Annotated in this window: 61 protein-coding genes; 6 read left to right on the top strand and 55 right to left on the bottom strand. The window is 43.7% G+C overall.

The window, feature by feature from the left end:
• Positions 1-139: 139 nt before the first annotated feature.
• The 45 genes from ACYVRS_RS14185 to flgB all read right to left on the bottom strand — a co-directional run bounded on the left by ACYVRS_RS14185 (position 140) and on the right by flgB (position 37438).
• Complete coding sequence (locus tag ACYVRS_RS14185; RefSeq protein ID WP_461203598.1) at positions 140-1867, bottom strand: hypothetical protein; 1728 nt, start codon at positions 1865-1867, stop codon at positions 140-142.
• 155 nt (positions 1868-2022) lie between these two features.
• Positions 2023-2391, bottom strand: a complete 369-nt coding sequence (gene fliS / locus ACYVRS_RS14180; protein WP_054117014.1) for a flagellar export chaperone FliS — start codon at positions 2389-2391, stop codon at positions 2023-2025.
• Positions 2392-2405: 14 nt separating this feature from the next.
• Positions 2406-2732, bottom strand: a complete 327-nt coding sequence (locus ACYVRS_RS14175; protein ID WP_461203597.1) for a hypothetical protein — start codon at positions 2730-2732, stop codon at positions 2406-2408.
• A 39-nt stretch (positions 2733-2771) separates the two neighbouring features.
• A complete protein-coding gene (gene fliD, locus ACYVRS_RS14170) occupies positions 2772-4196 on the bottom strand; it encodes a flagellar filament capping protein FliD (RefSeq protein ID WP_461203604.1) in 1425 nt (474 codons plus the stop codon).
• A gap of 4 nt (positions 4197-4200) precedes the next feature.
• The gene (locus tag ACYVRS_RS14165; protein WP_312499700.1) at positions 4201-4575 is read right to left on the bottom strand and encodes a flagellar protein FlaG; all 375 of its coding nucleotides are present in this window, start codon (positions 4573-4575) and stop codon (positions 4201-4203) included.
• Positions 4576-4686: 111 nt separating this feature from the next.
• Positions 4687-5616, bottom strand: a complete 930-nt coding sequence (locus tag ACYVRS_RS14160) for a flagellin N-terminal helical domain-containing protein (RefSeq protein WP_461203596.1) — start codon at positions 5614-5616, stop codon at positions 4687-4689.
• A gap of 139 nt (positions 5617-5755) precedes the next feature.
• Positions 5756-6676, bottom strand: a complete 921-nt coding sequence (gene flgL / locus ACYVRS_RS14155) for a flagellar hook-associated protein FlgL (RefSeq protein WP_461203595.1) — start codon at positions 6674-6676, stop codon at positions 5756-5758.
• Between the two features lie 4 nt (positions 6677-6680).
• The gene (gene flgK / locus ACYVRS_RS14150; protein ID WP_461203594.1) at positions 6681-8201 is read right to left on the bottom strand and encodes a flagellar hook-associated protein FlgK; all 1521 of its coding nucleotides are present in this window, start codon (positions 8199-8201) and stop codon (positions 6681-6683) included.
• 11 nt (positions 8202-8212) lie between these two features.
• Complete coding sequence (locus ACYVRS_RS14145) at positions 8213-8569, bottom strand: hypothetical protein (RefSeq protein WP_312500034.1); 357 nt, start codon at positions 8567-8569, stop codon at positions 8213-8215.
• Positions 8570-8842 carry a flagellar biosynthesis anti-sigma factor FlgM gene (gene flgM, locus ACYVRS_RS14140; RefSeq protein WP_054117006.1) on the bottom strand — a complete coding sequence of 91 codons (273 nt, stop codon included), beginning with the start codon at positions 8840-8842 and terminating at the stop codon, positions 8570-8572. It abuts the gene before it with no gap.
• Between the two features lie 96 nt (positions 8843-8938).
• Positions 8939-9997 carry a flagellar motor switch phosphatase FliY gene (gene fliY, locus ACYVRS_RS14135; RefSeq protein ID WP_461203593.1) on the bottom strand — a complete coding sequence of 353 codons (1059 nt, stop codon included), beginning with the start codon at positions 9995-9997 and terminating at the stop codon, positions 8939-8941.
• Positions 9997-11004 (bottom strand): flagellar motor switch protein FliM, encoded by a 1008-nt coding sequence (gene fliM, locus ACYVRS_RS14130; RefSeq protein WP_312542403.1) that lies wholly within the window; start codon positions 11002-11004, stop codon positions 9997-9999. Before fliM ends, fliY begins: the two co-directional genes overlap by 1 nt.
• 15 nt (positions 11005-11019) lie before the next feature.
• Positions 11020-11409, bottom strand: a complete 390-nt coding sequence (locus tag ACYVRS_RS14125) for a chemotaxis protein CheW (protein ID WP_054117003.1) — start codon at positions 11407-11409, stop codon at positions 11020-11022.
• Between the two features lie 17 nt (positions 11410-11426).
• A complete protein-coding gene (locus ACYVRS_RS14120) occupies positions 11427-11789 on the bottom strand; it encodes a response regulator (RefSeq protein ID WP_054117002.1) in 363 nt (120 codons plus the stop codon).
• Positions 11790-11803: 14 nt separating this feature from the next.
• Positions 11804-12388 (bottom strand): chemotaxis protein CheC, encoded by a 585-nt coding sequence (locus ACYVRS_RS14115; protein ID WP_313510331.1) that lies wholly within the window; start codon positions 12386-12388, stop codon positions 11804-11806.
• On the bottom strand, positions 12385-14406 hold the full coding sequence (locus ACYVRS_RS14110) for a chemotaxis protein CheW (RefSeq protein WP_461203592.1): 2022 nt from the start codon (positions 14404-14406) through the stop codon (positions 12385-12387). Before ACYVRS_RS14110 ends, ACYVRS_RS14115 begins: the two co-directional genes overlap by 4 nt.
• A gap of 21 nt (positions 14407-14427) precedes the next feature.
• Positions 14428-15201, bottom strand: coding sequence for a CheR family methyltransferase (locus ACYVRS_RS14105; RefSeq protein ID WP_461203591.1), 774 nt, complete (start codon positions 15199-15201; stop codon positions 14428-14430).
• 4 nt (positions 15202-15205) lie between these two features.
• Positions 15206-16210: a chemotaxis-specific protein-glutamate methyltransferase CheB gene (gene cheB / locus ACYVRS_RS14100; protein WP_461203590.1), complete on the bottom strand. Its 1005-nt coding sequence runs from the start codon at positions 16208-16210 to the stop codon at positions 15206-15208.
• Positions 16211-16225: 15 nt separating this feature from the next.
• Positions 16226-16738 (bottom strand): chemotaxis protein CheD, encoded by a 513-nt coding sequence (locus tag ACYVRS_RS14095; RefSeq protein WP_461203603.1) that lies wholly within the window; start codon positions 16736-16738, stop codon positions 16226-16228.
• Positions 16707-17204: a chemotaxis protein CheW gene (locus ACYVRS_RS14090; protein ID WP_313510340.1), complete on the bottom strand. Its 498-nt coding sequence runs from the start codon at positions 17202-17204 to the stop codon at positions 16707-16709. The genes ACYVRS_RS14095 and ACYVRS_RS14090 overlap by 32 nt, the downstream gene beginning before the upstream one ends.
• Before the next feature lie 11 nt (positions 17205-17215).
• Positions 17216-18511 carry a methyl-accepting chemotaxis protein gene (locus ACYVRS_RS14085; RefSeq protein ID WP_461203589.1) on the bottom strand — a complete coding sequence of 432 codons (1296 nt, stop codon included), beginning with the start codon at positions 18509-18511 and terminating at the stop codon, positions 17216-17218.
• 159 nt (positions 18512-18670) lie between these two features.
• A complete protein-coding gene (locus tag ACYVRS_RS14080) occupies positions 18671-19381 on the bottom strand; it encodes a cell division ATP-binding protein FtsE (protein ID WP_054116996.1) in 711 nt (236 codons plus the stop codon).
• 12 nt (positions 19382-19393) lie between these two features.
• Positions 19394-20173, bottom strand: a complete 780-nt coding sequence (locus ACYVRS_RS14075) for a flagellar hook-basal body protein (protein WP_461203588.1) — start codon at positions 20171-20173, stop codon at positions 19394-19396.
• Between the two features lie 10 nt (positions 20174-20183).
• Positions 20184-20885, bottom strand: a complete 702-nt coding sequence (locus tag ACYVRS_RS14070) for a flagellar hook-basal body protein (RefSeq protein WP_461203587.1) — start codon at positions 20883-20885, stop codon at positions 20184-20186.
• Positions 20882-21592 (bottom strand): sigma-70 family RNA polymerase sigma factor, encoded by a 711-nt coding sequence (locus ACYVRS_RS14065; RefSeq protein ID WP_312542390.1) that lies wholly within the window; start codon positions 21590-21592, stop codon positions 20882-20884. The genes ACYVRS_RS14070 and ACYVRS_RS14065 overlap by 4 nt, the downstream gene beginning before the upstream one ends.
• 29 nt (positions 21593-21621) lie before the next feature.
• The gene (gene flhA, locus ACYVRS_RS14060) at positions 21622-23694 is read right to left on the bottom strand and encodes a flagellar biosynthesis protein FlhA (protein ID WP_312542387.1); all 2073 of its coding nucleotides are present in this window, start codon (positions 23692-23694) and stop codon (positions 21622-21624) included.
• 20 nt (positions 23695-23714) lie between these two features.
• Positions 23715-24782, bottom strand: a complete 1068-nt coding sequence (locus tag ACYVRS_RS14055) for an EscU/YscU/HrcU family type III secretion system export apparatus switch protein (RefSeq protein WP_461203586.1) — start codon at positions 24780-24782, stop codon at positions 23715-23717.
• Positions 24783-24823: 41 nt separating this feature from the next.
• The gene (gene fliR / locus ACYVRS_RS14050) at positions 24824-25573 is read right to left on the bottom strand and encodes a flagellar biosynthetic protein FliR (RefSeq protein ID WP_461203585.1); all 750 of its coding nucleotides are present in this window, start codon (positions 25571-25573) and stop codon (positions 24824-24826) included.
• A 14-nt stretch (positions 25574-25587) separates the two neighbouring features.
• The gene (fliQ, locus tag ACYVRS_RS14045; protein WP_461203584.1) at positions 25588-25851 is read right to left on the bottom strand and encodes a flagellar biosynthesis protein FliQ; all 264 of its coding nucleotides are present in this window, start codon (positions 25849-25851) and stop codon (positions 25588-25590) included.
• Between the two features lie 24 nt (positions 25852-25875).
• Positions 25876-26640, bottom strand: a complete 765-nt coding sequence (gene fliP, locus ACYVRS_RS14040) for a flagellar type III secretion system pore protein FliP (protein WP_312542384.1) — start codon at positions 26638-26640, stop codon at positions 25876-25878.
• On the bottom strand, positions 26637-27002 hold the full coding sequence (locus ACYVRS_RS14035) for a flagellar biosynthetic protein FliO (RefSeq protein WP_461203583.1): 366 nt from the start codon (positions 27000-27002) through the stop codon (positions 26637-26639). The genes fliP and ACYVRS_RS14035 overlap by 4 nt, the downstream gene beginning before the upstream one ends.
• A 14-nt stretch (positions 27003-27016) precedes the next feature.
• Positions 27017-27511, bottom strand: coding sequence for a flagellar basal body-associated FliL family protein (locus ACYVRS_RS14030; protein ID WP_461198966.1), 495 nt, complete (start codon positions 27509-27511; stop codon positions 27017-27019).
• 20 nt (positions 27512-27531) lie between these two features.
• On the bottom strand, positions 27532-27717 hold the full coding sequence (locus ACYVRS_RS14025) for a flagellar FlbD family protein (protein WP_054116985.1): 186 nt from the start codon (positions 27715-27717) through the stop codon (positions 27532-27534).
• 31 nt (positions 27718-27748) lie between these two features.
• The gene (locus tag ACYVRS_RS14020) at positions 27749-28645 is read right to left on the bottom strand and encodes a flagellar hook-basal body complex protein (protein WP_312542379.1); all 897 of its coding nucleotides are present in this window, start codon (positions 28643-28645) and stop codon (positions 27749-27751) included.
• A gap of 77 nt (positions 28646-28722) precedes the next feature.
• Positions 28723-29094: a flagellar protein gene (locus ACYVRS_RS14015; protein WP_312542377.1), complete on the bottom strand. Its 372-nt coding sequence runs from the start codon at positions 29092-29094 to the stop codon at positions 28723-28725.
• Positions 29091-29519, bottom strand: a complete 429-nt coding sequence (locus ACYVRS_RS14010) for a flagellar hook capping FlgD N-terminal domain-containing protein (RefSeq protein ID WP_054116983.1) — start codon at positions 29517-29519, stop codon at positions 29091-29093. The genes ACYVRS_RS14015 and ACYVRS_RS14010 overlap by 4 nt, the downstream gene beginning before the upstream one ends.
• A 14-nt stretch (positions 29520-29533) precedes the next feature.
• A complete protein-coding gene (locus tag ACYVRS_RS14005) occupies positions 29534-31099 on the bottom strand; it encodes a hypothetical protein (RefSeq protein ID WP_461203582.1) in 1566 nt (521 codons plus the stop codon).
• Positions 31100-31132: 33 nt separating this feature from the next.
• A complete protein-coding gene (gene fliJ / locus ACYVRS_RS14000) occupies positions 31133-31552 on the bottom strand; it encodes a flagellar export protein FliJ (RefSeq protein ID WP_313510368.1) in 420 nt (139 codons plus the stop codon).
• Between the two features lie 17 nt (positions 31553-31569).
• The gene (gene fliI / locus ACYVRS_RS13995; RefSeq protein WP_461203581.1) at positions 31570-32919 is read right to left on the bottom strand and encodes a flagellar protein export ATPase FliI; all 1350 of its coding nucleotides are present in this window, start codon (positions 32917-32919) and stop codon (positions 31570-31572) included.
• Positions 32912-33673 carry a FliH/SctL family protein gene (locus ACYVRS_RS13990; protein WP_461203580.1) on the bottom strand — a complete coding sequence of 254 codons (762 nt, stop codon included), beginning with the start codon at positions 33671-33673 and terminating at the stop codon, positions 32912-32914. Before ACYVRS_RS13990 ends, fliI begins: the two co-directional genes overlap by 8 nt.
• Positions 33657-34661, bottom strand: coding sequence for a flagellar motor switch protein FliG (gene fliG, locus ACYVRS_RS13985; protein WP_054116978.1), 1005 nt, complete (start codon positions 34659-34661; stop codon positions 33657-33659). Before fliG ends, ACYVRS_RS13990 begins: the two co-directional genes overlap by 17 nt.
• Before the next feature lie 12 nt (positions 34662-34673).
• Positions 34674-36299 (bottom strand): flagellar basal-body MS-ring/collar protein FliF, encoded by a 1626-nt coding sequence (gene fliF, locus ACYVRS_RS13980; RefSeq protein ID WP_461203579.1) that lies wholly within the window; start codon positions 36297-36299, stop codon positions 34674-34676.
• A gap of 27 nt (positions 36300-36326) precedes the next feature.
• A complete protein-coding gene (gene fliE, locus ACYVRS_RS13975; protein WP_312542369.1) occupies positions 36327-36653 on the bottom strand; it encodes a flagellar hook-basal body complex protein FliE in 327 nt (108 codons plus the stop codon).
• A gap of 6 nt (positions 36654-36659) precedes the next feature.
• Positions 36660-37079: a flagellar basal body rod protein FlgC gene (flgC, locus tag ACYVRS_RS13970; protein WP_312542367.1), complete on the bottom strand. Its 420-nt coding sequence runs from the start codon at positions 37077-37079 to the stop codon at positions 36660-36662.
• A 14-nt stretch (positions 37080-37093) separates the two neighbouring features.
• A complete protein-coding gene (gene flgB, locus ACYVRS_RS13965; RefSeq protein WP_312542366.1) occupies positions 37094-37438 on the bottom strand; it encodes a flagellar basal body rod protein FlgB in 345 nt (114 codons plus the stop codon).
• Positions 37439-38063: 625 nt separating this feature from the next.
• Here flgB and motA point away from each other — a divergent pair.
• Together motA and ACYVRS_RS13955 are read left to right on the top strand one after the other, a co-directional pair.
• On the top strand, positions 38064-38825 hold the full coding sequence (motA, locus tag ACYVRS_RS13960) for a flagellar motor stator protein MotA (protein ID WP_054116973.1): 762 nt from the start codon (positions 38064-38066) through the stop codon (positions 38823-38825).
• A 14-nt stretch (positions 38826-38839) separates the two neighbouring features.
• A complete protein-coding gene (locus ACYVRS_RS13955; protein ID WP_313510377.1) occupies positions 38840-39604 on the top strand; it encodes an OmpA/MotB family protein in 765 nt (254 codons plus the stop codon).
• A 126-nt stretch (positions 39605-39730) separates the two neighbouring features.
• Here ACYVRS_RS13955 and ACYVRS_RS13950 read toward each other — a convergent pair whose 3' ends face one another.
• The gene (locus ACYVRS_RS13950; RefSeq protein ID WP_461203578.1) at positions 39731-41776 is read right to left on the bottom strand and encodes a methyl-accepting chemotaxis protein; all 2046 of its coding nucleotides are present in this window, start codon (positions 41774-41776) and stop codon (positions 39731-39733) included.
• Positions 41777-41951: 175 nt separating this feature from the next.
• Positions 41952-42761 (bottom strand): aldo/keto reductase family protein, encoded by an 810-nt coding sequence (locus ACYVRS_RS13945; protein ID WP_313510382.1) that lies wholly within the window; start codon positions 42759-42761, stop codon positions 41952-41954.
• A gap of 184 nt (positions 42762-42945) precedes the next feature.
• On the opposite strand from ACYVRS_RS13945, the gene ACYVRS_RS13940 reads away from it, so the two are divergent.
• Genes ACYVRS_RS13940 through ACYVRS_RS13930 form a run of 3 tightly spaced genes read left to right on the top strand, consistent with a single transcriptional unit; the run spans position 42946 to position 46279 of the window.
• The gene (locus tag ACYVRS_RS13940; RefSeq protein ID WP_312498638.1) at positions 42946-43581 is read left to right on the top strand and encodes a helix-turn-helix transcriptional regulator; all 636 of its coding nucleotides are present in this window, start codon (positions 42946-42948) and stop codon (positions 43579-43581) included.
• Positions 43582-43596: 15 nt separating this feature from the next.
• Positions 43597-44412: a pyruvate, water dikinase regulatory protein gene (locus tag ACYVRS_RS13935; protein WP_312542358.1), complete on the top strand. Its 816-nt coding sequence runs from the start codon at positions 43597-43599 to the stop codon at positions 44410-44412.
• Positions 44405-46279, top strand: a complete 1875-nt coding sequence (locus ACYVRS_RS13930; RefSeq protein WP_313538204.1) for a fructose-1,6-bisphosphatase — start codon at positions 44405-44407, stop codon at positions 46277-46279. The genes ACYVRS_RS13935 and ACYVRS_RS13930 overlap by 8 nt, the downstream gene beginning before the upstream one ends.
• Before the next feature lie 42 nt (positions 46280-46321).
• Here the strand turns inward: ACYVRS_RS13930 and ACYVRS_RS13925 are convergent, their stop codons facing one another.
• The 7 genes from ACYVRS_RS13925 to ACYVRS_RS13895 form a co-directional block, all read right to left on the bottom strand.
• The gene (locus tag ACYVRS_RS13925) at positions 46322-46735 is read right to left on the bottom strand and encodes a phosphate-starvation-inducible PsiE family protein (protein ID WP_054116966.1); all 414 of its coding nucleotides are present in this window, start codon (positions 46733-46735) and stop codon (positions 46322-46324) included.
• A gap of 163 nt (positions 46736-46898) precedes the next feature.
• On the bottom strand, positions 46899-47522 hold the full coding sequence (locus ACYVRS_RS13920) for a hypothetical protein (RefSeq protein WP_312542355.1): 624 nt from the start codon (positions 47520-47522) through the stop codon (positions 46899-46901).
• A 240-nt stretch (positions 47523-47762) separates the two neighbouring features.
• Entirely contained in the window at positions 47763-48257 is a 495-nt protein-coding gene (locus ACYVRS_RS13915; RefSeq protein ID WP_312542354.1) for a general stress protein, read from the bottom strand.
• A gap of 307 nt (positions 48258-48564) precedes the next feature.
• On the bottom strand, positions 48565-50676 hold the full coding sequence (locus ACYVRS_RS13910) for an SH3 domain-containing protein (protein ID WP_313538206.1): 2112 nt from the start codon (positions 50674-50676) through the stop codon (positions 48565-48567).
• A 220-nt stretch (positions 50677-50896) separates the two neighbouring features.
• The gene (locus ACYVRS_RS13905) at positions 50897-52123 is read right to left on the bottom strand and encodes an L-lactate MFS transporter (RefSeq protein ID WP_312498654.1); all 1227 of its coding nucleotides are present in this window, start codon (positions 52121-52123) and stop codon (positions 50897-50899) included.
• Positions 52124-52227: 104 nt separating this feature from the next.
• Complete coding sequence (locus ACYVRS_RS13900) at positions 52228-54651, bottom strand: flavocytochrome c (RefSeq protein ID WP_313538207.1); 2424 nt, start codon at positions 54649-54651, stop codon at positions 52228-52230.
• 17 nt (positions 54652-54668) lie between these two features.
• Positions 54669-55274, bottom strand: a complete 606-nt coding sequence (locus tag ACYVRS_RS13895) for an NADPH-dependent FMN reductase (RefSeq protein ID WP_054116957.1) — start codon at positions 55272-55274, stop codon at positions 54669-54671.
• A 260-nt stretch (positions 55275-55534) separates the two neighbouring features.
• Between ACYVRS_RS13895 and ACYVRS_RS13890 the strand changes: the two genes are divergently transcribed.
• Positions 55535-56449 carry a LysR family transcriptional regulator gene (locus tag ACYVRS_RS13890; RefSeq protein ID WP_461203577.1) on the top strand — a complete coding sequence of 305 codons (915 nt, stop codon included), beginning with the start codon at positions 55535-55537 and terminating at the stop codon, positions 56447-56449.
• A gap of 77 nt (positions 56450-56526) precedes the next feature.
• On the opposite strand, the gene ACYVRS_RS13885 is transcribed toward ACYVRS_RS13890, so the two are convergent.
• Positions 56527-57465, bottom strand: coding sequence for an FAD:protein FMN transferase (locus ACYVRS_RS13885; RefSeq protein WP_461203576.1), 939 nt, complete (start codon positions 57463-57465; stop codon positions 56527-56529).
• Positions 57466-57536: the final 71 nt, after the last annotated feature.

Raw genomic sequence — 57536 nt, 5'->3', positions numbered from 1 at the left:
CTGTTCTGACTTTTTGCTTGCTTTCTAGTATAAAGAAAAATCGTTGCGAACGCAACGATTGGTGTAGTCTGCCATCAATGGTCAATAGCACATCAAACAAAGAAGAAGCCTCCGCACAAATTGGCAGAGGCTTACATTGTTATTTGATTGCTGTGCTTGTCTTTTTCGACCATCGCCACCACCAAGCGGCATACCCAATCGGTAATATCAGCCATGCTGCCATCGTAAGCCACAAGGCACTATCAAAATACCATGGCGCATCGTAATCTACTACTAAGACATTCGATCCCACTTTCTGCTGCACAGTCACCACACCTATCGTACTTAGTTGGATATCCTCTCTCATAAGGGGCTTTTCGTTCAGCGTCAGTTCTGTATACCGGTAATTGATGATCGGTATTTGTACCCAGTCAACAGTATCTCCTTGCCAACGTACCGTCAGCTTACCATTTTCTACCGTCTTTATGACAGTAGTGTTGCCTTCTATGATTTGCTCCCCATAGGCATCATATTTATTTTCAGTGGTTTCTTGGTAAATCGGCACATAATCCGGTGTGGAGCGTTGATAAAGGTCCAACGCTAAGGATTTGTCTGTGACAAAATAAGCGGCTTTCAATTCAGCGGCAGAGTCTGTACCTAAATAAGTATGATTGCGTAAAGTTACCGCTGCTTCATCTGATTGCCATTCTCGCATTTTGTTCGTCGTTTGGATCAGCACTTGACCACTACTCAACAGCACCAATAAGAGGACCCAAACTGGTTTGACCAACTGCTGACCTTGGTAATAAGGGATCAGCAAGCATAGACCTGCAATGATCAACACCGTGGCGGGTACAAAAAAGCGAAATGGGAACTGGATCAATGCAATCAATCCATTATCCAAACTGCCCAGCCATGTCCAAGGCACAAAATTGGTGGCTAAAATGAAAAAAACCGCCGCCACCCAAGTCAGTAACTTGAAGTCACTGGTCAACTTGGACCATACTTTCAACGCACCACAAAAGAATAGGGCACAGAGGATCGGCAGCAGTACCGGTGTTGACCACCAGTAACTACTGGTGCCAGTAATCGTATTGTTCTGCATATTATGGTTGACGAAAGGCGCCAAAAGCTGGTTATTCAAATACAGATCTGCCATCCCCACCCAAATATTCGCTGTCAATACCATAAAAATTGCGATGGCACCCACCAATTTGATGATCAGCTGACGTTTGGCCTGCGGTTCCTCGTTGCGAAAGAACGCACGAATAAAAAAGGGCCCGTACATCAAGACCAGCAAAATACTTGAGAACACATGGATTTGAAACAAGACAGCGACCGAGACACCCACAGCAAATGGCCGCAACCTTTTTTCTTGGCCTAATGCAATCAACGGAATCAGACATAAAGGTAAAACTGCCGCACCCCAAGCAGAGAATCCTTGTCGTTCGATCCAGTATTGGATCGAATACGTCGACATATAAAAAATCCCCATTGCTGTGGCCAACCAGCCATTTACCTTGAGGTGCCGTAACAGTCCATACATCGAGAAGCCTGCCAACAGATACAACAAGCCATTTGACAGCAATTGATACGCATACCAAGAAGGACTCAACAGAACCAATAGCCCTTGAAAGTAAGCAAAAAAAGGGCCATACAATGCATTGACGATCCGCCCAGATTGCTGGAACCCATAGATCGATAAAAAGTACTGGAAATTGCCTTCTTTGATTTGCTGACTGGTTTCATAAAAACGATTGAAGTGAAAGACCACATCGGACCCTAAGATCATGCCTTTGCCAATGATTTGCGGCAGCAAAAAGACGACACTCATACCAATCAATAGCAAAACCTGCCCCATCAGCGGATGCTGTTTTATTTTTTGCATAAAAAAACCTCCTTGCACCTTTTCTAGTACACTCATAAAAAGAGTACCAGATAGTCGCATGGAGGTAAAAAATTAGACTCAATGTAAAGGGATACATGGGGAAAATTTAATCATTTGTCGGTTATTTTTCATTTATCCATAGATACCAATGGTTTTTATTGGGTGATGGTTTGCCAACTTTCCAACAACTCTGACAACAAACTTGCTACCTGTGCTGCAGGTTGTGGATCTTTGCGGACATTGGCTTGGACCAATTCATCATACATATAACCGTATAGTTGATCCAAATCTGCTGCGATCTCTCCACCTTGTGCAGCATCCAAAGCATAGCGCAATTCCAATAGAATATTTTGGGCTTTGGTCAACTGCTGATGGGCTTTAGCTGGCTGTGCCTCAGTGATGGCGATCTGCCCTAACTTGACGTGTTTGACAGCTGCTTGCAACAGCATTTCTATCAATTTATTGGGGGAGGCGCTCATCACTTGGTTTTGCAGATAATTGTTTTGCATTTGCTGATAATTCATTTCTTTCTCCTCACTTATAAATCAAATTCCACGAAAGCTGCACCATCTTCTTGTTGCAGATAGGTTTTGACCAAATTGTTCGGCCGATTCAACCGGGCCAATTCTTGTTTGATCACTTGCTGCTGTGCTTTGAGTTGGGCCAAAAAATCTTGATAGGCATTCATAACTTGTTGGGCTAACGCCGCTGTTTCAGGACTATGCAATGAATCAGTGGTCACCCCATCAAGCAACGATTGGTTTTGTGTCATCAAGGCTGCCGCTTCTTCAACGGAGCCTTGCCATTGATTGAACCCTGCCAAAATGTGGGTCAAACGGCTATCAAGTGTCTCAAAAGTGTCCATCTCTCGATCCTTTCTACGTAGCATCCTATCCGTATTTCATTAGCTGCTGGAGGTTGTTGAAAATTGACTCGTTAAATAGCTCAATTGACTCTCAGCTTCCATCATGACCGTATCTAGTTTGGTAAACATCGTGACATATCGTTCTTTTTTCATCGCCAAAATATCGTCAAACCGCTCGATCTGCTTATTCAAATCTTTGATCGTGGTATCATAGGTCGCCGATTTTGTTGCAATCACGCCTTTATTGGTAGAGGTATTGACGACATAGCTATTGGCCAATTCTTTCAACGCCAGTGTATAGCCGCTTTCTGTCGTGGTAGATGTTCCATCTGCTGCTTTGGTCTTGGTCGACGCATAAAAGAAGGATTTGACTGCTGACGGATCCGCCGCGATCGCTTCTTTTAATTTGGTCGTGTCTAGACCTAAAGTGCCTTCATTATCGACATTGGAGATACCCAACTTGTTAGGCGTCAATGCTGAGCCGCTCACAGACGGGATCGTGATCAAGTTTCTTAATTGAGCTTGCAACCGTGTCAACGCACTGTCGCCGACTAATGCGCCGGTAGTGTTGTCCTCGCTGCTGGGGTCCCCGACAGCCAACTTTTCGCCGATAAAGCTCATCAAACTGTTGTACTGGTCCACCAATCCTTGGACGGCATCAACGATTTTAGACGTGTCATTGGTTAGCGATAGGGTCACATGTTCATCACTTTTTTTGGCCAATGTCAACGTCACGCCATCAATAACGTCCGTCACACTATTGCTATCTCGAGAGATAGCCAGTCCATCCAGCTCAAACAACGCTGGCTGACCTTGGGTCGTGGTTGCTGTTGCACCAATGCCTAATCCTTCGACAGCGTTGCCATCGATTAAGAAGGTTTTGTCCCCCATCTTGCTATTGGTCAAAATCAAGCGATTATCAACAATACTTGCCGCAATCGAGGTTGTTTTGGTTTGTTCATTGATTTTGGCTGCGACGTCTTTCAGGGTTTGTTCACTGCTGATTTCAATGGTCGCAGTGATCGCTTCCCCTTTGTCATCTACTTCAGCACTCGTCAAGGTCAGTTGTCCACTAATATTCAAAGCTGTCGTACTGCTGTCAGCTACTTTAGTCCCAGTGACTTTGGTCGCTGTCGCCAATTGATTGACTTTCAGATCATAAGTGCCTTCTGGCGCATCGGTCGTTCCTGCGATCGACGCAATACTGCTATTGGACGTGGTCACCTTCTTGGTTTGATAGGCATCAACTTTTTGCAACGCCTCAACTTTGTTCAGAAAGTTGGTTAAACGGGTACTGATATCACTCCATGCTGTCTTTTGGGCAGTGATCGTGGTGATTTTGTTTTGCGCCCGGGTCTTATTGACGGAATCAGCCGCCAATAAACTCTCGATATCATCTGATGTGATCCCTGAATAACTGCCTAATGTAGTACTGATACCTGAACTGCTGGTGACACTTGCCATAGTTTCATCCCTTTCGATCGACAGCAATACCCATGTCATCCCAAATCTTGCCGATGACATCTAACATATTGGCTGGCGGTATTTCCTTGATGACTTCTTCCGTTCGCATATCAATGAGCCGAACCATGGTACGACCAGTTCGTTCATGGACTTCGTAAGCCAATTTCATGTCTTTGCCTAACAATTTGTGGTTCAACGTTTCCACCGAAGCCTTGATCGATGCTTGGTCTTTTTTCGAGAAATAATGGATCTCTGTTTGCTTATCCTGTGCTTCGTTTTGGTCATTCGCCGTCAGCACTTGGCTGTCTTTGATTGATTCAACGGGTAGAACCGGTGTGATTTTAGCCACCCCATCTAGTGAAATCGGATCGATCGCCATACAACATGCCTCATTTCTGATTTAAGTAAAAGACGAAAGCGGTATTCTATGTAAACAAGAACTGCCCTTCCCCCAGACAGTTCTTGTAAGTAAAGATAAGAGCAAAGGTGCTTATCCTTGAAGCAAGCTCAATACGCTGTTTGGCATAGAGTTTGCTTGTGCCAACATGGACGTTGCTGCTTGAGAAAGGATATTGCTCTTCGTAAAGCTCATCATTTCTTGTGCCATATCCACGTCACGAATGCGTGAGTTGGCTTCAGAGATGTTTTCTTGGGTTGTACCTAAGTTGTTGATTGTATGTTCTAGACGATTTTGTGATGCACCTAATTCCGCACGTTGATCTGAAACTTTTGAAATAGCAGCATCAATTTTTGTGATAGGATTATTTGTAGCTTCTTTCTCTTTAAAAGCTTTCAAAGCCTCTTCGTAGCCCTCTGCTCCTGCCGCTATTGCACCATCATAAGCCTTTGCAAGTTCCGCATCACTTTTGGCTGCACCAAGAGTTAAGCCTTTCACACCAAGTCCGTCAGAACCAGATCCCATATTTTTAATTGAAACTGAAACGGTTTGATTGGCATTTGCACCGATTTGAAATGTAAACTCTTGTGCCTCTCCTGCAGTATCAGCGCCAGACAACAAACTTTTTTTATTGAATTCAGTTGTTGTGCTGATACGATCGATTTCATCTGTTAAAGCTGTGTATTCTTTTTTAATGGCATCGCGATCGTCTTGGCTCAAGGTACCATTTGAGCTTTGTACTGCCAAGTCACGCATACGACCTAAAATGCTGTGGGTTTCGTTCAAGGCGCCTTCTGCAGTTTGGATCAATGAAATACCGTCTTGGGCGTTGCTTTTTGCTTGTGATAAGCCGCCGATCTGGCCTTTCATTTTTTCTGAGATGGCTAGTCCTGCTGCGTCATCGCCGGCTTTGTTGATTCGTAAGCCTGAAGATAATTTAGATAGGGATGCACTTTTTGATGCATTGGCGCTGGTTAAGCTTGAGTACGTATTTAATGCTGAAACATTCGTATTGATTCTCATGTATAGTTCCTCCTAATTGTGTGTATTCGCTAAGGTTTCCCTCTGATACTATCTATCGGCAGAATGTGGCGTGGGTTAAGTCTTTTTGGCGAAAAAAATAAAAAACTTTCACCAAAAGTGAAAGTCGCTGGTTCTAGATTTAGTTGATATAATCCAAAATCGTCATTTGCATGATTTTGGTTCCCATGGCCAATGTGGCTTGGTACGCGGTCATTTGATTTTGATATTCCATGTATTTTTCGGCAACATCCACATCTTGTTTGTTAGAGAGGGTTTCGGTCAGATTCAAATTCTCTGTTTCATTCCGATCTGCGGCGGCCTCCAGCCGATTATACAATGTGCCGATTTGGGCACGGACGTTGACAATGTTATTGGCATACGTATCGTGGGCTGCCAATAAATCGCCGCTAAGGGCATCCTTATCATCGCTGCGTAATGCAGACAGTAAGTCATTGAAATAGGTGCTCAAGTTTTCAGGATCTGTTGCCGTACCGGTTTCGTTCATCAGTCGACCGCCGTCTGCCATCAGATTCACTGACACACCACTGGCAATTTCTCGTGGCAAATCTTGACTGGTGCCGTTATATTTGATGCCAACGATGGCATCATTGTCTTTGATCACTTCAAAGGGGGCAGTTGTGGTGTTGGTGCCACTGAATAGATAGCGTCCATCAAAATTGGTATTCAAGGATTCGACGATACCACTGATTTCTTGTTCGATCTCAGACTGGTTGGCTTTTAACTCATCACTGCCAGCCGTGGCATTCGCTGAAGACTGAATCAACGAACGGATCCGCAACATCGAGGTACTGACACTGTCTAACGTTGCATCTTGCGCTTTTGTCCAGGAGATGCTATCGGCGATCGTATTGCTGTAGGTTTCATTTTTGCTCAATGACACATTGAGATCCATGATTTTCGACACCAGCAGTGGATTATCCGAGGATTTACTGACTTCTTTCATGCTAGAGATCTGATTCAAGGTCGTTTGGACTTTAGAGGCATTGGTGCTTAGATTTCGCATGAAATCACTATAGGTAATATTATTTGAAATACGCATGATGTTACACTCCTGTCCGGTTGATCAAGGTATCTAGCATTTCAGAAACCACTGAAATGAGCCGCGCATTGGCTTGGAATCCTTGTTGAAAGCGAATCACATCTGACATCTCTTCGTTGATCGACACGCCAGATACAGATTGGTTCTTGTATTCTAATTGGTTCAGCAAGGACAACTGTGCACTGGCTGTGTTGTCGGCTTGCTGTTTTGAGATTCCATTCTTGGTCACGATACTATTGAAGTAGCTATTGACTGTCATTCCTGATGTTGCATTGCTGAAGGTCAATGTTGCTGCATCAAAGGACGCCAGCGTTGTTTCAGAAAGAGGGAAATCTAGTTTGGTGGTGCTTAATTTCGCCATGGCAGCAGCCAAAGTGCCATCTCCCGCAGCGTCTGTCATCCCGGCTTTGACTAGGCTTGGATTGTCCAACAAGGATTGGCTGACACGGATCGTAGTGGCCGTGCCGGTGTCGTCGGTACTTAAGTCAAATAAGCCGCTGGTACTTGACGCACCGCCAGTAAAGACCATATTCATGGCTTGGGCAATTGTGGTCGTGAATTGGTTCAACTCATTGAGGCGGCTGCTGATTTCAGTGGCTGAAGCCTGCAATCCGCCAATCGCGCCTTCCTTGATCGGTAGTTCCCGATAAGTTGTTCCTGTGTTTGACGCCTCACTCAACAACACTGTCCCGACTGGATAGGTGCCACTGATGGTTTCCGAAGGATTTAATGGATTGCCATCTTTCGATACCACGGCCCCTGTATCAGATTGACCGACGACGACACTCAAGGTATTGCGGGTATCTGCATTTAAAATCGTTTGCCCGCTGATTGAAACAAAGCCGCGACCGTAGACATCGGTCGTTGTTTCGATACCTGCTAATCCGGAGAGGTCCTTCAATAAGCTATCACGCGTATCCAATAAATCATTGGGCGTTCCCCCGCTCGTCGTTAAGCCATAGATTTGCTCATTCAGCGATTGCAGGGCTTTGACTTTTTCGTTGAAATCTAGGACCGATTTTTCGATCGTGTCCATCGTATCACTCTGTAATTGCGTCATTTGAGTTGCCATTTGGTTGACCGTATCAGCAAATGTACTGCTATTCTCTAATACCAATGTTTTGGCTGTGTCCAATTCGGGATTATTGGCCAATGATGTCCACGAATCAAACATTGTCGCCAACTGGCTAGACAATCCATTGTCTGAGGGTTCATTCATGATGCTTTCTAATTGTCCTAAGATATCTGCTTTTTGTTCATAATATGTATAGTTGGAATAGGCATTACGCACTTGGCCAATCACGAAGTCATCGACGATGCGTTCGACGCTGCCGACTTTAACGCCCATGCCAATACTGCCGACACCCGCGATATTATACGAAGCTTCCGCTTGCAGATTGACCCTTTGTCGTGAGTAGCCGTCTGTATTGGTATTGGCAATATTGTGACTGGTCGTTTGCAGCGCTGTTTGGTTGGCGGTCATCCCCCGTGTGGCTGTCCCTAAAGTACCAAATAATCCTGTCATCTTTCTACTCCTTACATATCTTGGTCAATGATTGCGGTGGAAACGCTTGGTTTGGTTTGATATTTTGAATAGGTATTGGCGGGTGTTTTGATATTGTCTTTCACAGCTTCCATCAACACTGTTTGAAAACTGATAGCTTGTTGCGTCAACAATAGATTCTCCTGTTGCTGGATTTGGATATCCGCTACCAACGTTTGAATGGTTGCTGTGATTTCTCCTTCATAACTAGATAAAATCGGTACAAATGCTGATTTTTTCTCAACCAGTCCTGACAATTGGGCTGCTTGATTTTTGATCAAAATATCTTTTTCTTTTTTGAGCAGTCGTGAAAACTGCTGCAGTTGGCGTTCAAATTCACGACTATTCATCTAATCAACCTGCTTGTCTTGCGCCAACATGTTGTCAGCAATTTTTTCGGCTGAAACTTGATAGGTCCCAGCTTTGATTGCTTGTTTCAATTCAGCGACCCTGGCACTGCGACTGGTTTCTTGGCTGGCACTTTTTTGCATCGCTTGGGCTGTTTCGGATAATTGAACATCGACAGTCTTCTTGACTTCTGCGGTGGCTGGTTTGCTTTGTTTGACAGCATCTCTTTGGATGGCTTTGTCGGTATATTCGGCATAACCTCTTTCGATTTTCATAGATTCTCCTCCGTTCTCGTTCTTCTACCCTATACTATCGGACAAAACACAAAAAAGTTAAACCATTTTGTTTCACTTTTTTGTGTTTTGTACAAATTAATGTAAATTATGGATCCGTTGTTTTTGGGAAAGAATATTGGTGATCCGAACACCAAAGTTTTCATTGATCACGACAACTTCACCGGTAGCGATCAATTTGCCATTCAATAAGATTTCTAATGGTTCGTCCGTCAACTTGTCTAATTCAATCACGGAACCGGTATTGAAAGATAAAATTTCCTTGATCGATTTTTTGCTGCGGCCCAAAATCACACTCAAATCAAGTGGGACATCTAAAATCAAGTCTAAATTGTCCCCCTCATTGACGGATTTTGTTGCAAGGGTTTGGAAAGCTGGCTTGCTGACTTCAACTTGTGCTTTCTCTGTTATCTGTGCTGCTTGAGGTGTAACGGGTGCTGCTGGTGTTTCTTCAACTGGTGTTTCACGTGTAACAACAGTGGCCTTATCCGATAGCATCGCATCGGCGATATCATTGACGACATGGTCCGTGAAAATTTGCATGATTTCACTTTCGATCAACCCTTCAACACGCAGCGAAAATGAAATGCAATAGATTTCTTCTTCGGCGTCGATAGCCGCATATTCAATATTGGCGGGTGTTTCCCATAATTTGACGATTGGTGGCAAGATATCGACTTTCCGGCTGATCATCGTCGCCATTGATGTAGAGGCAGTCCCAATCATTTGGTTCATCGCTTCAGCCACAGCACTTAACTCTAATTCAGTAAATTGTGTGTTGGCTGTTTCGCCTGTCCCGCCCATCATCAAGTCGGCGATCACAATGGCATCTTTGACTTCCAGCAGCATCAAATTGCTCCCCAGCAATCCTTCTTTAAACTCAACAGTGGTCGCCACTTTCGGTGCGGTCAAATCTTGCAAAACTTCACCAAATTTGATTTTCGCTACCCGAGGTGTCGTGATACTGACGCGACGGTCTAAGATCGAGGACAAGGTGGTGGCCGCTTGGGACATCGAAATATTGCCGACTTCACCGATAATATCAACTTTTACTTGTTCTTCAAGACCGGCTGGTTGTGTTGGCGCACTTTGGCTCAACAAGGCATCGATCTCTGCTTGGGTCAAACTTTCACTCATTATTCTTGCTCCTCTTCTAACTTGTCTAGTAATTCAATGGCTAAGCGCTCGTTTTGCTGACCTGGTTTGGCCCTAAAAAAAGGTTTGCCGTCAATATATGTATCTAATGGCTCACTGATTTTTTTGTTCAGTTGGATCACGTCCCCTGCTTCTAAGTGGATAAACTCGGATAAGCGCATCTGGGCATGTCCCAATAACACTTCCACATTCAAGCCTACTCCATTCAAACTCCGCTGCAATTCGAGGCTGTCTTCTTGGCTGACGGGCTGATTGCTGTCAAACCAATTGCGGAAACTCAGCTTGTCGATAATGCCTTCAAAGAACACGTAGGGCACACAAAGATTGATAAAATGTTTGACATCAAAAATTTTCATGGTAAAAGTCACCAGCACAACCGGTTCATTGGGTGACATGTTTTGCAGCAATTGCGGGTTGGTGTCTAATCCATCCAAAACGGAATCCAACGCGACGATATCATGCCAAACATTTTGATAAACTTGCACAAATTGGGCAACGACTTCTTCTAAAATAGCCGTTTCGATATCGGTAAAACTCTTTTTGTCGCCTAGATCCATCTCAATCGGCTTGTTTTGATAAACATCTAAGCCACCGCAAAGCAATTCTACTAAAAGCATACACAGTTGCGGATTGAGTTCGATCAACTGCAAGCCGCTTAAAGGTTGTGAATGAAACAGCCCTAACAAAGTAAACTTCGGGATCGAATGGATAAATTCGTCGTAACTGACTTGTTCGATCGCCGCAAGTTGTAAAGATACGTTCGTCCGTAACTGGGTAGACAACATGCTGCTGCTGAGTTTCGAAAAATCTTCGAAGATCATGTGCAGGGTATTGACGTATTCTTTCGATAATTTCGTTGGCCGCCGAAAATCATAGGCTTTCACTTTTGGCTGTCTATCTTCTATTTCAATGATCTCCTGATCGATCTCGCCGGTGCTCATCGCATTCAACAATAAATCAATCTCTTGCTGCGTCAATACCTGATCCACATTAATCCCCCATTTTTAAAAAATCATCTGATCGATGCTGATGACACTTGCTACAGATTCACCCAATGACACGATGCCAGCTGAATAAGCAGCCTCTTGTTTGCTCAATTGGATGGCTTCTGGCAAGACGTCGATCACTTCGATCACTTCTTCAACTAAAACACCTTTACGTTCATCTGCTTTTTTCATGATCAACACATTTCTTTCGTATCTTGGCTTTGTGATTGGGATCAACTCTGCCAAACGGATGACCGTTACAACGGATCCCCGCAGATTGATCAAGCCTTTCACCCATTTTGGTGCCAGCGGCACAGGGGTAAATGTCGGCGCATCGATCACTTCCTCGACAGTATCGGCAGAGATCAAATAATGCTGCTGGTCCATTTTGAACAGGATCATTTGCATGATATACCCCTCCTTGGCTACGCGAATGCCTTATCGATGGCTGTGATCACGCGGTCTGTATCAAAAGGTTTAACGATAAAATCGACAGCTCCTGCGCGAATGGCATCCATAACCATGCCTTGTTGCCCCATCGCACTGCACATCACAACTTTCGCGCTGGCATCAAAGGTACGGATCAATTTCAATGCTTCTAAACCATCTACTTCCGGCATCGTGATATCCATCGTCACCAAATCAGGTGCAGTCGCTTGATATTTTTCAAATGCTTCTTGGCCATTTTGGGCTTCTCCCACCACTTCATAGCCGTTCTTTTCTAAGATATCCTTTAATTTCATCCGCATAAAAACTGCGTCATCAACGATCAATACTTTTTTTGACATTGTATGTGCTCCTCTCAAATTCCTAAAGATTGAAAAATTCGTTCTAGTACACCGGTTTCCGGAATCAGAAACAGGGATGCGTCTAATGTTTCTTCGGCATAGATAAATTCATTTCTGATCACCATCACTTGATCATCATATTGATTCATGGCCAGATATAATGAACTGATCACTGAACCAAAGAAGTCATAGTGGGCTTGTGGAAGAGACGCTGTCAGCTCTACTTCCAGCAATTGACTGACGGCCATCAAGAAAGAATTGGTGATGATGTTGGTCACTTCATTGATCATGGATTGCTTGACTTCTGGCGACACCGGACCTTGGATCATCAACTGCTGCAGTTTTGCCACCGCGGCTTCGGACAGCACGAACAATAAGATCCCTTCAAATGCGCCTTCGATTTGGCTGATCCCCACATGCACCTCTTGGTCTTCAGCAATGATCTGCTGATAAAGCGCCTCATAGGACAACACCGTTACTTCCGGCACCCGCATATCGATGGGCTGTTCCACCATTTTAGATAGACTCGTCGCGGCATGTCCGCCGCCAATATTGATCATTTCTCGTAACGCATCAACTTGCAGTGCATCGTATCTCATCGTGTGTCCACCACTTTTTCTTGACAAATTGCATGAATATCCAAAATCAATGCAATAGAGCCATCCCCGAGTATCGTTGCCCCTTGGTAACGATTGAGTTTTTGCAACAGAGGATCGATTTTTTTGATGACAATCTCTTGTTGCCCAATGAGTTCATCCGCTAAAATACCATGGAATTGCTGCTCATTGTTGACAATGATCGCAAATTTCTTTTCCACTTGATCTCCTTTGATGCCCAACAAACTATCTGTGCGCACGATTGGAATCAGTTCTTCCTGATAACGATAGACCTCATCTGATACGGTATGGATCAAGTCGCTTTCTTGGATCATGACCACCCGCTCGACTAAGTTCAACGGGATCGCAAAGACCTCTTGGCCAACACGAACCATCAATGCTTGGATGATCGACAAGGTCAATGGCAATTTGATCAAAAACTGGGTCCCTTGATTCGGTTGGCTCTTCATATCGATCGTGCCGCCTAGTTGTGTGATCTTTGATTGAACGGCATCCATGCCAACACCCCGGCCAGAGATATTCGTGACCGCTTGGGCTGTAGAAAATCCGGGATGAAAAATCAATTGTTGTAGTTCTTCATCTGAAAGACCTGCAGTAGCCAAGCCTTTTTTCTCTGCACTGGCTTTGATCACTTGTGGATCCAAACCTTTCCCGTCATCTTCTAACGTGATCATCACGCGATTGCCTTCCTGAGAAGCTGCCAAGCGGATCGTTCCTTTCCGCGGTTTCCCTAATGCTTCTCGTTCAGCTGGCGATTCGATGCCGTGATCGACGGAATTTCGAAGTAAATGCACCAGTGGTTCGCTTAGTTCAGAAACCACCGTTTTGTCTAGTTCCGTTTCCTCCCCTTCGATCACCAAATCCATTTCTTTTTGCAATTCATTGGATAGATCTCGTACCATGCGTGGGAATCGGCTAAAGACCACATTGACCTGCTGCATGCGGATGCGCAATACCAAATCTTGCAGCTCGGAGGTCAAACGAGATACATGTTCTAGTGGTTCTTTTACAGCTTCCAACTGTTCTCGCTCACTGACATCTTCCAATTGATTCCGATAGACCACCAACTCAGACACCAAATCTAAAAATGAATCTAGTCGATGCAAATCGACCCGAATCGATTGATTGCTGGCTGTTGAATGGGCTGCCGCTGTTGATCTGCTGGCTTGTGGCGCCACTGCATTCGGCTCAGTCGCTGCGATAGAAACGGCCGTATCTTGTACCTTCTTGGCAGCATAGGGTTCGACCAAGAAAGACGCGATCTCACTGTTGCTGGCGATATTCTTTTCAATCTCAGCTTCAGACAGCTGGGTCAAAAAGATGAGGGAAAAATCAGAAGCAAAGGCTCCTTCTTCGATTGTTTGCGCATCGGGATTCGTGTAAAGGATATCCCCAGCCTGACCTAATTTTTCCATGATCAAAAAGGCTCTTGGTCCTTTCAACAACGACTGTTCATCTAAGCGTACAGCGATTTGCAGTGCATGGTAGCCATCTGCGACGGCTTGTTCGATGACATAGCGGTCTGATTCATCGATCCTGTCTAGCTGCGGCTGCAGCATTTGCTGCGATGCTGGTGTAAGATCCTTAGCGCCCGTTACAGCAGCCATTCCGGTTGATCCCTGCTCCACTTGATCCAGCTCTTGCAGCAAATCAGTAATTTGCGCAGGCTGCAGTGTGCGTTCTTCCCGCAAATCTTCTACCAATTCAGATAAGCGATCTAGACACTTGAATATCAGCGATATCCCTTGATTTGTGACAGGCAGCGCACCTGTCTTGAATAAATCGAAAATATTTTCCATTTTATGCGTCAGCTGTGTCATGACATCATAGCCCATTGTAGCTGCCATCCCTTTTAACGTATGGGCTGAACGAAAAATGTCATTTAATAGATCCATATCTTGCGGGTTGCTTTCTAGCAATAGCACATGGTCATTCAACTGAGTCAAATGATCATCGGTTTCTTCAAAAAACAGCGTTCGGTAAACACTATTGTCGTCCAATCAGATCCCTCCTTTTCGAAGTTATATTTTCTGGTAAATGAATGAATCGATTTTCTTCAAGCCAAAATTTTCAGCAAAATTGATCGTTTCGGTTGCACCTGTAAACAAGATACCTCCTGGTACCAATGCATCGCTGAGCTTCTGGTAGACGGTATCGCGGGCATCACTTTTGAAGTAGATCGTGACATTTCGGCAGACAATGACATCAACATTGCGTTCATAACGGTCTTTCAACAAGTCATGCTGCTTGAAAAGAATCTGCCGCTTTAGCGCCGGCTTGATTTGAAATTGATTTTTTTCCATGGGGGTAAAATAGCGTTCCAATTCTTCCGCCGGAACATTCCGCAATTCATGCGCTCGATAGATGCCTTGTTTGGCTTTGTTCAAAATCACTGTATCGATATCTGTTGCCAATACATTGGCAGTTGTTACTTGTTTTTTCGCTAAGATCATCGCGATCGTGTAAGGTTCCGCACCAATTGAGCAAGCCGCACTCCAAATTTTTGGACTGGTGTTGGCAGGCAGGATCTGCGTAGTCAAAATCCGCTCGAAAGCATCAAATAAGACTTTATTGCGGTAAAATTCTGTCACGTTGATCGTGATATGGGATAAAAAGGCCGCTTTAACTGTTGGATCTGCGACGATCAACTGCTGATACTCTTGTAAATTGTTGGCGCCGCTATGGGCCATGATCGTCAAGATACGACGCTGCATTTGATTTTCTTTGTAATCCGCCAATCGAATCCCTAATGTCTGTTCGACCCATGTATTGAATAAGGAAAATTCAGTATCCATCATTTCACCTAACCATCTGTGCAATTTTTGTTTCAATGCTTGATAAAGGCAAGACCTCATCAACCACCCCTTGTTCTATGGCATACCGGGGCATGCCGAAGACTGTACAGCTCTCTTTGTCTTGAACGATCGTATAGCCGCCTACTTCTTGAATACTGCGCAAGCCTGCTGTTCCGTCTTTTCCCATGCCGGTCAAAACCACTGCCGCCAATTGCTGGGGGTACGCGCGGGCTGCTGAGTGAAACAGAAAGTCCACTGCCGGACGCGTACCGTGTAGTTTTGGCTCTTGATTTAGGTATAAACGCCCTTGTTGGATCGTCATGTGATAATCCCCAGGACATAGATAAATGTGATTGGTGATCGGCATGCCATCTACGACCTCATGGACGGGGGTCTGGGTTTCAGTATCTAACCGTTTGGCAAATGATGCAGTGAACCCAGCCGGCATATGCTGAACGATAAAAATCGGACAGCGCAGCCGAGCAGGCAATTGCCGAATGATCCCTAGCAGCGCCCGCGGCCCGCCGGTAGAAGCACCAATCACCAACGCCTGCAAAGCCGTAGGCAGTTGATGCGGTGTCAATTTGGTCATAGCTGCGGTAGATCTGGCTGGTGTCGCAATCAGCGGTTGATCGATCGACGCGATCTTTTGATGAAATTCCTCGATCCATTCCGCTTGGATGGTCGATAAATTGAGGGGCTTTTCCACAAAGTCACGGGCACCTAGCGCCAATGCTTCAATCGTCGTTTCTTGATTGCTTGAGGCACTCAGCATGATCACTGGCGTACTTGAACTGGATTTGATCGCCTTCAAGGTATCCAATCCATTCATGACTGGCATTTCTACATCCATGACCACCAAATCGAAGGATTCTTTGGCCAGGAAATCAAGGGCTTGTTTGCCATTTCGGGCAGCAGCTGCTACTTCAACATCTGGCATTTGATGCAATAGATCCGTCACCACTTTGCGCATAAATGCCGAATCATCGACGATCATCACTTTTTTCATTTTGACGTACTCCTTTTATAAATAAACGATTTCCTTGTTTGCTTGACGAACCACCGTCTGGAAATCTCGTAAATCAACGATCATTGTTCTGCCAGCTGAACCACCGACATGTTTTCCGACGATCGGGATGCCCAATTGGGCCAGAATCCCTTCGACAGCGGCAATATTTCTTTCGCCGATCGTTTCTGTTTCTTGGATATGTTTAAAAGCAAACATATTGGCGCCGCCAACAATCTTTGCTTTCAGTTTGGCGTCTGGCAGCAGCCGTTTGAGTTCCGCCACCATCGCCGGCAAGGCTAAATCAGCGAATTTCTCGATTTTGACCGTCTGTCGATGCGCGAAGGGTTGACTATCTGGCAACATGATATGACTTAAGCCGCCAATCTGATTTTGACGGTCATAAACGATCGTGCCGATACAAGAACCTAGACCGACAGTCATGAGCTTTGCTGGTGCGGCGGCAATTTTATACTCAGAGATGCCCACATGGACTTCTTCACTCGTCGTCAGCATTTGCGCCATCGTCATCATCCCGGTAAGCATTGATGCCTGCCAGCAATGCTGCTTCTTCTTCATAGCTGAAGAGAAAATCTAAATCTAATGCCAGCACTAAGGCATCTTCTTTCTGTAGAAAAGCTGTGACATAATCTTGTTTCAATCCAGTCACTGCAAGATCTTGCTGATTCTCGGTTTCTGACAACGGCTGGATACCCACGATTTCCTCGACATAAAGACCAATTGACTTGTCTTTCCACTGACATAAGAGAATGACATTTTGTCCGGAGTCTGCGGTGAAGGAGTGGAATAACTTCTTGCGGGCGTCAATGATCGGTACCATCGCAGATTCAATTGATTGCACACCCAAGACAAAATCAGCAACTTCAGGCAACGGGGTGAATGTACTTGCTTCAACGACCCGCACCACATGTTGGATCTCAATGGCAAAAAGCTGTTGATGACTTTTGAATATCACATATTGCTCCATCTTAGCCATTACTCCCTTCGTCAAAATGTAAAACTATCTACTTGGAATTTTAGAATCGTCGCAATCGTTTCGATTTCTTGGACGTTTTGTTCAAATTCTTCTACCACCAAATAGAAATCTTCTAAGTTGGCAGTCACCTCTTGGGTGCCGGCCGAAGTTTCTGAAACAGCTGCCGAGATATTGCTGACGGATACTTGAACCATATCCTTTTTCTCAACGATTCCCGTGATGTGGGCTTCTACTGCTTGAATACTTGACACTAATTTTTCCACAACATCCGATATTTCATTGGCAGATTCGATGGCTTTGTTGATATTATTGGTTTGCTTTTCGCCGCCTTCAAAGGATTCTGTTACAGCAGAAACGACTTTTTCTGATTTCTTGCGAATCGCTTCGATGATACTGCGAATACTCTTTGTCGATTGACTGCTTTGTTCTGCCAAACTACGTACTTCTTCAGCGACAATGGCAAACCCGCGGCCAGCTTCTCCCGCCCGAGCGGCTTCGATGGACGCATTCAAAGCCAACAAATTGGTTTGATCTGAAATATTGTTGATCAATTGGACGATTTTTCCGATACTTTGGATATCTTCATTCATGTCATTCATGCCTTCAACCAATTCTGCTTGGTTTTGGCGCTCGATTTCCCAGCTTTCAAAGACATGGAACATCATTTCTGAGTTATGGATATTGCTATTTTGTGATTGTCCAACGTAGCCGTTCATCAATTCGATCTCTTTGTGGATCTCTTCGATGCTCAACGCCAAATCATCCATATCGAAAGACGTTTGTTCTGCTTCCGACGCTTGTGAACTGGTGGCATCCGCAATGGCATTCATTGTCTGACGCACATTTTCAATGGAGTTTTTGGCATTTTTTGATGTACTTGTCAAATCCCCCACCATTTTTCCCATTCGACTGCTTTCTTCATGCATCCCAACGATAACTGCTTTGAACGTATTCAAAACACCTTGAAATCGATTTTGTACTTGGCCAAAGGTCGATGTTTGATCGTCAGTGCCAATGTCTTCGATATGCGAAAGATCCCCTGAACTCACAGTTTCTAGTTCGGATAAGAGGGTGTCCATTCCGCTAGTTGCTTGTTTTTTGATGAGATAAGCCATCGCTACCAGCAAGATGATTTCTAATAACAGGACGATAACTGAAAATAGGATGAAACTTCTGGCGATTTGTGCATCTCCATGTCCATGGATGACAAAAAAGTAACAGCCCAGCAACACCAGCAACGTGAATCCGATAGGAATCAGTGCAGCGAGGCGGATTTTTTTGATGGCAGTTTGTATCTTTTTCTTCATGACAGTATCCTTTCCTTTGCAAACTACGCAGTTGTGGTATTGGTTTTATCAAGATTCGCTCTTCACTTGATACCCCATGTTTCACTCCCTCTTGATCCGATTATGAAAACAATCTTCTAGTTCCTTAATCGGATCATTTGCCAGAAAAGTTAAGCTGTCTTACCAGACATATGTATCTTTTGGGTCTGCATATTTTGTATAGCCACCTTGCTGCTCGTCACGGACCAAGCGGCCATTGTTGAATTCTAAGACACGGTTGCGGACTGAATTGACCATTGTACTGTCATGGGTAGCCAATAAAACAGTCGTTCCCAGTTGATTGATGCGCAAAAACAGCTTCATGATCTCGACAGCGGATTTAACATCTAAGTTGCCAGTAGGCTCATCCGCGATCAAAACAGCAGGGTCAGTCACAATCGCACGGGCAATGGCAATTTTTTTGCGCTGTCCGGCAGATAATTCTTCCGGCAGACGGTCTTTATACGGGAGCATGCCCACCAACGCTAGTGCTTTGGTGGTTTTTTCCTGCCTGATTTTTCTTGAAAGGCCCAGAACACGCAACGCGTAGTCGACATTTTGGGCACTCGTCAGATATGGCAGGAGCAAATCTTCCTGTCCAATCACGCCAACTTGACGCCGAATCATATAGAGCTGGCGTTCTTTGACTTGTGATAACAGAACATTGCCAATCTGGATCGCCCCTGTTGATGACTCCTCTTCTTTCAGCAGCAGTTTGAACAATGTCGATTTACCGGCGCCGCTCGGACCAACAACATAGATAAATTCACCTTGTGGGATCGACATTGAAATATCCATCAATCCCCAAGTCCCATTCTTGAATTGTTTGCTGACTTTAGTTAAGCGAATCATCCTTCTTCTCCTTTAATCGGTAAAGCGGTTCACGACCGCCCACATATCATCTGTTGTCTGCATGGCTTTTGTGTTCAAGGCGTAAGCCCGTTGTGTCGTCAATAATTCTGTCATGGACCCAGCCAGATCCACATTGGCGTCCTCCAACTGAAATTGGTTGATCGTACCGAAAATATCTGGTGTCGTCTGAGAGGTCATGAGGGTCTGGCCTGTTGCTTGATACAGTTGATCTCCCATCGGCTGTAACGCATCTGTGTTTTGCGGTTGATATAGCGTCAATTGGCCCAAAACCACCGTTTGGCCATTTTGTTCCGTCGTAAGCTGCCCATTGGTGCTGATTTGGATTTGATCCGCCGATGGCCATTGCCCATTAGCGACCGTCGTTGTCATGGCCACTGGATAACCTTGGCTATTCACCAATTGTTTGGTGTCGCTAAGGTGGAAACTGCCGGCCCGCGTCAACAACAGTTGGCCATCGGCTTGGACACCGAAGAAACCCGACCCTTGAATGGCTACATCTAAAGGTTGTGCACTGCTTGTCAAATTGCCTTGCGCAAAACTGGTCGTAGTGGTGGCTGCTGACCCTGCAGAGGTCTGATAGTCATCAATATTCCCGGTAAATAGTGCTTCTTCAGCGCCTAGTGCATTATCTATCAACCCTTGAAAATGGGTGGTTTGTGCTTGATAACCCGTCGTATTGACATTGGCGATATTGTTGGCCGTATTATCCAAATTGGTTTGTAAGCTTTTAAGTCCTGAACGACTGATTTGTAATGTCCCATTGATCGTCATCGTATCATCCTCAAATCTTTCCTAATTCATTGACTGCTTTTTGCAGCGTTTGATTGGTGGAACTCAACACTTTCTGGTTGGCTTCAAATTCACGAGAGGTCTGGATCATGGCGACCATCTCGTCAGATACTGAGATATTGGCTTGCTCCAAATAGCCTTGTTGGAGGTTTGGTTCAGCCACCAGCGTACCGGCTGCAGTACTCATCAGATAGTTCTGTCCATCACTGGTCAATGTCTCTTGATCAAAGGCCCTGATTTGAAAATCAGCAGTCCCCGCTGCATCAATAGCTTGTCCATTTGCTCCTATGACTGTATAGCCTTCTTGGGTCACCAATTGATTTTGTTGATTGACAGTAAAGTCGCCATTTCTAGTGTACAGTTGTTCTCCTGCTTGATTGCGGACCACAAAATACCCTGCTGATTGCAGCGCAAAATCCGTTTGATTGCCAGTTTCTTTCAAAGGTCCTTGGCTTTGATCGATGGCGGATCCTGACAATTGGTTGCCTAACGCTAAACCGCCAATATCTTGCCGGGTATCAGCCTCGCTGCCGCCTTGATAATTATGTAAACCGACTTCTGCCAATGTGGATTGAAAAAGTTGTTTGGCTTGGTAGCCGGTTGTGTTGACATTGGCGATGTTGCCGCTCGTTGTTTCCTGTCTTTTTTGTAAAATAGCCATATTGCGAGAAATAATATCTAGTCCACGGATCATGCAAGTTCCTCCTCGATCAATCCCCTTAATTTGGCAATCGTTTTCCCATGGATCTGTGAGACCCGCGGAACCGATACTTCCAATATTTCGGCGATTTCTTTTAATGTCAGCTCTTCTGTATAATACAGACTGAGAACTAGCTGTTCTCTTTCTCCTAACCGCTTGATGCAAGCGACCAATGCTGCCTTTTGTTCGGCTTTTACCAACGTATCTTCAACATGCTCCGCATCTTGATCACTGATCATGTCTTTTAAGGTTAGCCCTTCTTCTTGATACGCAAACAAAGTATCTTCCAAAGATACACTGGCTAAAAAGTGTAGACTCTCATAAATATCCGCCAGTTGGCTGCGATTGATGCCTAATTTTTTGCTGATTTCAGCATCCGTAGCTTCTCGTTTATACTGTTGTTCTAGTTCTTGCCGTGCTTGATAAAACTGATTGACCGCTGCCATTTTATAGCGAGAGATTTTGGCATGTTTGCGGACTTCATCAATGATTGCGCCTTTGATGCGGATCGCAGCATAACTTTCAAAGGGCACTTTTTTGCTGGCATCGAATTTATGCAGTGCATCCATCAAGCCAATCACACCAATATTGTAAAGATCACCTTGCTCGTAATCAGCGGTCTTGATCGACAGTCTTTGAACGACGCGCTCAACTAAGGGCAAGTATTTGATGATCTCTGCTTCACGATCTACTTCGTACACAGGCTACACTCCTTTCTTCGACTAGCGGTCTAAATTTCGATACTTCCGACGGTTTCAATTGCCACTTCGTTGGGAATTTCGTTCAACGATAAGACCGCCACATCAGGAAAATTGAAGGCAATCATTTTTTTGAAAGATAATCTGATCTTTGGCGAAGCCAAAATCACAAAACTGATATTTTGCGCAATAGCCGCATGTTGGATCGTATTGATCGAGTCCAAAATCTTAGTCACAGTGTCTGGTTTCAATACCGGATAGGAACCTGTCGCTGTTTTTTGAATGCTTTGGGCAATCGTTTCTTCCAGTTTTGGTTGAATGACTGCAACTTGAACGACTTGATCTTGGGCATATTTTGCCGCAATCGTTCGCTTCAACGCTTGCCGCACATATTCAGTCAAGATTTCAATATCTTTCGAAACCATCCCATAATCCGCCAAGGTTTCTAAAATGGTTGCTAGATCATTGATTGGGATCTGTTCTTCTAAGAGATTTTGCAACACTTTTTGCACTTCCCCTAAGCGCAAAATATCCGGGATCAACTCATCGATCACCACATTGTATTGCTCTTTGATCCCTTCCAGCAGCTTCTTGACTTCTTGTCTGCCCAATAGTTCTGGTGCGTGGGCATAAATAATTTCTTTCAAATGCGTCGCAATGACCGTTAATGGTTCAATAATCGTAAATCCTTGCAGATCCGCCATTTCCCGGTCATGCTCATCGATCCACATAGCATCCAAATGAAAGGCTGGCTCTTTGGTGGCGATTCCTTGGAAAGGAAAAGGCTCTTCGTTGGGGCTGATCACCATGATTTTGTTTGGATAAATATCACCGCGTCCGACTTCATTGCCCCGAATTTTGATGACATAGTCATTGGCATCTAGATATAAATTATCTCTGATCCGAACGGGGCTGACCAAAATACCCAACTCTCGGGCGCTTTGTTTGCGGATGGACACGATTCGATTCATCAGACTATTGTCGATGGAACTATCGACGATTGGAATCAACCCATAGCCAATCTCAATCGAAATCGGCTCCACTTGGAAGGAAGCGACAGAATCGTCCTCTTCTTGGGCTTCTTTTTTGCGCTCCAATGCCAGTTTTTGCGCCCATTGCTTTTGTTCGACCCGTTGTTTCTCTTCCTTTTGCGTCACAAAGAAACTTGCGGCAAACAACAAGACACCAACCAAGGCAAAATAGAAGAATGGGAACCCGGGCACTAGCGCTAAGACGAATAAGATTCCACCAACGATTCTAAACAGTTGCGGATTGCGCATGACGTCTGCTGCAATATCCAAACCGAAAGAACTGTCATTGTCAGAGCGGGTCACAATGACCCCTGAGGCAATCGAAATCAATAAGGAAGGAATCGAACTGACCAAACCATCGCCAATCGCCAATTTACCGAATTGAGCAAAAGCTTCCATAATCGTCAGCTGACCAGCCATTGAAAAGATGATCGCACCGCCAAGCAAATTAATCACTGTGATCAAAATACCTGCAATCGCATCCCCTTTGACAAACTTGCTGGCTCCATCCATTGAACCAAAAAAGTCTGCTTCTCTTTGCAGATCTTTCCGGCGTTTGCGGGCATCTGCTTCCGTGATCAATCCCGCATTCAAATCAGAATCGATGGCCATTTGTTTACCAGGCATCGCATCCAGTGTAAATCGAGCCGTAACTTCAGAAACTCGGCCAGCACCATTGGTCACTACCACCAATTGAACAACCATAATAATGACAAACAAAATGATCCCGACGATATAATTGCTGCCAGCTACTACATTGGCAAAGGCATCAATCACATGTCCGCCATTGCCTTGCGTCAATATCAAACGGGTAGAAGACAAATTCAACCCTAAGCGAAACATGGTTGTGATCAAGAGCAGGGTCGGAAATGTTGCGAACTCCAAGACTGAACGTGTGAATAATGTGATCAGCAAAATATTGATTGCGATCGTTATATTGATAATGATCAATAGATCCAGCAAGGCTGCTGGCAAAGGAATAATGATCAAGCCGATGATGCCCAGTACAATGACTGAAATCAAAATATCGGCGACCCCTAAGCCTTTTTTCGGTTTTTCGGCAACCTCGTTCATCTTACTTCCTCCTGTATGCTCTATATCTTCCCTTGTTGTTCTTCTTCTAATTGATAAACTAGCGCAATAATCTCAGCAATCGCTTCATACAATGCCACTGGAATCAAATCTCCTGGTGAGACTTGTTTATACAATGCGCGCGCCACAGTCCGATTTTCAATCTGAGGAATATTGGCTTTCCGCGCTTCTTCTTTCATCCGCTGTGCCAATTCATCTGTGCCTTTGGCCAATACCCGCGGAACTGCTTCATTTTCCGCATCGTAGCGAATAGCGATCGCAAAATGGGTCGGATTGGTGATCAGGACAGTCGCTTCCTTGACACTGGCGATACTATTTTGGGTCATTGAGCGGTACTTGGCTTTCCGTTGCGCTTTGACTTGCGGATCGCCTTCCATTTGTTTGAATTCTTCTTTGACTTCTTGTTTGGTCATCTTCAACCCTTTGCGATGACTGTACCTTTGATAGGCATAATCTGCTAAAGCCAATACAACTAAAAACAAGGAAATTTGGAAAAACAACGCTTTCGTGCGTAAAATCATAAAATAAATGGTTTTTTGAAGACCGATCTCACTTAGCCCCAATAAGACTGGGACCGCTGCAACGAATTGCCGCCAGCAAAGATAAACGACAATGCCAAATTTCGCCAATGTTTTTGCCAAATTCGCGAGGGAACGGGTACTAAATTGCTGTTTGATGCTATTCAATGGATTGAGTTTTTTGACATCTGGCTTCAAGGGCTTACCTGAAAACAGCAAACCAACTTGCGCATAATTGGTCACAAGTGCGATACCATACCCCACTAGAAAGACGGGTGCGCATAAAAGCAGCAATAGCAAGATACTCTGAATCCCAATTTTAGACAACTCAGTGAAGCTGTTTTGATAATTCGCTAATTGCGAGAAACTCCGGGAAAAGTAGGGTAAGAAAGTTTCGGCAAAAAATTGCCACAATGACAGCAGCAAAAAAGAAAAAACCAACAAGGACACCGCCGCCGTCAACTCCTGGGTTTTCGGTACCTCACCTCTTTTGCGGGCATCCCGCAATCGTTTGGCACTGGGTAGCTCTGTTTTCCCATCCTTGTCTGCCATTTCCTCACCTCAGTTTCATTGAATCCTACATCAATCCACCCTTATTCGAAAGAATGGATAAACTCCTGTACGTAACCCACCGCATCCGGCAATTGCTTGCCCATAAAAGATATGACATTCGGCAACAGCATCAAGAAAATCACAAAGCTGATGGCTGTCTTCATCGATAAACTCATCAACAAAACGTTGATTTGGGGAATCGATCGAGAAATGACACCTAAGACCAAATCAACCAAAAGCAATGCAACAATCATCGGTGCTGCTAAATTTAAAGCCATCACCATCATCTGACCAAATAATTTTACGACCCCCTCCACAGTTGTTCCTTCAATCACGATCGTCCCTAAAGGAACGACTTGAAAGGACAACAACAAGGCTGAAAGTAATCGATGGTGCAGATTTAAGGCAAAGAAGACAGCGATCGTCAACCAGTAATAGGTTTTGCCATATTGAGAGGAACTCATCTGCATCGTAGGATCATATGCTTGTGCCATTGAAAAACCGACTTGAAAGTCGATCAATTGTCCCGCGATCTCAACCCCTGTAAAGACGAGTTGGCTCAAATACCCCATCGCCATCCCGAACAAGACTTCTTTCAGCACAACAATAGCAAAAAGCAAGGACGACAGTTCAGTAATTGCGGCTGTACTTGGCAAGCAAAGGATCGTGAGTGCTGTACCAATCACGATTTTTGCCAATGACGGGAAATTTTGCTGCGAAAAAATCGGACAAAGGACTACAAAAGCCATGATCCGACAAAAGATCAAGATCATTGCTTGGATCGTTGCCATATGTTCTGCCTCCTCTATAACGCAGCAATCATTTTAAAAATCATTTCGGTAAATTTCAACAGTCCATTCAGCATAAAGCTGCCCGCCAAAATCAATGTGATGAAAATCGCCACCAGCTTCGGGACAAAACTCAATGTCTGCTCTTGGATCTGAGTGGTTGCTTGGAAGATACTAATGACCAGACCCACGATCATCCCCACCAGCAAAGCTGGACCCGAAATCGCTAAAATGCGGATAAAGGCTTCCCGTAAGACATCAAGTACCATTTCTACTGTCATGTTGCGCCGCTCCTTTTTACTGAACTATTGAAAACTCTTGATCAGTGATTCTACGATCAAATACCAGCCATCCACCAACACAAACAGCAAAATTTTGAAAGGCAATGAAATCATGATCGGCGACAACATCATCATCCCCATCGACATCAAGATGCTGGATACCACCAGATCGATGATCAGAAAGGGAATAAAAATCAGAAAACCAATACTAAATGCCGTACGCAATTCACTAATAATAAACGCCGGTACCATTACCGTCAGCGGGACATCATCAGATGACGCATACTTTTCTTCCCGACCGTCAGCTTCTGCAAAAAGCGCAATATCTTTCTCCCGGGTCTGGATCATCATAAAGGTTTTGATCCGTTTTTCCGAACGATCAAAAACCTCTGCTTGACTGATTTCCTGCCGATCATACGGCTCGATCGCCTGCTGATAAATATCTGTGTAAACAGGCTTCATAATGAAAAAGGTCAGAAACAGTGCTAGCCCGATCAAGACTTGATTTGGCGGGTTTTGTTGCGTACCTAAAGAACTCCGAACGAAGGAAAGCACCATAATGATCCGGGTAAACGAGGTCATCATGATCAATAAAACCGGCACCAAGGACAACAATGTCAGCAACACAAAGGTATTGATGGTATCATTTGAGCCGGTACCATTCGACAGTAAATTATTCAGTGTCGTACTGACTTCACTGGTATCTAGAGCATAGGCCTCTCGCGGAAACATCAAACCTAGACACACCAGACCACTAACTCCTTTGATGTCACGCCCTTTGATACTCATTTCTGTTTGCCCCATTTCTTTTCCAGTTGACTTTTGGCTTTGCCAACCCATTCTGAGAAGTCAAGGGCTGCTTGCGGTGTTGCTGGATCTGACAGCTGTGCCAATAATTGTGCAGCTTCTTCCGTCGTCAATTCTTTCAGAATTTGATTTTGCTGTTCAGAAAAACTCATCACATAGCAGCGATCCAAGATTTGCACGATACCAATAGAAGACGATTTGCTAACGGCCACTTTTTGCAAAATACGCAATTGGGTATTTTGCTGACTGGTATAACGATTCAAATATTTCAGACTGAGATTGATCAAATACAAAATCAGGATCAAAAACCCAATCAGTTTGACCAGTGAAAAAAATGTGTCCATCAACATGCCTCTTCCTATTGGATCACTAAATCGGTCACATATACTTCTTTGGCGATCGAAGATCCATACTCTTTATTGATTGCTTCTTTTAACGCTTTTTTTAAATTCGGTACACTATCTGCTGCACTTAAAATATCGCTTGCTTTTTGTTGTCGCAATAAATTCACCACACTGTCGCGAATCACCGCAACATTCTTGGTGGCTTCTGCGCTTTGATCTTCGTCCGCAACGAGAATCGACAAATTGACCTTCATATATTGCTGTTCTTGGCCATTTTCTTTTACCAGATTGACCAGAAACTCATCTAACGCCACGATCGCTTCTTCAGAAGAAATTTTGCTGCTTTCTTTTTCAGTTTCTGCAGATGCTGTTTTTTCACCTGTCAGAAAATGATTGGTCAAGATCGTTCCGCCGATACTGCCACCCACGGCGATCAATAATAATACCGGGATCAAGATCACCAGATTCAATCCTTTTTTCTCTTTGTTCTTTTGTGCTTCTTTTGCCATCTATCCCACCCTTTGCTGATTTAATGCCGATGAAGCCCTTGATGATAGTCGATCACTTTCTGGGCAACTTCTTCAGCAGATTCAGTGACGACCAACGTTTTGCCATCGGTCAATGTGATCAAGGTATCTGGCATTTCCTCAATCCGGTAAATCAATACCGGATTCAAATAAAATGCCCGCCCATTCAATGCCGTTACTAAGATCATCTGCATGCGCCTCTTTCTAAAAAAATCGCTTTTATCGTTTCAAGTTCAATAATTCTTGCAGCATTTCATCCGAGGTCGTAATACTTCTAGAGTTTGCTTGATACGCTCGACTGGCAATGATCATCTCAGTAAATTCAGTCGATAGATCCACGTTTGACATCTCTAACGATCCTGATTGCAAGGTGCCCGCACCATTGTTGCCTGCACCGGCAACGATCGCGGTACCTGAATTGCTGGTTTCGATATAGTTATTGCCGCCAACTTTTTCTAACCCTTCAGGATTGTTGAAGGTAGCTAAAGCAACTTTTCCCATGACAAAGGTTTGGTTGCCATATTTGGCAGTCACCAATCCATTGGCATCGACAGCCATAGAATTGTAACTCAATGTTTCATCATTCACCTTCAATGTGCTAGGAATCTTTAGTGGAGAAACATCCCCTTCAGCACTCAGGGTTGTATTTTCATTGTATTTGTCATCATAGACCACTGGTTCTGTGCCATTTACACTACGGCCCAACACTTGCATGCCATCGCTATTGGTCAAAGTGCCATCGCTGTCACGTACAAACGCGCCGTCACGGGTATAATATGTTTCACCATTGGCACCGGGTCCTTGAACCATGAAATAGCCTTGTCCGCTGATATAGAAATCCATGCTGCGGCCAGTTGATTGCGGTGCACCGACCGTATTAATGGTATCGATCGAGCCGGTTTGTACCCCTAAACCTATCTGCGTCGCATTGATACCGCCTAACCCATTTCCTGGCGCCGTTGCATTGCTGGTCGTTTGGCTCATCATATCTTGGAACAGTACCCGACTCGATTTAAAGCCAACTGTATTGACATTGGCAATATTATTGGACACCACATCCATTTTTGTTTGTAAGTTTTTCATTCCACTAACGCCCGAGTATAATGATCGTAACATTTTATTTTTCCTCCTTTTGTTTGGTGTATTTTCATCAGTCAGTCAGAAAATACAACAGCCTCTTTTCAGTCCAGCTGTTATTTGATAAATGTCGCACTGTCGATATTGGTCACTGTGTGCAATTCATTCATGCCCATCGCTGTGATAATCGTGCGAGAGTGCACGTCTGCGATCAGACCCATATCTTTATAAACCAATAATGATTCTTTGCTTCCTTTTTCTTCCAATTCAGTCAAAGCCGTAGCAATCGACTGATAGTCATCTTCTTGCAGTGATAATTCCCGGTCTGTCAAACGCTTCTGTGCATGATTCGATACATTGATCGCAGTTTGCTTTTGTTGGATTAGCGCTGCGAAATGTTGCTGGTTTTTTGTTGATCCGGTTTGTTTTGACTCTGCTTGAATGTGACTTGTGGTCTGAATCGCAGCCAAATCTGGGGACGTACTCATTGTGTTTCCCCACCAATCTCTTGAATCGCACTCATGCTGTATTCATTGCCTGCGACAACGATCGTGGCATACCCATTGGAAAAGCGCACTTTATCGATCGTTCCGGTGATCGTTTGTGTGCCATCATTAAGGGTCACTTCTTTATTGATCAACCCAAATGCTTGCTGTTGTTGTTGCAGCATCACTGAAGTCGTCAAAGTTTCACTCAATTCATTGAGTTGTTCTAGGGTTGTGAACTGAACAAGTTGTGAAATATAATCGGTACCGCTACTGCTGGATGAATCCCCACCACTGATTGACGGGTTACTCATAGAAGCAGCCAAAATCTTCAAAAAATCGTCCATCGAGATATCCGATGATTTGGTGGTCGTCAATGCTGTTGTATCCGCAATTCCTGCTGCTGCACTAGTGATTTCATTTGCCATAGTTTGCTCCTTGCTTACGCCAAAATACTGACTGCATGCATTGTTTGTTCTAGCGGTGTTTCTTCTTCTGCAATCATATACTGGTCCATTTTTTTTGTTGCTTGCTGTTGCTGCATAAATCGTTGTTGACTGTCACTGCTGTTGCCATTTGAAGCAAATGACAATTGTGGTTGCGATGAAAGATCAATCACAGGTGCGGCTTCTTTTACCACAAAACTTTCTTGTCCTTGTTTCAGCAACACTTGTGTCAATTCATGTTTGATCGACAACATGACTTCTTTGGCTTGCGATTGTTCAAATGCAAATTCTAAACGGCTGCCTTCTGCATGCTGCGCAAAGGTTAATTTCATGGTACCCAGTTTCTCGGGCATCAATTGCAGCGTGATCTTTTGCTCTTGCGGTGAAGATTGATTGGCGCGTTGCTGCATGAGTTTTTCGAAAGGTGCAACGACGGCTGTCGGTTGTATACGATCTATCGTCGGTCCTGAACCGTCTGCTTTGGCTTGATCCATACTTGGAATCATCAGTTGATTACCGAGAGGTAACAGCGTTTCTGCATTGGAATCGGGTGCTGCTTCTGGTACAGACAATGATTTCATTGCATCTTTTGCCGGTGCTGAAGGTTCATTTACCTGCGTTGATTCACCAAATGCTGTGACAGAAGATGCATCTTGTTGCAGTCTAGATCCTGATGAAGTATTGGTGTTGTCCTCAGGTACACTATCCTCTGCTGTCTGATTCGTGCGTGGCAACGTACCAACAGCAAAATCACTACTTAAAGCACCAATGTCCTTAACGTGAGTAGCTGTGTCGAATGACCCATCAGGTATCTGAGACTCCGCCATTTGGGTAGGATCTGTTTGTTGTATTGGCATCTGCTGACTATTCGTTGATAAAACGGATTGTTCCGCTATTGGCTGCCGCAGTCCAGCGGGCACTGGCTGGCTCAAAAGGTCCCTTGCAACTATTGGTTGTATCAGTAAATCACTACGTGCTGTGCCTTGATTGACAACAGATTGATCGGTCGTGTTGTCCACCGGCACATTGTCCATTCCCCCATCAATCTGCGATGCAAACAACGCGGTCAAAATAGGGACTGGCGTATCCTGTATCTTTAGCTTGTCCTCACGCTCTCTTGATTGAAGCGTATGGTCTTTTTGCTGATCAGCAGACTCGTCTGGCACAGCGGCTACTTCTTCTTCAGTTACTGAGGTAATAGTTGATATGCTACTATCAGGTATCGCTTCAAAGGACGTTTTGTCTTCCTTCAGCAAAGGCGCACTATCGCTTGTTGCTTCTGTTGGTACATTAGCGCAGGTAACGTTCGATAGATTTGCTGCTTCACTCATCAGCGATGAACTACTTGCTTGCATACTTATCCGTATCGCTTCTTCTTCCTCCAACAAGGGCGCATTGTCGCTTGCCGCTTGTGTTGGTACAGCCGCTATCGTTCCCTTTTCTTTTGTCTGACCAGCAAGCTGTATAAGCATTTGCTGGAATACATCAGCACCGACACTAGGGGCTTCAGCCATAGGGCTCGATAGACTTGCCGTTGTATAGGTTTTTCCGATCTCGTTCATTTTCCACCCCCTTTCAATGGTTTCTTTGATCCATTATGAAAATAATGGACGATTCGCAAACTCATCGAGTTGTTTTTGTTCCTCTTGCTGACGTGTGTAGCTATATTCAGCAAACTTTTTTTCTCGTAATTTTTCTACGACTTTACGCGCTTGCTGTGCTTCAATTACTTGGTCCAAAGATGCCGCCAACTCTTGCTTCACGTGAAACAATTTGGTTTCAGCTTCGTCTATCGCATTGCTTAACGCCATGACATAACGCTGTTGGACTTGCATGCGGCCAATCGTGTGTTCGCTGATTTCCAGCAACTGGGCTTTTTCTTGCTGGAGTGCCGTGCAGGCCGTTTCTTGCGCATGGACGGTTTGTTGTAATTGACCATATGCCCGCATCGCTTCTTCTTCGCTCATTTTGCGATGGTCTAACACTTTTTCTAATGAAAAATGAAATGCTTGCATAGATGATTCTCCTTTGATTACCTCAGTGATCGTTGACGCTCGATCAACGCTTCCTCACTAAACAAGTGTAGCAACGCTGAGACCGTATCTGGATAAGCGACACGCTCAGCTACTTTCTGTTGTAGAAAATGCATGATGGGATGATGCAAAGTGATGGCTTGATCCGTTAATGCGTTGCTCCCTGACTGATATGCGCCTATATCGATCAAGTCTTTGGCATCGGCATAAACGGACATATTTTCTTTCAGTTCACCTGCACGGGCATAGTGTTCCTCGGTGACCAACGATTTCATCAATCGACTCAAACTGTTTTGGACATCGATCGCTGGATAATGGTTTTGGCTTGCGATTTTGCGGGATAACAAAATATGGCCATCCAAAATCCCCCGCACCGCATCTGCAATAGGCTCATTCATATCATCCCCTTCGACCAAAACAGTATAGAATGCAGTGATCGATCCTTTATCAGACATCCCGCTGCGTTCAAGCAATTTCGGCAGAGCAGTAAAGACTGACGGGGTGTACCCTCTGGTAGTTGGCGGTTCTCCAGTGGACAAACCGATCTCCCGCTGTGCCATCGCAAACCGCGTGACTGAATCCATCATCAACACAACTTTCTTGCCTTGATCCCGATAGTACTCAGCGATTGCTGTTGCCACATGGGCCCCTTTCAGCCGAACAAGTGGTGGCATGTCAGATGTGGCACAAACCACCACTGACTTTTGATATCCCTCGGAGCCTAAGTCATTTTCGATAAACTCTTTGACTTCCCGTCCCCGCTCACCAATCAATCCAATCACGATCACATCTGCATCGCAGTATCTTGCCAACATACCTAGCAAAGTGCTTTTCCCCACACCACTTCCTGCAAAAATACCGATGCGTTGTCCCTGACCAACCGTGAGCAACCCATCGATCGCTCTGACACCAGTCGGCATAATATCCTTGATGCGCCGCCGTTGAAAAGGATCTGGGGAGTCTTGACTGACCGGATATTCTTTGGCATTGTCCAAATCTAATGGCATGTCCAATGGCCTACCTAAGCCATCAAGCGTGTGTCCTAACAGATTGTCATTGATTTTGACGGTCAATGACTTGCCTGTTGGCCGAACCAAGCATCCTGGACCAATACCTTCAAGTTGATCTAATGGCATCAATAAAACTGTTTTTTTGACAAACCCTACCACTTCAGCTAATGCCGATTTGGTGCTATGGGGAATTTCCACCACACAAATCTCGCCGATAAACACAGACAATCCTTCTACCTTGATCAATAAGCCGACGACTTCACTCACTTTGCCAAAGACAGAAAAAAAAGCGTGGCTCTGGGCTATTTTTTCTGTGGATTGGACTGGAAGCTCAATCATTGTACGTTCCTTCTCTTTCCATGACTTTTTGGCGGAACCGTGAAATTTCTTTATCCAATTCGAATACAGCTAATGCATGGTCGGATTCGATATGGAAATCAAACGGGGCCATTTGCGCATCTGGCAGTAAAACATAGCGAAAATGGGCAATGGTTTCTTTTTTGTTGTCTAGCAATTCTCTTAATGCCTCCACATGTGTTGTGCCGCAACGGACAGTGATAAAGATATCCGGCTGCTCAAATTGCCTTAACACCGACTCAGCAAAACCCAGATAGGCTTCCTGGTTTTCTGTAAAACGCTGTTCAATCAGGGCTTCAGCAATACTGACTCCATATTGCACCATATCTTGCTGTTTCTCCTGACGAAACAAATTGACTTCTGCCGTTGCTGCTTTGACCGCCACTTCTGCTTGACTCAATAAAGCAGCAGCATCAACTTGAGCAGCTGCGAGCCCTTCTTGATAGCCTTGCTGGTAGCCCGCTTCTTGCCCGGCAGAATAGCCGGCTTGCTGTGCTTCTTCTCTGATTTGTGTTGCCTGCGCTTTGGCATCATTGATGAGTTGCTCTTTTAATGCTTCCATCTGCTCTAAATGCCGCATTTGTTCTAATTCCCGCGTACGACGCAAGACCTCAGTTTGATGGTCCGTCATGTCCGGATATTTGACAGCTGGGGTTGTATCCGTCATGATACTGCGCGCCGAACCCGCTTCTTTGACGCTTTGTTGCTTTAGCAAGGGACTATTTGACCACTGCATCTTGATCGCCCCTTCCGATGTAGATCTCACCGGTTTCATCTAAACGACGAATGACGGCGACCACACTTTGCTGCGCTTCTTCCACTGCAGATAAGCGTGTAGGCCCCATAAACTGAATCTCTTCTTGCAAGTTTTCCACGGCACGAGAGGACAGATTTGAGAAAATGAATTGCTTGATATCTTCCGTCGTTCCTTTCAACGCCAAGACCAAGACATCATTTTGGACATCCCGCAAGACTTTCTGGACGTCCAAACGATCTAAGGTCACGATATCTTCAAAGGTGAACAGACTTGATTTCACCTCATTCGATAACTCTGGTTGGCGTTTTTCTAAATCACTTAAGATATTTTTTTCTGTACTACGGCTCACTGAGTTCAGTATTTCGACTAAGGTGTGGACGCCGCCAACATTTTCCGTATCATTCTCAATATAATTTGAAAATTTATTCTCGATCACTTTCTCGATTCGCTCGATCACCAAGGGCGACGTACTAGAGATCGTACCGATACGTTCAGCAATCTCCACTTGCAGATGACCAGGAAATTGCGAGAGGACACTGGCTGCTTTATCTGGTTGCATATAACATAAAATCAAAGCCACAGTTTGCGGATGCTCACCAATCAATAGGTTCGTCAATTGTTGGACATCTGCTTTACGGGCAATATTGAAGGGCCGTTCTCTCAATTGGATTTGCGTCAATACATCGATGACTTCTTTGGCTTTTTGTGGACCTAAGGCTTGATTCAGCAAATTTTTGGCATAATCGATCCCACCATCTAACACATATTTCCGCGCTGTCGTTGTATGAGAAAACTCCTCCAGCACTTGATCTCGCTCTTCTGGACGAACAAAATCTATATTGGCAATCTCATAACTGACCTTTTGAATGAAAGTTTCAGGTAAAAGTTTCATGATTTTCGCCGACGTGTCTGATCCTAATGAAATCAAAAGGATCGCGGCTTTCTTTACACCATCCATTGTATCCATGATCTTCCCCCTTTATTTCTCTTTCATCCATGCTTTGATCAGTTCAGCAGCGACTTCAGGATTGCTTTCCGCATAATGTTTGGCAGATTGATCAAGTGTAGGGTGTTCTGAAAAGTCTTCTGACCCTTTCTCATCTGCTGGTTGTGGGGTATCTTTTCCTGCTGGCTGCTTCGCTTCATTGACGCCTAATCCACCAAATACGACCTCTTGCGCTGGCGTGCGCGGATAATTGCTGTTAGCAGCTGAAGGCTGACTGAATGCTGCATCATCCGTGACATCCACATCGAATGAATCCTCTCCCCGTCTTCTGCGCAAAAGCCCTGCAATCAAGACGATGACCAACAGCAACGTTAAGGCAATCCCGCCATATATCGCGTATTTGATATAATTTTTAGCCGCTGATAACTGTTCTGTCACTGCTGGTTCGTCTGTTGCTGCCACTTCTGTTTGGGCAAAATCGAAACCTTGGATCGCAATTTGATCGCCCCGCGCAGCGTCGTAACCGACCGCACTAGCAATCAATTGTTGTAGTTCTTCTTGATCCGCTTGCGATAGATCCGCATTGACGACGACCGAACTCGTCATTCGTTCGATCATCCCTGGCGCGCTGATCGTCGTGGTTGTTTCAGTATCTAATTCATTTTCAACTGAACGACTATACGAATTACTTCCCTCAGCATCATCCCCCGTGACATTCGACACATTGTCATCGACGGTGCCAGTTTGGGCTTCTTCAACAGCGCCTGCAGAACCAGACGCTTGCACTGTTTCACTTTTGATTTCCGGATCATCATAGGTCACTTTTGTTCGTTCGATTGAATCAAAATTCAGATCCAAATTGATTGATATTTGGAATTTATCTGCCCCATAGATAGGTGCCAGCAATTTGGCGACCTTCTCTTCTAAGGTCTTTTCGTATGTATCTTTGATTTGGATATATTTGCTGTTCAGCCCACTTAGCTGTCCAGTTTCATCTTCTGTCGTTGTCAAGGTATTCCCTGCGCTATCAACGACTTTCACATTTTCAGGCTTTAAATTTTCAACAGCGCCTGCGGTCAATGTGACGATGCCTTGAACGGACTCCGCTGAGATTTGTTGGCTTTTTAAAGTTAAAACGATCGACGCGGTGGGGGTACTTTCTTCAGAAGCAAAGACACTTTCTTCCGGCATCACCAAGATCACTTTTGCTGTTTGGACTGCGTCGATGGTTTCGATTGCGCGTTGCAACTCACCGGTCAATGCGCGTTGATACATGATCTTTCGATCTTCATCCGTTGTCATGATACTGGTATCATCAAACAACTCAAAACCTGTACTGGTATTTGGCAGTTTATTGTCAACAGCCAAGTTGATACGATAAGTATCGATTTGTGTTTGATCGATCATGATCGTCGTTCCATTATCTGTTAATTTGTAGGCAATTTGCTGTTCATCTAAATCTTTGGTGATCGTTCCAGCATCCGCGTCGCTTAAATCACTGAACAATACCCCGTATTCGATCCGTGTATTTAAATAATATGTAGTCGCAGCGATACCGAGAATACTGATAACAGTAAGGACTACGATTAATTTCTTTAAGGTACTTTGTGTTTGCCAACGGTCCTTGATCTGCTCTGCCCAGTCGTTCACTTTTTCCATCATTTATCCTTATTCCCTCACCAACTGCTAAAACTGCATATTTTTGACATCATTGTACGCTTCCAAACATTTATTTCTGACTTGGACCGCCGTCTGCAAAGCCAACTGTGCTTCCGTCATCCGAATCATGACATTGCCTAAATCACTTTCATCCCCTGTGATCAGATTGACCGTATCTTGATCCATCGTTGCTGTTTTTTGATTCAATTGATCAACCGCATCGGTCAAATAGTTGCTGAAACTGTTGCCGCTTGCCACCGAATTTGTTTCTTGATCAGTTGTACTGCTGGTACCCAATGTGCGCAAAGCACTTTGATAATCAGTTAATCCTTGTGTCGTCAAAAGTCCATCCATCTATGTCTACCCCTTTGAGATTTCTAATGCTTTTTTGAGAATCGTTTTATTCATTTCAGATGCTGAAACATTGGCTTCATACGTGCGCACCGTTTGGATCATTTGCACCATTTCATCTGCCATATCGACATTGGATTGTGCGACATAACCATTTTCATCTGCCGCTTCATTTGTCGGATCGTAAGCGAGTTTGACAGAGTCATCCGTATCGATTCCAGTGACTTTGACACCTGCACTTTCACTGGATAAACCATTTTGGCTATTTTTCAAATTTTCAGAAAACTGAACGCTCTTTTTTTGATACGCTTCTGTATCCGTCGTCTGGTTTGTATTCACATTTGCGATATTTGCAGATATCGTATCTAATTTCAGTCTTTCCAATGCCAACCCACTGGCATTGATCGTTAACCCATTAAAGATCCCCACTCGTCATTCCTCCATCAGTTGCTTAAGACCATGTTCATCATTTGCAAACGGCCATTGACTTGTGCAGTCAAGGCACTGTAATATAACCCATTAGCAGCTTGGTCCAGCATTTCGACTTCCAAATCTACATTGTTGCCGTTGTCTTTGATACTGGTACTTGCATTTTCTGTGATTTGCGGTTTTACTTGAGAAGCTGCTGTCGATCCATTCGTCTCGAGGGCTTGCTTCAGTTCACTTTCAAACACAATTCGTTTGGCTTTGTAGCCATCTGTATTGACATTTGCGATATTCGAAGAGATCAATTCTGCTCTTTGTGAAGAAACATTAAGGGCAGTTTTTAGTAATTCATATGTATCCATCAGCGCAAGAACTCCTTTTTACTTCCTGTACCAATACAGTTTTTCATTTGATAGAACAGAAACTCATGATTTTCATTATTTTTTTGCTAATTATTAAAAAAACAAGAAGACGTGATGTCATTATAGTAGAATTAAATTTATTTTACAATTTGATTTTTTAATGTTTACGGTGATGACATTTGCATTACAAGTTTGCTCTGTTATTTGTTAAACGCTGTTTCATAGGGATTTGAGGAGAAGTTATTAAAATTACCAAATAAATATAAAGCGGTTTATAGATTGGATGAGGATGATTATTTACCAAGGATTCATTAATAAAAAAACATCCTTTATCCAAAATAACCATTATTATTGTTTTATTTGATGATAATCCCATTAGTATCTAAGGAGGAAGCCATTTTTAAAAAAACGTTATCACAAGCTAGAACACTTTAGGAAAACAAACTACACCATTTTCAAATTTTATGTAATTCACAAGAATAAACAACAAAATATTATTAAAATAAAAATATAATTTAGTTATTTTTCACAAAAAATTTTTTTTACACTTAACATCGGTCATTTCCTGCCGATAGAAATAAATAGGTAAAAAATCGTGTGGAATGACGCTAGGAGGATACAAAGGATGGATTTTTTCTTACTGATCGGTATTGTTTTAGGACTAGTATCAGTTATTGTTGGAATGATCGTTAAAGGCGCCAATGTGGCGGTGTTGATCAATCCAGCCGCCGCGATCATTATTTTTGTCGGCGTAGCTGCAGCAGTCGTAAACTCATTTCCTAGCAGTGATATCAAGCGGATTCCCAAAATTTTTGGGGTACTCTTGCGCAATAAAGAATATGACTTAAAAACCACGATCACTGATATCGTGGATTTAGCAAATAAAGCCCGTCGCGACGGGCTGCTCTCTCTTGAAGGTGCTATTCAAAACTTAGAAGATCCGTTTTTGAAAAAAGGATTAGAGATGGTTGTAGATGGCATTGCCGCTGAGCAGATTCAAGAAATCATGGAAAATGAGATTTACGGTATCGAAGATCGACACCGTATTGGCGCCTCGATCTTTAAAACGGCCGGCACAAGTTCTCCCACGCTTGGGGTATTAGGTGCCGTGATCGGGTTGATTGGGGCTTTAGGAAATTTAGAAGATGTTGAGGCCCTCGGTCATATGATATCAGCCGCTTTTGTGGCAACCTTGTACGGGATTTTCTTCGGCTACGTCCTTTTTATTCCCTTCAGCGCGCGATTGACCTTGAAATCTGAACAAGAAGTGCAGGTCATGTCAATCATCGTAGAGGGTGTATTGGCCATCCAGGCTGGGCAGTCGCCAAAAAGTATCGAGAAAAAATTGTACAGTTTGATCGAACCAAATAAGCGGGCAGAATCTTAGGGAGTGCACATGCTATGAAACGAAAAAAGAAACATGAAGAGCACGTAGACGAGGCTTGGCTCTTGCCATACTCAGATATGTTGACCCTTTTACTGGCCTTATTCATCGTGATGTTTGCCATGGCAAAAGTGGATGATGAAAAGTTTCAAGAAATCAAAAGCGAGTTTGGCACCATTCTTTCTAGCCATCATAGTTCGTCTTCAGTGATTGGTTCAGTCATCGATATGGGTACGACAACCAATAAAAAAGCGACAACTTCAGCCGAAGCACAAGCGCAAGAAGCCGCTACCCAGGCCCAACTGGAAAATCAGCAACTCCAGACCATCAGTACGCAATTGACCCAAGAATTGGCAGATTCCGGCTTAAAAGACCAAACCGAAGTCAAATTGGAATCAGATGGTTTGCATATCACCCTTGCCAGCAGCATTCTTTTCGCTTCAGGCAGTGCCGATATGACAGCAACTACGAAACAATCATTGGATCTCTTGGCTACTTCTTTGAAAAAATTAAAAGAAAATAAAATCATTATTGCAGGTCATACCGACAATGTTCCCGAAAAAGGGACTGGCCGTTATCAGTCCAATTGGGAGCTAAGTTCTGCCCGTGCGATCACGGTGATGAATTACTTTATATCCAAGGGCGTGATTCTTGAAAAGAATGCAGCGATCCAAGCTTTCGCCGATACCGAGCCTAAAGCAGACAATCAAACTGCGCAAGGCCGTTCTGAAAATCGGCGTGTAGAAATGATCATCCAACGAACGAACACAGAAAATGAATAAGTACTTTTTTCACATTCATCCTTTAGCCATGTGCACCTGCAGCTTGGCTAGAGGTTTTTTTAACGACAAAAGAGCCATTGCTGCGGGATAGATGCCGCGGCAATGACTCTTTTTGGTTTAGTTGGATCAATCTAGTACATCAAACTTGTTCGTTAATTCTTTCAGAGATTCGGCAATATCTCTTAGATCAGCTACATGATTTGTAAACTCATCCATCGTGGCCATCACTTCTTCAGCATTGGCTGAAACTTCTTGTGTACCCGCCGCGTTTTCTTCTGTTGAAGCAGAAATATTTTCCAAATTCTCTAGCACGCTGTTTTGGATCGTCTCGATCCGAACACTCGCTTCTTCGATATGATGGATCCCGTCGATCATAAAACTGCTGCGTTGAAAGACTTCTTTTGATGAAGAGATTGCTTCTTTGATCAGGTTGGTCTGACGTTCGCCGCCTTTTAGAGATGCGGTCGTTTGTTTGACCATTTGGCTTGATTGATCTCGGATCTGTTCAATAATTGCTTCGATTTCTTTTGTGGAAGCTTTACTTTGCTCAGCTAACTTACGAATCTCTGCCGCAACCACTGCAAATCCTTTGCCAGATTCCCCTGCACTAGCCGCTTCAATGGAGGCATTCAATGCGAGTAAATTGGTTTGATAGGCGATATCATTGATCACACCAATGATCGAATTGATATTTTGAATATTATCATTCATGCCATTCATATTGTGCATCAATTGTTCCATATGTGCCAATTCTTGACGCCAGCTGTCATCGACCTGATCCATGATGGTCAAGTTTTCTTGATTGATTTTGGTTGATTCTTGAGACTTACTGCTCATTCCACCGACATTTTCTCGCAATTCCTTCACGACATGAGAAAGATTTTGCATTTGCGAAACACTGTACTCGGTTTCTTGCGCTTGAGCGCCCGTCACTTCAGCAATACCCGTGATCGTCTGTGACACTTCTTCAGTGGCAATATTGGTTTGCTTGGATAGATCCAATAGCGAATCCGACATATTGGCCACACTGCTGCTTTCCTTTTGGACTTTTTGGATCAGCGAACCTGTACCCTCGATCATATAATTGTAATTGTCTGCCATTTGCTGGATCTCATTGCCTTCTTGATCTGGGTAGACCATCTGTCTTGCCAATACATGGAAGGATATTTTTTCATCCTGTACTTTTTTCTTGCGGTGCATTTTTTCTAATTGTCCGTCGCCCACTTTTTTGAAATAGTGATTAAAGTGGTCGATGATCGCCCCAACGATTTTTGTTGCTGCATAGGCCACCAGCACAACGAATACCAGCATAATGATGGTAACAATGATCGTTGACCATACAAGCGAACCTAGTTCTTTTTCTAAATCATTGGCTTGGACTTCTGAATACGCCCATACATTTGAATCGGATGATTTATCATAAAGAATATCATTGACTTTGTTCGAATCTGATAATTGGATCATACCGGTTGGACTCGTTGCGGCTTTGATTTTTTTGAACACTTCTTCGTCTTTGATATTTTTGCCGATTTGCTTGGTATTTTTCGAGATGACGACAACACCAGTTTCTGAGACCAGAGACACATTTCCTGTTCGTCCAACAGTAAAGGCAGATAAAATATTTTGGATGCCTTCGTAAGAAACATCTACGCTTAATACGCCTACTTGGTTGCGGGAATTCTTGACCATGATCGATGCCGATGTAACGAACTGATTGGACACTGTATCTAAGTATGGTGCTGTCCAGTACACTTTCCCTTCAGCTTTGATCGCTCCTTTATACCACGGACGAATCGTGGGATTGTAATCGTCTGGCAGCGGGTTGAAAGAAATATATTCCGCATCTTCAGTCCCGAAAGTCGTAGTCAAAAAGCTGTTTGTCCCGGCAATCGCAGAGGCTAAATCTGTACGAATCCTTCCCATGCTGAACTCATTTTTCAAAGCAGGCAATTCAACAAGGGATTTCAATTTATCCTCTGTAGACTTCCGCAGATTTTTCTCCTCTGCCAAAATAAGATTCACTGCACTTTCTTTGTTCAAATCATTTCTTTCAATCAATAAGTTCTTAGTAGTCAAATAGGAACTTGTCAGCATAACAATGATTGGGATCACTGCCACCAATACTAATGTGAGCATGACATAGAGTCCTATACTCTTCTTTCTTTTTTTCACGTCCGTGCCACTCCTTTATGTCTAAATTTCATTTATCAACAGAGTATCTTGTTCTGCAGACACTGCCTAATACTCCTAATCGGTTGTTCTATGTAAAAATTAAGTCCTCAGTTCTTGATCTTGGACAGAAAAAAACACTTAGAACGCTAGGTCCTAAGTGTTTGAAAGAAATGATTTACAAACCTTTGATGATTTCTTTTTCTTCATCTGTCAAAGAAAAATCAAAGATGGCTAAGTTTGCGGCTTGATGTTCGGCTGAATGAGATTTAGGAATCACCACCACACCTCGTTCGATTTGGTAGCGCAAGACCACTTGGCTCCATGATTTTTGATATTTTTCCCCAATCACAGTGAGTTGTTCTTTGGCTGAATCAGAGATCCTCGAAAGTGGTCCCCAAGCTTCAGGCACGACTTGATTTGATAGAGAATAGCCAATGATGCCATCACTCCATTTCCCTGGATGAGATTCTATTTGATTGACAGCAGGTTTGATCCGACTATGTTCTAGTAAGTAGCCTAGTTCTTTTTCTTGGAAATTAGATACACCGATAGATTTGAGGATCCCGCGGTCAACATAGGCCTCCAAAACAGCCCAGACTGCAGCGATTTCTTCTAAATTGTCCCACGGATGATGGATCAAATACAAATCGATGGTTTCCGTTTGCAAGGCAGACAAACTCGCTTCCACACCGGATTTAACTGCGGCTGCATCTTTCGTATATTCTGGTGTGCCGGGAATTTTAGATGTAATGAAAAACGCGCTTCGGTCGATTCCGCTTTCTTTGATAGCTTTCCCCACGACTGCTTCATTTCGATAAGCGATGGCCGTATCGAAATGTCGATACCCTGCAGCGATCGCTGCTGCTAATTCGGTGGTATCATTGTTGATCGTTCCTTGATAGTCTTTATTCTCTTTACCAAAAGTATTCGTACCGCTGCCGATCACAGGAATCTGGATACCCGTATTTAGTTCGATTGTTTCCATGATACTTCCCCCTTATCGTTGATGATTTAAGTCTATCAAAAAAATGGCCAAATGATAACCGAGAACACTTTTTGCAACAACAGCCGTCTCTTAATCATGGTCGCATATGTTTTCTGTAGTTGCATTTTTATGCAAAACTTACTATACTAAATAGTATATCACATTAGAGAATGGGAGTGACACATTGGAATTAACATCAAGACAATTGAAAATGATCGAGATTGTCAAACAACATCAACCCATAAGTGGAGAAGCCATCGCCAAGCACTTTGGGTTGAGTCGCGCCACCCTGCGAAATGATTTATCCATCTTGACCATGACTGGTTTATTGGACGCTCGACCGAAAGTCGGCTATTTCTATACCGGCCAAACAGTCGAACCCTTACTATTTGAAAAACTATACCACGTCAAAGTTTCAGAGATCATGATTCCTCCATTGATGATTCTCCAAACTGTATCTGTATATGAAGCAGTCACTACTTTATTTATGTACGATGTTGGCTCGCTGTACGTCAAAAATGAAGCCGAGGAATTGATTGGTGTTCTTTCACGAAAGGATTTGCTGCGCTTTTCGATCAGTGCTCAAGCACCAGAAAAAACGCCTGTCGCTATGATCATGACTAGAATGCCCAACATTGTCACCATCACGCCCGAAGAAACGATTTTGACAGCAGGCACGCTACTGAGCAGACACGAGGTCGATACACTGCCAGTCATCGATCCAGCAGCACCAAAAACAGTCATTGGGAAAATCACCAAAACAAAAATCATGCACTTCTTTATTCAAGCTGGACTTGAAAGTGAAAATCAATCATTTTAAAAAAGGGGTAAACATATGAAAAATATTCGGTTGTATTTGATTTCAGATTCAGTTGGCGAAACGGCCCAAAAACTGATTACAGCAGTTTCTGCACAATTCCCAACAATTGATTTATCCGACATTCAGTTGTTTCCATTTATCAAAGATGAAGACAGTTTGACAGAGATTTTGAAAGACGCATTACTTGAAAAAGCCATCGTAGTGACTACGTTAGTGAACAAACACTTAGTCGCTTCCGTAGAAACATTTGCTCATCGTACGGGGTTGAAGTATGTGGATCTGATGTCACCTTTGACCCATTTGATCGAAGCCAGCTTCGGGGTTCCTGCGGTCCAAGAGCCTGGTGCGATCCATCGTTTGAACCAAGCATACTTTAGCCGCGTCGTAGCCATGGAGTTCGCAGTCAAATATGATGATGGCAAAGACCCCCGTGGTTTTCTTGATGCCGATCTGGTTTTATTGGGGGTTTCTCGGACATCGAAAACACCATTGAGCTTGTACTTAGCGAACCGTGGTTATAAAACAGCCAATCTGCCTCTGATTCCAGAAGTGGCGTTGCCGCAAGAAATCGCTGCACTAGACTCTAAAAAAATGGTCGGTTTGACAACGAGTGCTGAGGCATTGGCTGCCATTCGCCGCTCTCGGATGCTCTCGCTGGGGTTAAAGGAAGATACCAACTATACAAGTTTGGAGCGGATCAAAACAGAACTTGCTTATGCGGAAGACTGGTTCCAAAAATTAGCCATTCCGATCATCGATGTAAGTCAACGGTCAATTGAAGAAAGCGCCTTATGGATCGAAGAAGGCCTCAAAGGCAACCACTATGACTGACGCAGAGAAACTCGCCTATTTGACAGAGATCATCAATTTGGCTGCCATCCAACAACTGCCTAAAGCAACTGAACATTTCGTCAGTGATCTGCATGGCGAATATGATGCCTTCGACCATATTTTACGCAATGGCTCCGGTCGTATCCGTGAAAAAATCACTGCTTTGTTCGGTGATACATTGTCTGCAAAAGAGCAAACTGAACTGTGCTTTCTGATTTACTATCCCGAAGAGCTTTTGCAAGAAAAACAATTAGATGATCATGGTTGGCAAACGCTGATGGAACAATTGGTGACAGTTGCCCGCTATACATCCAGCAAATATACTCGCTCAAAAGTCCGAAAAGCTTTGCCGCCTGCCTTCGCCTACATCTTGGAAGAGCTGCTGTACCAATACGATGCGAACTTCAATAAAGAAGCCTACTACAATGCCATCTTTGAACAAATCATTTCTTTAGATACCGCACCGCTTTTTTGTCAAGAATTGGCCTTTTTGATTCAACGTTTTGTCGTTGATCATTTACATGTCTTAGGTGATATCTATGACCGCGGTCCCGCACCTGATAAAATCATGGATCGTCTAATGACATTGCCTTCTCTTGATATCCAACTGGGCAATCACGATATCCTGTGGATCGGCAGTTATTGCGGCTCGCTTCCTTGTTTAGCCAATGTGCTGCGTATAGCAGCGCGTTATGGCAATTTAACATTATTGCAAGAGGGATATGGCATCGATTTGTCTGCTGCCATTGCATTTAGTCGCAAGCATTATAGCGAAAATCCCGCTTTTTATCCGCGAGATGCGGTCGATGCATTATCTAGGGAACAAAAACAAGATGCCATGCTGCTGCAACAAGCCTTTACGATCATTCAATTTAAACTAGAAGCTGCAGTCATTCAAAGGCATCCAGAATTTAATATGCACGATCGCTTGTTGCTGCACTTGATCGATGCCAATCGGCGGACTATCCACATGGATGAAGATTATCCTCTGATCAACGCATGCTTTCAAACAGTAGATAGCAAAGAGCCCTATCGTTTGACCACTGACGAAGAAGCGGTCATCAATGATTTGATGATGCAGTTCCATGCCTCTCTAAGATTAAAACAACATCTCCATTTCTTAGCGGAAAAAGGAACACTGTTTCACCTATCCAATGGCAACCTGCTCTTTCATGGCTGCATTCCTTGTCAAGAAAATGGTGCATTCCTCCCCTTTACCTTTGGTGAAAAAAGCTACCAAGGCAAAGAATTGCTGCTCTTCTTTCAAAAGTGTATGACCCAAAGCTTAGCCGCACCTCACATTCAAGATGACTTGGCAACCGATATGATTTGGTATTTGTGGTGCGGGGAAGGTTCATCCTTATTTGGCAAAAAAGCGATGAAGACATTTGAACGCTACTTCATTGCCGATTCTGCAACCCATCAAGAACAAAAAAATGCCTACTATACTTTGCGAGAAGAGGAGAATTTCTGTTGTCAGCTATTAGAAGCTTTCGGTTTGGCCGCAACGGGGCATATTATCAATGGCCATACACCTGTCAAAGTGCGTATAGGGGAAACACCGATCAAAGCCAACGGCCGGTTGTTGGTGATCGATGGCGGATTGTCCCGTTCCTATCAATCCGTCACTGGCATCGCCGGCTATACATTGTTGGCAAATTCTTTCGGTATGACCTTGGCTGCCCATCAATCGTTCACAAATCGCCAAAAAGCGATCGAAGAACGCATCGATATCGTGAGTCAAAAAAGATTGGTTGTCCGTCAAAGCGAACGAATATTGGTCGCGCAAACGGATATCGGTGCGCAATTGCAAAAAGAAAGCACCGACTTGCTGACTAAACTAAAACAGCAGCACCACCAAACATAACTCGTTGGTGATGCTGCTGTTTTGTTGTAGACAAAGATGCGTTTACAGCTCCTTAGAACTGTGAAAAGCTTTTAGTTTTTCCAATGCTTGTAAAACAAAAATCAATACCAGAATAGCCAGTGCCAAGAATAGTGTTTCTAATCCTTTTCCTTGTGCCAATAGCAGTTCTCTTAAAATCGCTGTGATACTGATCAAGATCAAATATCTGACCGGTATATGGTGTCCTTCTTTTACGTATCGCAATAACATCAAAATGATTTCTAATAAAATAAACAATGTCGCAATTTCTTCGATCAATAAGGACAAATCGCTCACTTCGCTTAATGGAATGACATGGAGCACGATTTTATAAATGGCTTCAGCCATTACGACCAAAACAAGCAAGACCAATAATCCCAGCATAATATCAACGATCACACTGATCATTTTTTCAAAATGTTTAAAATACCTTCCCATACGACGCCTCCTTTGAGATTATTATAGCGAAAACTACGCAATTTCATTCTAGATATGCTTACAAATCAATCGATTTTTTCCCGTCAAAAAACACCTTACCGGATCACTTCTTACCCATTGACTAGATGCAACGACAGAAAGGATCACCAAACGAGGTGTTTTCTTATTTATTTACATTTACGACTGCTTCATGCTGATTCTTTGTATTTGATGATCCTTGCTCAATTGGATTTTCGATTGCCAAATCAGAATTGCCCGTATTTTCTTCCTCTGCTTCTTCACTACTTGAAGTGCTTGTCGAAGATTCTGAACTCGTGCTGCTGGAAGAACTAGATTCAGAAGAGGTTGTATGTGTTTCTGATGTACTTGAAGAACTGCTGGATGTACTGGATGTTGATGATGTACCAGATGATTCTGAATCAGATAGACTACTAGAAGAGGAGGCGCTGCTCTGTACTTCTTGCGAAGATGATGTGCCCTCTTCGACCGTCGACTGACTGATTGACTCTGAAGACACATTCGATGATGATGCCTCTTCACTTTGCGGATTTGTACGGATTTCACTATATGTACTAACACTTGCTTCATAGTAGATGCTGCTGGTGTTTGTTGTTTCAGCAGTCGAACTGCTTGCCGTTTGGACAGGGGCTTCAGAAGAACTGCTGGTCGCATTCCGCACGAAAGGTGCTGCTACGAATGCATTCGCATTTTGATTGATGGCCATACTTAAGAAAACAGCAACGCCACAACTGACAAGCGCTGATTGTAAATTAAATTTGAATTTCATCGTCTGCCCTGCCTCTCTCCATTTTTGATGGCTAGATTTCATACAACAAACTATCTTCTATCTATATTATACAAAAAAAGACCAACGTCAACAAATTAAGTTTTGTTGTCAAAGATGTCAAAGTTTTATTGAAGGTTTTTTTCAAAAAAAAATCAAGTATCTGAAAACCATCTGACGGCTTGCAGATACTTGATTGCTAGACATAGTCGCTTCAATCAACTACTGGCGCTCAGTAATTGATCATAAATTACGCAAATGATTCGGGTCATGGATCGGCGCTTCGATATCACTATCTCCGAAACGTGGTGCAGGTTCAACCGATTCATCAGGGAACGCTGTCTCTCCCGGAAGTGGCGTATCGATTGTCATTGATGCATCAGAATCGCCTACTTTATCCATTGGTCGGTAATCATAGACCCCTACAATTAGTTTGTTTTGTTCAATATCACTCCGATAACCAAATAAAGGATCGTCTTCGTTCTCAAAGTCATGATTCCCAAAGGAAAAAGCATCTTTGATTTTTTCCCAGAGTGAACGGTCATGTTCATTCGCTGCTGCTTCTTCTACATCTACATCCGTTATCGTATCTAAATCAAATTGATCAATCACAGCCTGGTTGGCATATAGCATGATGTCATCTTTGCCATACCCTTCATTTGTCAATTGTTCAATCACCGGCAATGCTTCTGTGCGCGTATCGTAACTACCAATAATCGTTAGGTTTCTCTTTGTCATTTGAAATCCTCCTTATTATATTTACGTTTCGCTCGCTAAGATGTATGAGTGATCCGTTGTGTCATCAACTGAATCTACCTCTTTATTGTAACGCAGGATAATAAGATGTCACAAATGATTTGATTGCGCTTACGACCCTTTGTAAAAAGATCAGCCGTCCTCATGCTATAGGTAACTCCCTTCATTTTCTCCCAGTAATGCTGTTCCACGGTATACCTTAACGAAAAAAAGAGCTTAGTCAATGACTAAGTCTCTATATGCGTCTTTGTTAATACATTTTTTTTGATCTATGGATAAGTGATAAGTTTTACTTCGCTACAATCAATTTCTGCCCGACATAAATCACGTTGCCACTTAGTTTGTTCCAAGAAGTGATGTTGCTGATACTGGTATTATATTTTTGTGCTAAAGCCCATAAACTGTCACCCGATTTAACAGTATAATAGGTCGTTGTTGAACTGGTTGAAGCATTTGATGTACTAGTTGAGGCGGAAACCGTTGTTAAATAGGCACCGCTGACCCAACCTTTGCCAGATACATAATACCATTTATTTGTCCCGTTCACGGTTGTCCCCGTCTTGGTTGCTGTTACAGTAATCGTCGTCCCCTTCGTTAGAGAACCAGCAATTGAACTGCTAGTGGAGGCATCTGAACGAATATTCAATGTATCCGTGGTTTTCATTTTTTGATTGATCGATGAGGACGAATTAGATGAACTCGATGAATCATTTACGCTTGTCACGTAGGCCCCACTGATCCAACCTTTGCCTGACACATAATACCATGTTTTGTTGCCATTGACGGACGTCCCTGTTTTCGTATTCGTCACGGTCACAGTTGCACCTTGTGTCAAGGTTGCGACAACACTACTGCTAGTTGAAGCAGAAGATCGAACATTTAATGCTGCCGTCGTCTTCATTTGTTGATTGGTTGTTGTACTGCTGTTATCGGAACTGTTTGATCCACTGCCTGATCCGCTATTAGAGGTATTCGAAGATACTTCTGTAAGATAAGCACCACTGACCCAACCTTTACTCGACACGTAGTACCAATTTTTGTTGCCGTTGACAGATGTCCCTGTTTTTGTCGCTGTGGCAGTCACTGTCGCGCCATTTGCAAGAGCGCCTACCACCGTGCTAGTAGTGGAGGCATCTGAACGAATATTCATTGCCGCTGTCGTCTTCATCTGCTTATTGATTGCTGTGTTGCTACTCGTATTATTACTTGATTCGCTGTTGTTGCTGGATGAATCACTGCTGACTTTGGTTAAATACGCACCGCTGACCCAGCCTTTACCCGCAATTTTGTACCAAGTCGTATTACCATTTACCGTTGTCCCCGATTTTGAGGCAGTGACTGTGATGGTTGTATTTGCAGCCACAGAGCCAGTGATGGTTGCGCTAGTGGTGGCATCTTGGCGTATATTCATCGCTGCGGTTGTCTTCATTTGTTGATTGATAGCTGTTTCATCTGAAGCCACATTATCGTTGCTGCCACTATTACCACTGCTGCTTCCCGTATCATATTGCGTCAGATTATACGTACTGATCAAATTATTTAGTTTGCTTGCATAAGAAGTATCGGTGGCATATCGCCCTTGAAGCCAAGCAGTTGCTTGTGTGTAAGAAGTGGTATTGCTTTTCCAAGCGCCACTATAATAGTAATTGCCACTTGAAAAACTTGTGTTTCTCAAGACATAAGCATTGTCTTGAAATGATTCCTTCAGTGAAGGATATTTGCGGAATTTGGCACTGATCAAATAATAATTGCCTGATCCATCGTCTTCATATGTATTCATCGTTACTGACTCACCATTGTAACTGCCCTTGATACCAAACATATTATTGGCAGTAGTTGTCAATGTCGATGTACCCCAACCAGATTCTAAAATGGCTTGTGCCATCATCACAGAAGCATACAAACCATTGGCATCCGCTACCTCGGTTGCATAACCGCAAATCTGCGCAATAAACCCCGTGGTATCGATGGCTGTCCTCGCTAAAAGCGCTCGGCTGATCGCTGGTACGGTCGTTGTTTCAGTCGTATCAACTGTATCACTACTTGTTTCTTCCTCAATTGTTGCGGTTTCACTTGATTCAGTTGTTTCAATCACCTCAGAGCTGGTTGTTTCATTCTCGTTGTCGCTTGTTCCTGTCACTTCGGACTGATCGGTAGTCTCAGAAACGACTGTTGATTCTGTTGTATCGACAGCTGACGTGTCCGTCGTTTCTACGCCTTGTGCAGCAATTTCTGCTTGGGTATCTTTCGATCCGGTTGTGGCGCTTTCAGCCGCATGTCCTAGTGTTGGGATAAAGGTTGACCCCGCAACGAGAGTGGTAGCAACTGTGATACTTTTTTGGGTATATTGTGTACGTTTAAGACGTTGTTCCAATCGACGTCGTTCTTTGCGTAATGTCATTTGATCCCTCCGAAAATTTCATTTTACTCATCCTTTCCATTGTAACATGATTTATTAAAAAAAGGTGGTTTAATATGAATAAATGATGAAGGCCATTTGCCATCTTCTCATACTGAAACAGTGCTTATTTTTTGAAGAAAGACTGTTTTTTCACTGTCGATCCGGACACTTTAACAATCAAAAACAGCGGTACCCGCTAGGATCACCGCTGTTAAATATGCTATTCAATTCTGACTGCAGGTTTTTTGGCTTTCTTGAGAATGGCATAAAAAATCGTTATAGCAAGCCCTGCCACTGCTAAAAAGATTGCCGTGTAGAAAGCTTTTGTAAAATCACCCTGATTGTTGGCTGCTATACTGGCTGCTGCGCGAGGACCAAAGAAAGCGGCGGTAGAATATCCAATAAATACAATACCATAATTGACACCCTGATTGGCGGCTCCATAGTTTTCCATCACGATTGCCGGAAAGACACCCATCACACCACCAAAGCATAGACCTAAACCGATGATCCCGACGGTGAAAATCGGGGTGGATCGTCCAATCGTTAAGATGAATAATGACAGCGCAACAACACCATAAATGATCATCAATGTTTGGGTTCGGCCGATTTTATCAGAGACAGTGCCCCATATGACCCGACCAAGACAATTGCTTAATGAATATAAACTGACATAAATAGCTGCTACGGCAGGCGTTAAGCCATACATACTTTGACCGATCACAGAAGCATTTGACGCAATCATCAAGCCGGAGAATGCCCCAGCACACATCATGACGAGGACGAAATAAAAAATAGGGGTTTTCAACATTTCTTGCCAAGTATAATTGATTTGCTGCGGTTTGGCCGCAACCGTAACTTGCCAACCAGCAGGTTGAAAATCAGCGGGTGCTTTTTTGATAAATATCGTAGCTGCAATAACAACCACAATATAAGCAATCCCTAATAAACGAAAGGCAAAAAGTACATCATGACTTTCAATCAAACGATTGGCAATCGGTGCTGCAAGAATCGCTGCACCACCCATTCCAGCTGTGATCAACCCCGAAGCCAATCCACGTTTATCTGGGAACAGACGAATCGTGTTACTAAGACAAGCCGAGTAAGCAAACCCTTGTCCCAGACCTGCCATGATTCCATAGGTGACATAAAGCATCGTTGGTGACGTAGCAAAGCCCGTCAAGAAGAAGCCCAATCCAAACAACACGCCGCCAGATGCTATCACCCATTTAGCCCAACCACGGTCTGTCAATAGACCGCCTAAAATCATCGTGATCGGTCCAACTGCGGCATTGATCGTAAAAGCCATCATAATTTCTGGCATTGTCCACCCTTTTAACTGACTAAGAGGCGCTGCAAATACACTAAAGGCATACACTGCCCCTGTACATAGCAGCACCGCTGTTGATGCCGCCAAAATTCTCCAACGATGAATCGTGTTTTCCATATTTTATCCTCCATTCTTTGTGTTCCATTTTCATTGTTCGTTTCTTCACAAATACACATTGAAAGAACGTACGCAGATGTCAAACTGCGTACGTATTTTCCTATTTACACATGTTCTGCTACGGCTGTATTCCCTGCAATGCGGCCGAAAGTAAAGATATCTGTCAATGAATTTCCGCCTAATCGATTGCCTGCATGGATACCGCCAGCTACTTCTCCTGCCGCATATAGTCCTTTGATGATCTGTCCATCTTCCGTCAAGACATGGGTTTGCGGATCGATTTTCAAGCCTCCCATGGTATGGTGGACGGCCGGTTTGCGTGGTGTGGCATAAAATGGCGCTTGAACAACTTTCAAATCAAAGACATCTTTGCCAAAATCAGGATCTTTTCCTGCGTCGACATAATGGTTATAGGCTTCGATTGTCTTGACTAAAGTATCCGGTTCAACCTTGATTTGGCGCGCCAAATCTGCCAATGTATCTGCCCGGAACAAGGTACCTGCCGCAACTTGCTTGTCGATTTTTTCTTGGTTTGTATTATAAGCGGTTTTTTTGATTGCTTCATCTGCAATCAAATAGAACAGCCCGCCATTGTCAATCGCTGCTTGCGTCAAGACATCTCGGCTTTCATATTCATTCACGAAACGTTCGCCTGCTTGATTGACCATCACAAAGTTTGCTGGCGGCACTTGCAAACCGCTAAATAAAGCACCCGTATTCGGATCGGACACAGGCATCATTTGTGAAAAACCCATGCCTACTAAAGCTGCACCAGCACGCTCGCCTAACTTGATCCCATCGCCTGTGATTGCCGGTGAATTAGATGTCTTGATGTCATCTTCAATGTTTGTCCAGTAGGTATTATACTGCTTCAACATTTGCGTATTGGCACCAAAACCACCTGATGCGAGTACAACAGCCTTCCCATAGATCGTCACCTTTTGGCCATTTCGCCCTTCTCCAACGATGCCTACGACTTGACCCTCTTCAATGATCAAATCTTTTACAGGTGTATCTGTCAAAATTTGACCACCATGAGCATCTACAAAATCATGTAGCGCGGAAACAAAGGCGTACCCTTCATTTTTGACAGGTTTATGTCCTCGGCGCCATTTGGCGCCTACCGGCATATCCACATGTTTGGTATCAAACTCAACACCGATTGCTTCCAACCATTTCACAGAAGCCAATGCTTCATCCGTTAGAATTTTGACTAGGTTGTAGTCACCATAAATAGGTCGGCCAGACAAATCTTTACGTTTGCCACCCAAGTATGTTTGGATTCGATGCCATAAAGCAGAATCAAATAAGTATTCTTCTTCTGGCGTTGTTTCAGATAAATAATGTTCGATCTGCGCTTTCAACAATTGAACATCAGCAAGATATTCTGCATCGATTTCTGATTCATCCAGCGTTAAGATTTCTTCTAAGGCACTTCGTTCCCCTGGCAACGCAGCAAAACCGTTTTGCCAGGTTGGATCTGCAGCATTCATCGGTCCACCTGTGCGTACAGTATTCCCACCTATAGCTGGGAATTTTTCGACTACGATGACGTTCTTTCCTGCTTGCAGCACGCTGGCCGCCGCACTTAGTCCAGCACCACCACCGCCTACAACGATGATATCTGTGGTATAGGTCTCGTCTGCTGTTTGCAATGCACTAGCCGCTTTTGGCCGTTTGCGCAATACATCAGGATTGGCTCCCGCCATTTTCACAGCTTTGGCCACACCATCCACCACACCATTGCTTGTCACAGAAGCGCCTGAGATCGCATCGACATTTAAAGTCTGACCTTCGATGATTTCTTGCGGGATTCTGACAAAAACAACATCAGCGATCCCTTCTGATTCACCAGAAGTATCAATATCGATTGCTTCGATCCGTTCTTCACTCACAGTAACCACCATTGGCAAGTCACCGTTATGTCCCGGTGCCGTCACTGTATATGCTCCTGGTTGATAAGACACTTCTTCCGGTACATTTAAAATGTTCGCCACTTCAGTAAAACGAATAAATTTGCGGAAACAACTTTCAAGAAAATCGATCGTGCGCTGCTCCTTCAGATTCCCGTCTTCATCAAAAGCTTGATGGGCACGGCCTAATAAGAACTCATTTCCTGGCATAACTGTCGCATTGACACCCGGTGCATCTAAAATTTGTCGCAGATGTAATTGTGCCCGTGACGATCCTTGGATATCATAAGAAGCACCTACGATCATCACAGGTTTCCCATCAAAAGGATGAATGTTGAAAGAAAGCCATTCTAACACACTTTTTAAAGCCGAAGGAATGGAGTGGTTGTGTTCTGGAGTAGCAATAATCACACCATCTGCCTCCATAATTTTGCTGTTCAGCGTTTGGATCACAGGATGATTTGTTTGGTCTTGTGTTTCATTGAACATAGGTACATCTTTAATTTCTAAAATCTCAATTTCGGCAAGGGAAGAAAACGCCCGCTGCATAAACGCGACTAATTGCCGATTGGTGGATCGTTTGGCATTGGTACCGATCAAACCTACAAATTTCATGGATGATTCCTCTCTTTCTATGCTTGTTCCCAAGAAAATGTCGTGGCACGTTCTTTGGCGGTTGAGTAAGCATCAACCAGCTGATTGGTAATCTTAACGAACAGAAGAAATTCATTGAAACAATCGTCGAGCTCTGCAACTTTGTCTTGATCTATCAACTGTCCCTGATCATCAAACGCTTGCATCGAGTGACCCAATAAGAATTCAGCACTCGGCATAATCCGTGCTTTCACTTCTGGTGCATCCAAAATTTGGCGCAAATGGGCTTGTGCTCGTGATGACCCTAAAGCGCCCAATGACGCACCAGTGATCATGACAGGCTTATCGATCAAAGGACGCGTGGTATACGATAGCCACTCGATTGCACTTTTTAAGACCGCCGGAATCGAATGATCATATTCAGGTGTACTGATGATTACTCCATCTGCAGCAACGATTTTGTCTGATAAAGCTTGTACTTCAGCAGGTGCTGTTTTATCATCAGGTTCATTGAATGCCGGTAAATCAGCAATTTCACATATGTCGATTTCCGCTTGTTCTTTAAAATGCGCCTGAATGAACTGCAGCAACCTGCGATTGGTCGAACGCGTTGAGTTGGTGCCAACGATAGCGATTAATTTCATTATCATCTCTCCTATTTGTGAATGTATTAACAATATTAACTAAAAAAAAGCAATCAACAGTCTAGCCTCTCACTGCCGCTTCCCCAAGACTCTTTGTAACAATGAAAATTTGACTTTTGATATCAAGGATTACATGTTGTTGCTCTGAAACTGCCCTTGCACATGTTAGTGTATGCCCAAAATAATATTTTGTGAAATATTTATTTAACTATTCAACTATAACAATTTTGTTATAATGGAAGAACAAAGGAGGGATTTCGATGGCACTAAAAGATTCACATCTGATGCTACAATATTTGGACAGCCTTTTAAAACATAGCAATTATACGAAAGCAGCCAAAGACCTGTATATTTCTCAACCTTATTTGACCCAGACCATTCAGCGATTAGAACAAGAGTTAGGGGCTTCGATCATCAATCGGCAAACAGGGCATTTTCAATTGACAGAAGCCGGAAAACTCTATTACCAGTACCTTGAAACGTTAGAGTCCGAATCAGCAAAGTTGAAAAACCGTTTATCTTGGTATACGAATGCAGAAAAACATACATTAAGACTAGGAATATTGCCAAGTTTGGGTGCTTATTTGCTGCCTCACTTTTTACCTGCTTACCAACAACTGTTTCCAGAAGTCAATTTCTTTTTGCGCGAAGATTTACCGAAACAAAACGAACAAAAACTGTTGAACGGACAATTGGATTTCTTTATTGGTCAAAATCCAGAAACAATTGCGCCTAACCTAACAGTCTATAGTACAAATAAAGAACGCTATTTAGCGATCATCCCTGCCACATCCCCCCTCTATCAACCAAATATCCGGTATTTAGCTGAAGAAACGCTCACGGTGAAAAAGGTATTACAGCAGCCTTTGATTTTAACAGGGAGTGGTTCTGCCATTCGCCGGCAAATCGATCAATTACTGCAGAAATACAAAGTGGAGCCAATGATCATGCTAGAAAGCAGCAATGTCTATACCGTCGCTGCTTTAGCGGAAAGCGGCTTAGGGGTCGCTATCGTTCCTGAAAGTGTCTTACAGGCAGCGATCCCTACTGACTTTAACTTGTACCCTTTGCCAGAAGAGCAATTGTCTTTAACCTATTTTATTACCCATCAAGCAGCGCGTGCTTTATCTAAAAGCGAACAATCCTTGATCGATACCTTTATAAGGAATATATAGAATAACAAATATTTCAAACCGCTTTTCAATTAAATAACACCCCCAGCGGATTTTCGCATCTGCTAGAGGGTGCTTTTCTATCCTACTGTTTCTATCAAGTTTGCCATTTCCCTCGGATAGAGCAGCTCTCCTTGCTTGGTGATGAGCAACCCCGTGATTCCTCTCAAAGAAGACAACGTTGACAAAATCTGCTGGGGTGATTGTCCAAATAGGCGGGTTGTCCAAATTTCCCCATCCACAGACTTGTCTGAAACGATGGTCAAACTCGCTAATTCCGTCGTCAATGGAAAGCCGGTTTGACGGTCAAAAATGTGATGATACGTTTTGCCATCCAACTGAAAAGTGCGTTCGTATACGCCTGAAGTAACAACAGACTTATTCTGCACCTTCAATGCGGCGGCAAAATTCCCCCGTGGCAAAAACGGATTTTGGATACCCACGCGCCACGAATGATCAGCATGCCGCGGTGCATCGCCATAGACTAGGACATTGCCACCCAAATCGATCAACGCAGCTTTCACATCTGCTTGTTGGAAATAAGCCATCAATTGATCGGCAAAGAAGCCCTTCGCTACGGCGCCTAAATCAATTTGCATACCAGCCTGTTTCAATGCCACTGTTTGCTGTCTATGATCTAGAATGATATTCTCAGGATCACTTAACGGCAGCAGGGTCTTGATTTTATCCGTTGCAGGTAAATGTGCATCGGCAAAGCCAATTCGCCACTCCTGCACCAATGGCCCGATAGCAATATTCAAATAACTGTCAGGTGCCAGACTATGTTGTCGTGACAAATCGATCAATGCAAATAAATCAGCTGGCACCCAAACGGCCTGTTTCCCAGCTTGTTGGTTGATGCGACTAAGGGTCGCTTGAGGATCATTGGCACTAAATCGTGCTTCAAACAATTGGGCTTGTTTCTGTGCTTCATCTAAGATTGTTTCAGGTGTCTCGTGCACCACTTCGACCGTTATCACAGTCCCCATTCCGCGAAAGACTCTTTTCTGATGTTCCATCTCACTTCGCCCCGCTTTCTTCCTTGCTATGATAGCAGTTTTCTTGAAAAAAAAGTAGCCTGATCTTGCCG

The organism is Enterococcus salsurae (assembly GCF_054784955.1).
The sequence above is the reverse complement of the archived record's forward strand: the minus strand, read 5'-3'. Positions and strand labels throughout refer to the sequence as shown.

What these genes read in the sequence shown, in the direction of transcription:
- ACYVRS_RS13890 (WP_461203577.1), top strand. Translation starts at nt 55,535, where the DNA reads ATGGCACTAAAAGATTCACATCTGATGCTACAATATTTGGACAGCCTT.
- flhA (WP_312542387.1), bottom strand. Translation starts at nt 23,694, where the DNA reads ATGAACGAGGTTGCCGAAAAACCGAAAAAAGGCTTAGGGGTCGCCGAT.
- ACYVRS_RS14125 (WP_054117003.1), bottom strand. Translation starts at nt 11,409, where the DNA reads ATGCAAATGATCCTGTTCAAAATGGACCAGCAGCATTATTTGATCTCT.
- fliD (WP_461203604.1), bottom strand. Translation starts at nt 4,196, where the DNA reads ATGGCAAGTGTCACCAGCAGTTCAGGTATCAGTACTACATTAGGCAGT.
- ACYVRS_RS13920 (WP_312542355.1), bottom strand. Translation starts at nt 47,522, where the DNA reads ATGAAATTCAAATTTAATTTACAATCAGCGCTTGTCAGTTGTGGCGTT.
- ACYVRS_RS13955 (WP_313510377.1), top strand. Translation starts at nt 38,840, where the DNA reads ATGAAACGAAAAAAGAAACATGAAGAGCACGTAGACGAGGCTTGGCTC.
- ACYVRS_RS13935 (WP_312542358.1), top strand. Translation starts at nt 43,597, where the DNA reads ATGAAAAATATTCGGTTGTATTTGATTTCAGATTCAGTTGGCGAAACG.
- ACYVRS_RS14070 (WP_461203587.1), bottom strand. Translation starts at nt 20,885, where the DNA reads ATGATCCGTGGACTAGATATTATTTCTCGCAATATGGCTATTTTACAA.
- ACYVRS_RS14145 (WP_312500034.1), bottom strand. Translation starts at nt 8,569, where the DNA reads ATGAATAGTCGTGAATTTGAACGCCAACTGCAGCAGTTTTCACGACTG.
- fliR (WP_461203585.1), bottom strand. Translation starts at nt 25,573, where the DNA reads ATGGCAACGATCCAAGCAATGATCTTGATCTTTTGTCGGATCATGGCT.
- ACYVRS_RS14015 (WP_312542377.1), bottom strand. Translation starts at nt 29,094, where the DNA reads ATGAGTACGTCCCCAGATTTGGCTGCGATTCAGACCACAAGTCACATT.
- motA (WP_054116973.1), top strand. Translation starts at nt 38,064, where the DNA reads ATGGATTTTTTCTTACTGATCGGTATTGTTTTAGGACTAGTATCAGTT.
- ACYVRS_RS13910 (WP_313538206.1), bottom strand. Translation starts at nt 50,676, where the DNA reads ATGACATTACGCAAAGAACGACGTCGATTGGAACAACGTCTTAAACGT.
- flgB (WP_312542366.1), bottom strand. Translation starts at nt 37,438, where the DNA reads ATGGATACATATGAATTACTAAAAACTGCCCTTAATGTTTCTTCACAA.
- ACYVRS_RS14185 (WP_461203598.1), bottom strand. Translation starts at nt 1,867, where the DNA reads ATGCAAAAAATAAAACAGCATCCGCTGATGGGGCAGGTTTTGCTATTG.
- ACYVRS_RS14075 (WP_461203588.1), bottom strand. Translation starts at nt 20,173, where the DNA reads ATGACGATCAATGGGACATTACAAATCAGTCGTTCAGGACTTAAAAGC.
- ACYVRS_RS13905 (WP_312498654.1), bottom strand. Translation starts at nt 52,123, where the DNA reads ATGGAAAACACGATTCATCGTTGGAGAATTTTGGCGGCATCAACAGCG.
- fliY (WP_461203593.1), bottom strand. Translation starts at nt 9,997, where the DNA reads ATGAGTGAAAGTTTGACCCAAGCAGAGATCGATGCCTTGTTGAGCCAA.
- ACYVRS_RS14115 (WP_313510331.1), bottom strand. Translation starts at nt 12,388, where the DNA reads ATGAGATACGATGCACTGCAAGTTGATGCGTTACGAGAAATGATCAAT.
- ACYVRS_RS13945 (WP_313510382.1), bottom strand. Translation starts at nt 42,761, where the DNA reads ATGGAAACAATCGAACTAAATACGGGTATCCAGATTCCTGTGATCGGC.
- fliF (WP_461203579.1), bottom strand. Translation starts at nt 36,299, where the DNA reads ATGGAAAAAGTGAACGACTGGGCAGAGCAGATCAAGGACCGTTGGCAA.
- ACYVRS_RS13990 (WP_461203580.1), bottom strand. Translation starts at nt 33,673, where the DNA reads ATGCAGTGGTCAAATAGTCCCTTGCTAAAGCAACAAAGCGTCAAAGAA.
- fliI (WP_461203581.1), bottom strand. Translation starts at nt 32,919, where the DNA reads ATGATTGAGCTTCCAGTCCAATCCACAGAAAAAATAGCCCAGAGCCAC.
- ACYVRS_RS13895 (WP_054116957.1), bottom strand. Translation starts at nt 55,274, where the DNA reads ATGAAATTAATCGCTATCGTTGGCACCAACTCAACGCGTTCGACCAAT.
- ACYVRS_RS13900 (WP_313538207.1), bottom strand. Translation starts at nt 54,651, where the DNA reads ATGAAATTTGTAGGTTTGATCGGTACCAATGCCAAACGATCCACCAAT.
- ACYVRS_RS14085 (WP_461203589.1), bottom strand. Translation starts at nt 18,511, where the DNA reads ATGAAGAAAAAGATACAAACTGCCATCAAAAAAATCCGCCTCGCTGCA.
- ACYVRS_RS14025 (WP_054116985.1), bottom strand. Translation starts at nt 27,717, where the DNA reads ATGATCTTAGTAACGGCATTGAATGGGCGGGCATTTTATTTGAATCCG.
- fliS (WP_054117014.1), bottom strand. Translation starts at nt 2,391, where the DNA reads ATGAATTATCAGCAAATGCAAAACAATTATCTGCAAAACCAAGTGATG.
- fliE (WP_312542369.1), bottom strand. Translation starts at nt 36,653, where the DNA reads ATGGATGGACTTTTGACGACACAAGGATTAACTGATTATCAAAGTGCT.
- fliG (WP_054116978.1), bottom strand. Translation starts at nt 34,661, where the DNA reads ATGGATACAATGGATGGTGTAAAGAAAGCCGCGATCCTTTTGATTTCA.
- cheB (WP_461203590.1), bottom strand. Translation starts at nt 16,210, where the DNA reads ATGAAAAAAGTGATGATCGTCGATGATTCGGCATTTATGCGCAAAGTG.
- ACYVRS_RS13930 (WP_313538204.1), top strand. Translation starts at nt 44,405, where the DNA reads ATGACTGACGCAGAGAAACTCGCCTATTTGACAGAGATCATCAATTTG.
- ACYVRS_RS14055 (WP_461203586.1), bottom strand. Translation starts at nt 24,782, where the DNA reads ATGGCAGACAAGGATGGGAAAACAGAGCTACCCAGTGCCAAACGATTG.
- ACYVRS_RS14105 (WP_461203591.1), bottom strand. Translation starts at nt 15,201, where the DNA reads ATGGATACTGAATTTTCCTTATTCAATACATGGGTCGAACAGACATTA.
- ACYVRS_RS13915 (WP_312542354.1), bottom strand. Translation starts at nt 48,257, where the DNA reads ATGACAAAGAGAAACCTAACGATTATTGGTAGTTACGATACGCGCACA.
- ACYVRS_RS14005 (WP_461203582.1), bottom strand. Translation starts at nt 31,099, where the DNA reads ATGAACGAGATCGGAAAAACCTATACAACGGCAAGTCTATCGAGCCCT.
- fliJ (WP_313510368.1), bottom strand. Translation starts at nt 31,552, where the DNA reads ATGCAAGCATTTCATTTTTCATTAGAAAAAGTGTTAGACCATCGCAAA.
- ACYVRS_RS14090 (WP_313510340.1), bottom strand. Translation starts at nt 17,204, where the DNA reads ATGGCTAAGATGGAGCAATATGTGATATTCAAAAGTCATCAACAGCTT.
- flgM (WP_054117006.1), bottom strand. Translation starts at nt 8,842, where the DNA reads ATGAAAATCGAAAGAGGTTATGCCGAATATACCGACAAAGCCATCCAA.
- ACYVRS_RS14095 (WP_461203603.1), bottom strand. Translation starts at nt 16,738, where the DNA reads ATGACGATGGCGCAAATGCTGACGACGAGTGAAGAAGTCCATGTGGGC.
- ACYVRS_RS14030 (WP_461198966.1), bottom strand. Translation starts at nt 27,511, where the DNA reads ATGGCAAAAGAAGCACAAAAGAACAAAGAGAAAAAAGGATTGAATCTG.
- ACYVRS_RS14020 (WP_312542379.1), bottom strand. Translation starts at nt 28,645, where the DNA reads ATGTTACGATCATTATACTCGGGCGTTAGTGGAATGAAAAACTTACAA.
- ACYVRS_RS14165 (WP_312499700.1), bottom strand. Translation starts at nt 4,575, where the DNA reads ATGGCGATCGATCCGATTTCACTAGATGGGGTGGCTAAAATCACACCG.
- flgK (WP_461203594.1), bottom strand. Translation starts at nt 8,201, where the DNA reads ATGACAGGATTATTTGGTACTTTAGGGACAGCCACACGGGGGATGACC.
- ACYVRS_RS14120 (WP_054117002.1), bottom strand. Translation starts at nt 11,789, where the DNA reads ATGTCAAAAAAAGTATTGATCGTTGATGACGCAGTTTTTATGCGGATG.
- fliP (WP_312542384.1), bottom strand. Translation starts at nt 26,640, where the DNA reads ATGAGTATCAAAGGGCGTGACATCAAAGGAGTTAGTGGTCTGGTGTGT.
- flgL (WP_461203595.1), bottom strand. Translation starts at nt 6,676, where the DNA reads ATGCGTATTTCAAATAATATTACCTATAGTGATTTCATGCGAAATCTA.
- ACYVRS_RS13885 (WP_461203576.1), bottom strand. Translation starts at nt 57,465, where the DNA reads ATGGAACATCAGAAAAGAGTCTTTCGCGGAATGGGGACTGTGATAACG.
- ACYVRS_RS14035 (WP_461203583.1), bottom strand. Translation starts at nt 27,002, where the DNA reads ATGGACACATTTTTTTCACTGGTCAAACTGATTGGGTTTTTGATCCTG.
- ACYVRS_RS14010 (WP_054116983.1), bottom strand. Translation starts at nt 29,519, where the DNA reads ATGGCAAATGAAATCACTAGTGCAGCAGCAGGAATTGCGGATACAACA.
- ACYVRS_RS14080 (WP_054116996.1), bottom strand. Translation starts at nt 19,381, where the DNA reads ATGATTCGCTTAACTAAAGTCAGCAAACAATTCAAGAATGGGACTTGG.
- fliQ (WP_461203584.1), bottom strand. Translation starts at nt 25,851, where the DNA reads ATGACAGTAGAAATGGTACTTGATGTCTTACGGGAAGCCTTTATCCGC.
- ACYVRS_RS14160 (WP_461203596.1), bottom strand. Translation starts at nt 5,616, where the DNA reads ATGAGAATCAATACGAATGTTTCAGCATTAAATACGTACTCAAGCTTA.
- ACYVRS_RS13925 (WP_054116966.1), bottom strand. Translation starts at nt 46,735, where the DNA reads ATGGGAAGGTATTTTAAACATTTTGAAAAAATGATCAGTGTGATCGTT.
- ACYVRS_RS14175 (WP_461203597.1), bottom strand. Translation starts at nt 2,732, where the DNA reads ATGGACACTTTTGAGACACTTGATAGCCGTTTGACCCACATTTTGGCA.